The organism is Streptomyces megasporus, from assembly GCF_000718985.1.
In the GTDB taxonomy this organism is placed as follows: Bacteria; Actinomycetota; Actinomycetes; order Streptomycetales; family Streptomycetaceae; genus Streptomyces; species Streptomyces megasporus.
The window spans coordinates 111,665-168,389 of record NZ_JODL01000006.1 but is presented as its reverse complement, the minus strand read 5'-3'; the positions used below and the strand labels follow the sequence as shown (position 1 = coordinate 168,389).

Here is a 56,725-nt window from a genome sequence, read left to right as displayed (position 1 = left end):
CGCGGGCCGGGCGCATCCGCAGATCGTCGCGGTACATGGTGATGTCGAGCGAGCCGACCGGCAGGGGGCGCCCGGTGATCTCCTCCAGCTTGGCGCCCAGCCGCCGGGCCAGGTGCGTGCCGCGGGTGGGGATGCCGAGGAGGACCACGTCGTCGGCGCCCTTGGCGCGCTCGACGATCTCGTGGGCGATGCGGGTCAGGACCCGGGCGATGTCCGGCGCCTCCAGAACGGGGCGTGCCGGAGCGGTTTCGCCGGTGTTGTCGTCGTCGGTGCTGTTGTCGCCGTTCATGCGGAACGGACCTCCTTCCCCGCCTCACGGGACGGGCCTTAAAGGAGTCGGACTGGTGCGTCGCCAACGGTACCAGGCCCGTCCGGGTGCGCCCGCCGGGGCTCGGTGCGGAACGGGCGCGTCCGGTGCTCCCGCCCGGTGCCCCCGGTATGGCTCCGTTCGGCTTGACGCCCGACATTACGCTGCGTAACATCACAATGAGTTACGAAGACGTCCCCCGGGGAGCCATATGTCCAGCGAATACGCCAAACAGCTCGGAGCCAAGCTCCGGGCCATCCGCACCCAGCAGGGCCTCTCCCTCCACGGTGTCGAGGAGAAGTCCCAGGGCCGTTGGAAGGCGGTCGTGGTGGGCTCGTACGAGCGCGGTGACCGTGCCGTGACCGTGCAGCGCCTCGCCGAGTTGGCGGACTTCTACGGCGTCCCGGTGCAGGAGCTCCTGCCGGGCAGCACGCCCGGCGGGGCCGCCGAGCCGCCGCCGAAACTCGTCCTGGACCTGGAGCGTCTGGCCCACGTGCCCTCCGAGAAGGCGGGCCCGCTGCAGCGGTACGCCGCGACGATCCAGAGCCAGCGCGGCGACTACAACGGCAAGGTGCTGTCGATCCGCCAGGACGACCTGCGCACTCTCGCCGTCATCTACGACCAGTCGCCGTCGGTGCTGACCGAGCAGCTCATCAGTTGGGGCGTGCTCGGCGCCGACGCGCGACGCGCGGTCCAGCACGAGGAGGCCTGAGGGCTCTCGGCCGAGCGGCCGCGGAGTCCGTCACACACTTTCGAAGAACCGCAGAAACGTACCGCCACCGGCCGGGTCCCGAGAGAGGGCCCGGCCGGTGGCGGTTCGCCGTGGCCCACGGAGTTCCCCCACGGCCCTGGGGAAGTCCGGGGGCTCGAAGGACCCCCGACAGACGCGGTGGGGTCCGGGACACCTCGTGTCCCGGACCCCACCGTGTTTCGGTTTTCGCGCGTGTGCGTGCCGGACGCTCAGACGTGCCTCAGCGAGGGCTTGAGCTCCTTCAGGCGCCCCAACAGACCATTGACGAAGGACGGGGAGTCGTCCGTGGAGAACTCCTTGGCCAACTGCACCGCCTCGTCGATCACCACGGCGTCGGGAACCCCGTCCTCCCAGATCAACTCGTACGTGGCGAGGCGCAGCAGGTTGCGGTCCACGGCCGGCATCCGGTCCAGGGTCCAGCCGACGGAGTAGGTGGAGATCAGCTCGTCAATCCGGTCGGCGTGTTCCGCGTACCCCTCGACCAACTGCATCGTGTACTCGCCGACCGGCGGCTGCCGGCTGTCGGTTCGAGCGTGCCGGATCCAGTCCGCCAGCACGGCCGTCACGGCGCTGTCGCGCTGGTCGGCCTCGAACAGGATCTGGAAGGCCCGTTTACGGGCCTTGGTGCGAGCTGCCACGGTTAGCTGTTCACCCGGCCGAGGTACTCACCGGTGCGGGTGTCGACCTTGATCTTCTCACCGGTGGTGATGAAGAGCGGAACGCCGATCTCGTAACCCGTCTCCAGGCGGGCGGGCTTGGTGCCGCCGGTGGAGCGGTCGCCCTGGACACCCGGCTCGGTGTACTCGACGACCAGCTCGACGGCGGCCGGGAGCTCGATGTACAGCGGGTTGTCCTCGTGGATGGCGACCGTGCAGTCCTGGCCCTCCAGCAGGTAGTTGGCGGCGTCGCCGACCGTCTCCGGGGAGATGGTCAGTTGGTCGTACGTCTGGGTGTCCATGAAGACGAAGTCGGCACCGTCCTTGTACGAGAACTGCATGCCCCGCCGGTCGACCGTGGCCGTGTCCACCTTGGTGCCGGCGTTGAAGGTCTTGTCGACCACCTTGCCCGAGATCACGTTCTTGAGCTTGGTGCGGACGAAGGCGCCGCCCTTGCCGGGCTTGACGTGCTGGAACTCGACTACGGACCAGAGTTGGCCCCCGTCGAGCTTGAGCACCATGCCGTTCTTGAGGTCGTTCGTGGTGGCCACGGTCGCGGAATCTCCTGAGACTGCTGCTGCGGGAACCAGGAACCACGGCCTTCCGATCGGAGTTCGGTCAGAGGGCGAGCAGTTCCTTGGTCGTGATGGTGAGTAGCTCGGGTCCGCCATCCGCCTGCGGGCGGACGACGAGCGTGTCGTCGATCCGGACGCCGCCCCGCCCCGGGATGTGGACCCCCGGTTCGACGGTGACCGGCACGCAAGCGTCCAGTTTACCCATGGCCACGGGCGACAGCCGAGGGTCCTCGCCGATTTCCAGCCCCACTCCGTGCCCGGTGTGGGGTTCCAGCGCCTCCCCGTATCCGGCCGCCTCCAGCGGTTGACGGGCCGCTCGGTCGACTTCACGGTACTCCGTGCCGGGGGCCAGTGCCTCCCGTCCGGCGCGCTGCGCGGCGAAGACCAGCTCGTACAGCTCGATCTGCCATTCGGCCGGAGCGGGGCCGATCACGAACGTCCGACCGAGCTGGCAGCGGTAGCCGCGGTAGCGGGCGCCCAGCCGCACGGTGAGGAAGTCGCCCTCCTCCACCCTCCGGTCGGTGGGCCGGTGGCCCGGCAGGCCGGAGTTGCGGCCCGTGGCGACGGAGGTGGGGAAGGCGGGTCCGTCGGCCCCGTGGTCCATCAGGCGTCGTTCCAACTCCAGCGCCAGATGGCGTTCGGTGCGGCCGACCAGGATGGACTCCAGCAGCTCGCCGAGGGCGTGGTCGGCGATCTCGGCGGCGATCCGCAGGGCCGCCAGCTCCTCCTCGTCCTTGACCAGGCGCTGCTGCTCCACCGCGCAGCCCAGGTCGCTCAGGCCCAGTTTCGGCGCGGCCGCGGCCAGGGACCGGTGTCGGGCCACGGTGAGGTCGTGCTCCTCCACCGCCAGCGTCGTCGCCCCTTCCGAGGCCGCGAGTTCGGCGGCGGCGACGGCCGCGTCGGAAGCGGCGCCGGGAAGGGTGAGGCGGCGCAGGCCGTCGGTGTCCCCCGGTGGCCCCGCGCGTCCGTCGACGGCCGGTTCCCGGGGGCTGAGCAGGGTGTCCCGGTCGCCGGGCCCGAGCAGCAGGACGGCGCCGGGGACGGCACGGCCGGTCAGATAGCGGATGTTGGCGGGCCGTGAGACCAGGGCGGCCTCGTTGCCTGCCGCCACCCATCGGTCGCGCAGTCGTGAACGGCGGGCCACGTGCACCTCGGACATGCTTCCGAGCCTACGCAGAGCGGCGGGCGGAAGCCGTTCCGACACGTCCGGACGGGCGGTGCGGACCCGTCCCCGGGCACCGCCGCGCCGTTCGCGGGACCGCCGGGAGGGCTACCAGCTCGGCGGGCTGGCGAGGCTGCGGGCCACCGCCTCGTCCAGCAGCCGGGCGGTGGTCGCCACGTCCTGTCGGGAGTTGTCGATGATCGGCAGGCCGGAGCCGTACCAGCCCGCCATCCGCCCGTGGATGCGGGCGACCTCCTCGTCGGAGAGCCGACGGTTGCCGGTGCGCTCGGCGTTGCGCTCCAGGACGACCTCCAGGCCGGGCAGCAGCACGATGGGGATCAGCCCCGGCCCGACGTGGCGCTTCCAGCCACCGAGGCCGATGGCGGGCCGGTCGGGGAAGACGGCGTCGTCGAGGATGCAGGAGATGCCGTTGGCCAGGAAGTTCCGGGCGGCGAAGCCGCAGGTGCGGCGGGCCAGGCGGTACTGCGCCTCGGAGTGCTCGTTCCAGCCGGACTGGGGGTCGGCGAAGCCGGAGCGCACCCATTCGCGGACGTCGTCCAGGCTGATGTGCGCGGTGGGCACCCGGCGGTGGTCGGCCCAGTACCGGGCCACGGTGGTCTTGCCGGCGCCGGCCGGGCCGATGAGCAGGACGGCGACGGCGGCGGTGTGCGCGGCCTCGACCGTGACGGGGCCCACGGCCCGGTCGGTGCCGCCCGGTATCTGCACCGGAGCCCCGGACGGGAGCCGGATGTGCCCGGTGGCCTCGGGCGTCGGTCGGGGCGGCGCGGCCGTCGGCGCGGGCGGGTGGGGAGGCGGCGGGACGGGAGCCGGGGACGGTGCCCGGTGCGGGGTCTGCGGAGGAGGGGCCTGCGGAGGGGGCGCCTGGGGCGGCGTCCAACCGGGGTGGACGCCGGACTGCGGGTGCCGCGGGTGCGCCTGGGGATGAGGGTGCGGGGGGTGTCCCTGGGGGTGCCCCTGGGCGGAGCCCGAGGGCGGGACGGGCCGCTGCGTCCCGTACTGCTGCATCCGGTCCCAACTCCGTTTCCGTACGGGTGTCCCGCGCGGGCCCGGTCGGGCTCGGTCGGGGTCACCGTCTGTCCGGCACCGAACGGTACCTTCCCCGGCCGGCCCAGTGTGAACGGCCGGGGACGTGGCGGAGTGCCCGGGCGGGCGGGGACGGCGTCCGACCGGAAACCGGCCGGACCATCGGTCGGTTGTCGCGGTCGGCTACCGGTCGGCGGTCAGTCGGCGATCTCCGCGTGCGCGGCCAGCAGCATCGCCGGGTCCGGCCCCTCCAGAACGGTGGGCTTGGCCAGACCGTCCAGCACGATGAACCGCAGCCGGTCCCCGCGGGTCTTCTTGTCCACCTTCATCGTCTCCAGCAGCCTGGGCCACTGATCGCCGCGGTAGGTGACCGGCAGTCCGACGGAGGTGAGGATCGCGCGATGCCGGTCGGCGGTGGCATCGTCCAACCGGCCCGCGATCCGGCCGAGTTCGGCGGCGAAGACCATGCCGACGGAGACGGCCGCGCCGTGCCGCCAGTTGTACCGCTCGTTCTTCTCGATGGCGTGGGCCAGGGTGTGCCCGTAGTTGAGGATCTCCCGCAGGCCCGCCTCCCGCAGATCGGCGGAGACCACCTCGGCCTTGACCTTGACGGACCGCTCGATCAGCTCGGCGGTGTGCGGACCGGCCGGGGTACGGGCGGCCTCCGGGTCGGCCTCGATCAGCTCCAGGATCGCCGGGTCGGCGATGAAGCCCGCCTTGATCACCTCCGCCAGGCCGCTGACGTAGTCGTGGACCGACAGCGACTCCAGCGCGGCCAGGTCGCACAGCACGCCGGCCGGCGGGTGGAAGGCGCCCACCAGGTTCTTGCCCTCGGCGGTGTTGATGCCGGTCTTGCCGCCGACCGCCGCGTCCACCATGCCCAGCACGGTGGTGGGCACCGCGATCCAGCGCACCCCGCGCAGCCAGGTCGCGGCGACGAACCCCGCCAGGTCGGTGGTGGCTCCCCCGCCGACGCCGACGATGACGTCGGTGCGGGTGAAACCGGACTGGCCGAGCGCCTTCCAGCAGTACGCGGCGACCTCGGCGGTCTTGGCCTCCTCGGCGTTGGGCACCTGGATGGCGATGGCCTCGTAGCCCTGGTCGGCCAGGTCCGCTCGGAGCACCTCGCCGGTCTCGGTCAGCGCCTCGGGGTGGATCACGGCGACGCGGCGGACGTCGGCGCCGATCAGGCCGGGCAGCTCGCCCAGCAGTCGCCGGCCGACCAGGACGTCGTAGGGGGCGGTGCCGACGGTGCCGCCGACGGTGATGCGGGTGGGAGGTGTGGTGGTCATGCGTCCTTCAACTCGAGTGCGTCCAGGACCGCCTGGGCGACCTGTTCCGGGTCGCGGCCGGCTGTGTCGACGACCGCGCGGGCCACCTCGACATACAGCGGCCGGCGCTGCTCCATCAGGGTGCGCCACTGCTTGCGGGGGTTGACCGCCAGCAACGGGCGCGGGGCGTCCAAGCCGACGCGCCGGACCGCGTCGGCGAGCGCCACGTCCAGAAAGACCACCGGCAGCCCGGCCAGCCGGGCGCGGGTGCCGGCGTCCAGGATGGCGCCGCCGCCGAGCGAGACCACCCCGGCGTGCTCGGCCAGCGCCGCGCGCACCGCCTCCCGCTCCAGCTCACGGAAGTGCGGCTCGCCGTCCTCGATGAAGATCTCCGCAATCGGCCGGCCGGCGGCGGCCTCGACGTCCGCGTCGGTGTCGCGCAGGGTGACCCCGAGCCGCCGGGCGAGCACGGTGCCCACCGTGGTCTTGCCCGCGCCGGGCGGGCCCACCAGCACCACCGCCGGGCCCGGAGCGACACCCCGGGACGCGGTGCTCACCGGATCTCCAGGTGGTCCAGGTAGCCGGCGACGTTGCGGCGGGTCTCGGCCACGTGGTCGCCGCCGAACTTCTCCGCCACCGCGTCGGCCAGCACCAGCGCGACCATCGCCTCGGCCACGATCCCGGCCGCCGGCACCGCGCACACGTCCGAGCGCTGGTGGTGGGCGCGGGCCGGCTCGCCACTGGCCACGTCCACCGTGGCCAGCGCCCGCGGCACGGTGGCGATGGGCTTCATCGCCGCCCGCACCCGCAGCAGCTCACCGGTGGACAACCCGCCCTCGGTGCCGCCCGACCGGCCCGAGGACCGGCGGATCCCGTCCCCGGTCGGCACGATCTCGTCGTGCGCCCGGGAGCCCGGCACCCGCGCCAGCTCGAAGCCGTCGCCGACCTCCACCCCCTTGATGGCCTGGATGCCCATCAGCGCCGCGGCCAGCCGGGCGTCCAACCGGCGGTCCCAGTGCACATGGCTGCCCAGCCCGACCGGCACCCCGTGCACCACCACCTCGACGACGCCGCCCAGGGTGTCACCGTCCTTGTGTGCCTGGTCGATCTCGGCGACCATCGCCTCGCTCGCGTCCGGATCCAGGCAGCGGACCGGGTCGGCGTCCAGCCGCGTCACGTCCTCCGGGCTCGGCAGCAGGCCGGCCGGCGCCTTGGCTCCGCCCAGTTCGACGACATGGCTGACGATCTCGATGCCGGCCGTCTCCTTCAGGTAGGAGCGCGCCACCGTGCCCAGCGCCACCCGGGCCGCGGTCTCCCGGGCGGAGGCCCGCTCCAGGATCGGGCGGGCGTCCCCCACCCCGTACTTCTGCATCCCCGCCAGGTCCGCGTGGCCGGGCCGGGGCCGGGTCAGCGGCGCGTTGCGGGCCAGTCCGGCCAGCTCGGCCTCGTCCACCGGGTCGGCCGCCATCACCTTCTCCCACTTGGGCCACTCGGTGTTCCCGATCATGATCGCCACCGGGGAGCCCAGCGTCAGCCCGTGCCGGACGCCGCCGAGGAAGGTGACCTCGTCCCGCTCGAACTTCATCCGGGCACCGCGGCCATAGCCCAGTCGCCGCCGCGCCAGCGCGTCCGCCACCATGTCGGTGGTGATCGGCACGCCGTAGGGCAGTCCCTCCAGCGTCGCCACCAGTGCGGGACCGTGCGACTCCCCCGCGGTCAGCCAGCGCAACCTGCTCAACGGTGCTCCTCAGTCCAGGCCCGTACGTGCTCTTCTTCGAATCTTTTCACGACCGTGCCACGGGGCCGGTCGCCCGTCCAGCAGACGGAACGTCTCCGCCGGGGCGGGGCTCAGGCCGTGCGGGCGGCCAGCGCCGCCTCGCCCGCCGCGCGCATGGCAGCCAGCGGGGCCGGGGTTCGGCCGGTCATCGCCTCGACCTGGAGGACGGCTTGGTGCACCAGGAGGTCCAGTCCGCCGAGGACCCGCCCGCCACGGGCCGCCCAGGCCGCGGCCAGCGGGGTCGGCCAGGGCTCGTACAGGACGTCGAAGAGGGTGCCGGGCCGCTCGGGCACGGCCGCCGTCAGGTCGTCGGTGGCGCCCGCCGGAGTGGTGGCGATCACCAGGGGCGCGGTCAGCGCCCGCGGCGCGTCCGCCCAATCGGCGGTGGTCACCGCCACGCCCAGCCGCGCGCCCCAGCCGCGCATCTCCTCGGCCCTCGCCCGGCTGCGGACGTACGCGGTGACCTCGCCGGAGCAGATCCGGGCGAGCGCGGCCAGCGCCGAGGAGGCGGTGGCCCCGGCGCCCAGCACGGCGGCGCGCGGAACGCTCTCGACGCCGCGTTCGCGCAGGGCGGCGACCATGCCGGGGATGTCGGTGTTGTCGCCCAGGCGACGTCCGTCGTCGGTGAAGACCACCGTGTTGACGGCCTCGACCGACGCCGCGGTGTCGCCGATCTCGTCCAGCAGCGGGATGACGGCCCGCTTGAGGGGCATGGTCAGCGACAGCCCGGCCCAGTCCTCCCCGCGTCCCGCCAGTTCCTCCAGGAAGGGTCCGATGCCGTTCTCGTCGACCTCGAAACGGTCGTAGGACCAGCCGATCAGCCCCAGTTCCGCGTAGGCGGCCCGGTGGAGCACCGGGGAGAGCGAGTGGGCGATGGGCGATCCGAGGACCGCCGCCCGCCTCCCGGGCTCAGTGACGCCGTTACCCACCGTTGTGCTCCCTCTCCGGCTCCGGCCGCATCGTCCGGCACTTCTCCACGGAGACGGACAGTACCCGCCCCGCGCCCCGCGGTGGAGGCGTCCCCGGTGATCGGGTTTCCGGCCACACCGTCCGTGGGACGCCGCCACTCGCTCACTGCTGGGTCTTGTTGTACTCCTCCACGTACTTCTGGTGCTCCTCGTAGGTCTCGGTGAACACCGTGTTGTCCGCCGTGATCGACACGAAGTAGTACCAGCCGCCCTCGGCCGGTTCGACCGAGGCGTGCAGCGCCTCCGCGCCCGGGCTGTTGATCGGCCCCGGGGGCAGGCCCTTCTTGGCGTAGGTGTTGTACGGGTGGTCGAACTTGGCCATGGTGCTGGGAGAGGGCACGTCCAGCGTGTACTGGTTCTTCGCGTAGTTGTACGTGGAGTCGAACTGCAGGTACCCGTTGGTCTCGGTGTTGCCCGGCTTGAGCCGGTTGTAGACGACCCGGGCGACCTTCTCGAAGTCGTGCTTGTACTTGCCCTCCGCCTGCACCAGGCTGGCGACGGTGAGCACCTCCAGCGGCGATTCGAGTCCGAGTTGCTCCACCTGGGACTCCAGGTCGATCCTGGCGAACTCCTTCTCGGCCCGCTTCACCATCTCCTTGAGCAGACCCTCGGGCGTGGTCTTCTCCCCCACGGTGTACTTGGCGGGGAAGAGGAAGCCCTCGGGGTTGCCCTCGGCCCACTCGGGCAGACCGAGATCGGCCTCCTTCGCGGCCTCGGCGGTGGCGCCGTCCTCCAGGCCGAGCTTCTCGTCGATCAGCGCGTAGATCTCCGAGGCCCGCTTCCCCTCGGCGATGATCAGGGCGTTCTGGCTGGACGGGTCGAGCATCATCTCCAGGGCCGCCTCCGCGGACATCTCCTTGCGGAGCATGTAGACGCCGGCCTGGATGCCCTGTGCCTTGATGTTGGCGTTGGACGCCTCGATGAACGCGCCCTGGCTCTTGACCACTCCCGCCTTCTCCAGGATCGCCCCCATCTGCGCCAGGCTGCTGCCCTCGGGGATCTCGACCTGGACCTCGCCACTGCCCTCGCCGGAGAAATCGGGCGCGGCGGCGAAGTGACTCTGGTAGAAGTCGTAGGCGAAGTAGCCCGCGCCGCCGACGCCGCCCACGAGGACGACCGCGACGACGAGGCAGGCGACGCCGTTCCTGCCCTTCTTGTTGTCGCGGCGGCCTCGGCCGCGACCGCGGCCGGCGCGGCCGGACCGGCCGTCGTCACCGTCGTGGTCGTCACCGTCGTCGTGATCGTCGCCGTCGTCCGAGAAGAAGGCGTGCTCGCCCTGGTCGGGGCCAGGGTCCCAGCCCGTCTCCTCGTCGGGCCCGGGGTCCGGGGCCGGCTCGTCACGGCGCCGGCCCCGCGGCGGGTGCTGCTGTCCCTGCGGAGGCTGACCGTGCGGGGGCGGTGGGGGGCCGTGCTGCTGGTCCGGGTGGGCGTGGTGTCCGTACTGGTCGGAGTGCCCCTGGTGCTCCTGGTGTCCCTGGTAGGGATCCTGGTGCCGCGCGCCCCCGCCCTGGGTGTCCCAGCCCTGTCCGCCGTGGGGATCGTCGTGCTGTCCGTGGCCCTGTCCGCCGTACGGGTCCTGGTGCCGCTGTCCGGCGTAGGGGTCGCCGTACGGGTCCTGGTGCTGCCCGCTGTAGGGCCCACCGCCGCCCCGGGTGTCCCAGCCCTGCCCGCCGCCGTACGGGTCCTGGTGCCGCTGTCCGGCGTAGGGGTCGCCGTACGGGTCCTGGTGCTGCTGCCCGCCGTAGGGCCCACCGCCGCCCTGGGTGTCCCAGCCCTGCCCGTCATAGGGGGATGTCAGGGGGTCGTGGGACTGTTGCGCCTGCTGGGGCTGCTGCTGGTACTGCTGCTGCTGTCCGCTGTACGGGTCCCAGCCTCCGTGCTGGGACCCGTCCCATCCCCGGTCCCCGTAGAGAGGGTCATCGGGATGCCACGGTTCGGAGCCGGGGCCCCGGCCATACTCAGTCATCGATCCCCTAGAGCCGCGAGGCGGCAGCCGGTGGTGTCACACGCGGGCACTGGTGTCCGAACCACCGTCCGCCGTACCGGCTGGTATTCGAACAGCGCCGTCCGGGCGGAACGTTACCGTACCGCGATCAGGCCGCTGTCTCGACGCACTCGCCAGGGGGTTCACCCGACACCCGCTCGGTCTCCAGGGCGCTCTGGAGGATGACCACGGCCGCCGCCTGGTCGATGCGGCTCCGGCCCTTCTTCGACGACACGCCCGAGGCCCGCATGGACTGGGCGGCGGTGACGGTGCTCATCCGCTCGTCGACCAGGCGCACGGGCACGGGGGCGATCGTCCCGGCCAGCTTCCGCGCGAAGGCCCTCACCCGGGCCGCGGCCGGGCCCTCGCGTCCGCTGAGGGAGCGCGGGAGCCCGACCACGACCTCCAGGGGCTCGTACTCGGCCACGAGTTCGGCCAACCGCCGGTGGGCGGCCGGGACGTCGCGTCCCGGCACGGTCTCCACCGGGGTGGCCAGCAGCCCGTCGGGGTCGCAGGAGGCGACCCCGATCCGGGCGTCCCCGACGTCGACGGCGAGCCGCCTGCCGCGCCGCATCAGGAAGCCGCCACCAGGCGCTCGACGGCGGCGACGGCGTCCTCGATCGCGTCCGGGTTCTGGCCGCCGCCCTGGGCGACGTCCGGCTTGCCGCCGCCTCCGCCACCGAGGGTCTTGGCGGCGGTGCGGACCAGGTCGCCGGCCTTCAGACCGCGGTCGCGGGCGGCGTCGTCGGTGGCGATGACGGTCAGCGGACGGCCGTTCACCACCGTGAACAGGGCCACCACGGCCGGGCGTCCGCCCTGGACGCGGCCCCGGACGTCGAGGACCAGCTTGCGCAGGTCGTCGGCGCTCGTGCCGTCGGGGACCCGGCCCCCGACGAAGGCGATCCCGTTCACGTCCCGGGCGGAGGAGGCCAGTCCGGCGGCGGCGGCGAGGACCTTCTCGGCGCGGAAGCGCTCGATCTCCTTCTCGGCGTCCCTGAGCCTGGAGAGCATCCCGGAGATCTTCTCCGGCAGCTCCTCGGGACGGCCCTTGACCAGCTCGGTGAGCTGGGAGACCACCGTGTGCTCGCGGGCGAGGAACTGGTAGGCGTCCACCCCGACCAGGGCCTCCACACGGCGCACGCCGGAGCCGATGGAGGACTCGCCCAGCAGCTTCACCAGACCGAGCTGGGCGGTGTTGTGCACGTGGGTTCCACCGCACAGCTCCTTGGAGAAGTCGCCGATGGTCACCACACGCACCCGGTCGCCGTACTTCTCGCCGAACTCGGCGATGGCGCCCTGCTTCTTGGCTTCCTCCATGCTCATGACCTCGGCGGTGACGTCGAGTTCGCGAGCGAGAATCTCGTTGATCTTCTGCTCGACGTCGTTGAGGACCGTGCCAGGGACGGCGGTCGGCGAGCCGAAGTCGAAGCGGAAGCGTCCGGGGGCGTTCTCGGAACCGGCCTGGGCGGCCGTCGGGCCCAGCGCGTCGCGCAGCGCCTGGTGGGTGAGGTGGGTGGCGCTGTGGGCCCGGGCGATGGCCCGGCGGCGCTTGACGTCGATGACGGCGTACGCCGAGGCCCCGACGGTGACCTCGCCGACCTGGACGGTGCCCTTGTGCACGGTGACACCGGGCACCGGCTGCTGGACGTCGCGGACCTCGACGACGGCGCCGTTGTCCAGGCGGATGCGTCCGGTGTCGGGCTGCTGCCCGCCGCCCTCGGCGTAGAAGGGGGTGCGGTCGAGCACGACCTCGACGTCGTCGCCCTCGGTGGCGGCCGGCGAGGGCAGGCCGCCCACGAGCAGGCCGACGACGGTGGCCTCGCCCTCGGTGTCGGTGTAGCCGGTGAAGACGGTGGTCCCGGCGGTGTCGGCGACCTCCCGGTAGGAGCTCAGGTCGGCGTGGCCGGTCTTCTTGGCCCTGGCGTCGGCCTTGGCGCGCTCCCGCTGCTCCGTCATCAGGCGGCGGAAGCCCTCCTCGTCCACGGACAGGCCCTGCTCGGCGGCCATCTCCAGGGTGAGGTCGATGGGGAAGCCCCAGGTGTCGTGGAGCAGGAACGCCTTCTCCCCCGGCAGGACGTTGCCGCCGGCGGCCTTGGCCTCGGTGACGGCGGCGTCGAGGATGTTGGTGCCGGCCTTGAGGGTCTTGAGGAAGGCGGCCTCCTCGGCGAGCGCGACGGTCTCGATGCGCCGGCGGTCGGTGATCAGCTCGGGGTACTGCTGCCCCATCGTGCCGATCACGACGTCGACCAACTCGCCGACGACCGGCCCCTCGGCGCCCAGGATCCGCATGTTGCGGATGGCGCGGCGCATGATGCGGCGCAGCACGTAGCCGCGGCCCTCGTTGCCGGGGGTGACGCCGTCGCCGATGAGCATCACGGAGGTGCGCATGTGGTCGGCGACCACGCGCAGGGAGACGTCGGAGTCCTCGGCGTCGCCGTAGGCCACCCCGGTCAGCCCGCCGGCCTTGTCGATGACCGCGCGCAGGGTGTCGGTCTCGTACATGTTGTGCACGCCCTGGAGGATCATCGCCAGGCGTTCGAGACCGAGGCCGGTGTCGATGTTCTTGCTGGGCAGGTCGCCGACGATCGGGTAGTCCTTGCCCTCGCCCGGCCCGCGCTCGTACTGCATGAAGACCAGGTTCCAGATCTCCACGTAGCGCTCGTCGTTGACGGCGGGGCCGCCCTCGGGGCCGAACTCCGGACCGCGGTCGTAGTTGATCTCGGAGCAGGGACCGCAGGGACCGGGCACGCCCATGTCCCAGTAGTTCTCCTCCTTGCCCAGGCGCTGGATCCGCTCGGCGGGGACGCCGACGACGTCGCGCCAGACGCGCTCGGCCTCGTCGTCCTCCTCGTAGACGGTGATCCACAGTCGCTCCGGGTCCAGCCCGTAACCGCCCTTGTCCTGCGGCGTGGTGAGCAGCTCCCAGGCGAGCTCGGCGGCGCCCTCCTTGAAGTAGTCGCCGAACGAGAAGTTGCCGCACATCTGGAAGAAGGTGCCGTGCCGGGTGGTCTTGCCGACCTCCTCGATGTCCGGGGTGCGCACGCACTTCTGCACGCTGGTGGCGCGCTTGTACGGCGGGGTGGCCTCCCCCAGGAAGTACGGCTTGAAGGGCACCATGCCCGCGGGAACCAGCAGCAGCGTCGGGTCGTCCGCGATCAGCGACGCCGACGGCACGACGGTGTGCCCCCGCTCCTCGAAGAAGCGCAGCCAGCGGCGGCGGATTTCAGCCGACTCCATCAGTGGTCCTCATTCCGGTCGTACGGGTGGGTGGTGCCGAGTCCGCGACGGGGGCCGCCGGGCAGTGTCCGGGGCGTCGCCCGCGCGGGGAGCTCGGGGTGGTGGGGGGCGGGGTCGACGGGCGCCGTCAGCCCCAGTGCCTCGTTCAACTCGCTCTCCCGTTGCGCCATTCCGGCGCGGACGTCGAGCGCGAAGTCCCTCAGCCGGTATCCGGCCGCCACGGCCTGGTCGGCCGCCTTGGCGGCGAGGCTTTCGGGGGTGAGGCTGCGCAGCTTGCGGTTGACCTTGGTGGTGGCCCAGACGCCGGCGGCGGCGCCGGCCCCGAACCAGAAGGCGCGGCGGAACACGGGCTCAGTCCTCTCCCTCGCGTCCGTCGCGGCGCGCGCGTCCCGCTCGGCGCGCGGCCGGTACGGACCGGCCCACGACGACGGTGCTCCTCGGTCGTGGCGGTCCGTTCCTGCGGCCGAGGGCGCGGCGCACGCCGTAGCCGAACGCGGCGACCTTCACCAACGGGCCGCCGAGGGCGGTGGAGACGGTGGAGGAGAGCGCCGAGGCGTTGGCGGTGACCTCCTGGACGTCGGCGGCGATGGCGTCCACCCGGCTGAGCTGGCTCTGCGCCGAGCGGACGGTCTCGGAGGCCTCGGTGAGGAGGGGGACCGCCTGCTCCGTCACGCCCGTCACCAGCCTGGTCGCCGCCCTGAGCGTCTGCGCGAGCCTCACCAGCACCACGGCGAGGAACGACACCAGGATCGCCCAGAAGACGGCCACCAGGAGGCCGGCCACCTCTCCACCGGACACGCTGCACCGCTTCCCTCGGATGTATGGGGTCGGCCGCCGCGCCGTGGCTCGTGAAGGGACCTGCGCCCACCGATCCCACGGGTGCGACGGCGGTTACCGACCTTATCGCGCCGGCACCCCTCGTCCGTACCGCATTCCCCCCGGTCCACGTGCGGCACACGCGCGACGGCCCTCCCGCCGTCCTTCCCGCGGAAGGTCGGTGGGAGGGCCGGGAACCGGGAGGTCCGGGCGTGCTCGACGCGCCCGGCCGGCGCCTCGCGGGCGCTCAGCGTGCGTAGTACTCGACGACGAGCTGCTCGTCGCAGACGACCGGGATCTCCTTGCGGTTCGGGTCGCGGTCCAGGCGGAACGCCAGCGCCTTGAGGTTGACCTCCAGGTAGCGCGGGGTCTCGCCGTCGGGCGCGTAGCCGCCCTCGCGGGCCACCTGGAAGGGGTGCTTCTCGCGGCTGCGCTCGCGGACCATCACCACGTCGCCCGGGCGGACCCGGAAGGAGGGCTTGTCGACCTTGCGGCCGTTGACCTCGATGTGGCCGTGGACGACCATCTGGCGCGCCTGGTAGATGGTGCGGGCGAGTCCCGAGCGGAGCACGAGCGCGTCCAGCCTGCGCTCCAGCTCGACGATGAGCGCCTCGCCGGTCTTGCCCTCGACCTTGCGGGCGCGCTCGTAGGCGCGGGCCATCTGGCGCTCGCTGATGTCGTACTGGGCGCGCAGCCGCTGCTTCTCCAGCAGCCGGACCTTGTAGTCGCTGTTCTGCTTGCGGCCCCGGCCGTGCTCGCCCGGCGGGTAGGGACGCTGCTCGAAGTACTTGACGGCCTTCGGGGTCAGCGCGATGCCGAGGGCACGCGACTTCTTGACCTTGGGACGCGACTGGTTCACGTTGAACGGACCTCCGTGTAACTTAGGTGAGCCTTACCTTAGCGGAGGAGAACGCATGTTTCGACCTGGGAGTCCCCTGTCCGGCGCCGGTTCCGCGCACGGCGCCGACCGTGCGGACGGCACCAAAGGCACGGAGGACGTGGACAGGAGTCAGCCGCGTCCCGAGGAGGAATCGGACGTCCGACGGCCCGACGCCGCCGAACGGTTGCGCACTCTCGCCGAGGCGAACGCATCGGCCTCCCTGGTCATTCCCGGGGTCGAGCTCCACGGCTTGGGACACGACCCGGGACAGGGCGCCGCCGAGGCCCGCGCCGTCACCCCCCAAGGAGACGTGATCCTGCTGGTCCCGGCCGGTTCCCCGGCCGCCGGGGCCGCCGCGCACGCCCGGGGCGACGACCTCGCCGCTGTGGTGGAGATCACCGATGTGGCACCCGTCGCGGTCCCCCACCGCATCCGCGGCCGGGCCCGGCTGGCCGGCTGGCTCACCCCCGTGACCGGCGCCGAGCGCGCCGAGTGCGCCACGCTGCTCGCCGCGCGACACCCACACGGCCCGTTCCCGGGCGACGCGTGGACGCAGCTGCGGCTGGAGGTCGGCGAGGGCTGGATCGACGACCTGTGGGGCACCGAGTCCGTCGAACCCGAGGAGTTCGCCGCCGCCGAGCCCGATCCCCTGGCCCGCCACGAGACCGAACTCCTCCAACACCTCGCCGCGGCCCACGACGACCTGATGCGCGGGCTGTGCGGGCTGCTGGGAGAGCGCGAACGGACCTGCGACGCCGGTGCCTGGGAGCGGGTGGCGCCGCTGGCGCTGGACCGCTTCGGGCTGCGGGTGCGGTTCTGGGCGGACGGACACGGCTTCGACGCGCGCTTCGACTTCCCCCGCCCGGTGCGGACCGTCCGGGAACTGCGACAGGCCGTGCGCGCCCTGTTCGAAGCGGCGTCCGAAGCGACCTCGGAGTGATCCGGGAGCGACCCCTCACCCCTCGCCCCTCGGCTCCTCCCGCGGCCCGTCCCCGCCCCGCAGCCGGGCCCGCACCCGCTCCGCCACCTCGGCGTACCGGGCCTCGGCGCCGTACCGCGTGGGCTCGTAGTAGCGCTTGCCGTGGACGCCGTCCGGGGCGTACCGCTGCGCGGCGATGCCGCCCGGCACGTCGTGCGGGTACAGGTACCCCTCGCCGTGGCCCATCTTCCTCGCGCCCTTGTAGTGGCTGTCGCGCAGATGCGCCGGCACGGGGCCGGCCAGCCCGGCCCGCACGTCCGCCAGGGCCGCGTCGATCGCCAGGTAGGCGGCGTTGGACTTCGGCGCGAGGGCGAGGGCGATGGTCGCCTGGGCCAGGGTGATGCGTGCCTCGGGGAAGCCGATCATCGCCACCGCCTGCGCGGCGGCCACGGCCGTCTGCAGCGCGGTGGGGTCGGCCAGGCCGATGTCCTCGCTGGCGGAGATCATCAGTCGCCGGGCGATGAACCTCGGGTCCTCCCCCGCCTCGATCATCCGGGCCAGGTAGTGGAGCGCCGCGTCCACGTCCGAGCCGCGGATGGACTTGATGAGCGCGCTGGCCACGTCGTAGTGCTGGTCGCCGTCCCGGTCGTACTTCACCGCGGCCCGGTCGACGGCCTCCTCCAGCGTCGCCAGGGAGATCGTCTCCTCGCCCTTGGCCAGGGCCGCGCCCGCGCCCGCCTCCAGCGCGGTGAGCGCCCGGCGCGCGTCGCCGCCCGCGATGCGCAGCAGGTGCGCCTCGGAGTCCTCGGGCAGGCTCACCGCGCCGGCCAGCCCGCGCTCGTCGGCGACGGCGCGACGCAGCAGACCGCGCAGGTCGTCGTCGGTCAGCGGCTCCAGGGTGAGCAGCAGCGAGCGGGACAGCAGCGGGGAGATCACCGAGAAGTACGGGTTCTCCGTCGTCGCCGCGATGAGGGTGACCCAGCGGTTCTCCACGGCCGGCAGCAGGGAGTCCTGCTGCGCCTTGCTGAACCGGTGGATCTCGTCCAGGAACAGCACCGTCTCCTTGCCGTAGGCGCCCGCCGAGCGTCGGGCGCCGTCGATCACGGCCCGGACCTCCTTCACCCCGGCGGTGATCGCCGACAGTTCCGTGAAGCGCTTGTCGGTGGCCCGGCTGACGACGTACGCCAGGGTCGTCTTGCCGGTGCCGGGCGGTCCCCACAGGATCACCGACGAGGGCCCCACGGGCCCCTTCCCGCCCTCGCCGACCAGTCGGCGCAGCGGGGAACCGGGACGCAGCAGGTGCCGCTGGCCGACGACCTCGTCCAGAGTGCGCGGGCGCATCCGGACCGCCAGCGGACTGCCGGTGGGGTCCTTCTCCCGGCGTTCCTCTGCGGCGGCGGTGAACAGATCGTCTTCCACGGAACGAAACCCTAAGCCACCCCGCCGACAGCGCCCCCGGTGGCGCCGACGAACGGCGAGGGGCCGCCCCGCGGTACGGGACGGCCCCTCGCCGTTCGTCGTGCGGCCGGCCGGTCAGCCGATCCAGAAGTTCCACCAGCGGGTCAGGACCAGCATGCCGATGACGCCGATGTGGACCGCCGGGATCGCCCAGTGGAACTCCGCCACCCCCTCGCGGAGCCAGGTCGGGGCGGGCAGGAAGCCGTTGTGGATGTTGCGGAAGGTCGTGTACCAGAACATCAGCAGCGTGGCCACCCAGGCCAGGTTGCACCACAGGCACAGCGCGCCGATGTTGTACAGCGACTGGTACATCAGCCAGGTGCAGAACCCGACGCCGAAGAGCATCCCGGCGTTCATCGTCAGCCAGTACCAGCGGGGGAAGGCCGCCCCGGCCAGCAGGCTCATCCCGACGCAGACGATGATCCCGTAGGTGACCAGGCCGAGCACCGGGTTGGGGAAGCCGAACACCTCGGCCTGCGCGCTCTCCATCACGCTGCCGCAGGAGACGATCGGGTTCAGGTCGCACGCCATGTTGAGCGTGTCGCCGGAGATCTCGGCCTCCAGCAGCCGGTACTTGTCGACCGTGATCACCCACGACGCGAGCACCCCGGCCAGGCCGGTGATCACCAGCAGCAGGGCGTAGGCGCGTCCGGCGCCCACGGCACCACGTCGTACGGGCGTGCCCCCGTCGGCACGGGCCAGGTCTTCTCGTGGTGCCGTGGTCGTCGTCATGGCTGCCATCCTGTCGTCTCAGGCGGGATTCTCATTCTGCACAACGCTCAACGACTCAGGCGAGCTTCCGTCGCAACTCCTCCACCACACCGTCCAGCGGAACCGGGGTCTGCTCGCCGCTGTCGAGGTCCTTGACCTGGACGACGCCCTCGGCCAGGTCCCGCTCCCCCGCCACGACGGCGTAGGCCGCGCCGGAGCGGTTGGCCGACTTCATGGCGTTCTTCAGGCCCTTGCCGCCGTACGCGAAGTCCGTCGCGACCCCCTGCCGACGCAGCTCGGTGACGACGCCGAACAGCGTCCGCCGCGCCTGCTCGCCGAGCGGGACGGCGAACACCCGCGTGCGCGAGGGCTCGGGCAGCGCCACGCCCTCGGCCCGCAGGGCCAGCACCGTGCGGTCCACGCCCAGCGCCCAGCCCACCGAGGGCAGCGGGGGCCCGCCGAGCATCTCCGACAGGCCGTCGTAGCGACCGCCGCCGCCGACCGCGGACTGCGAGCCGAGCCCGTCGTGGACGAACTCGAAGGTGGTGCGGGTGTAGTAGTCCAGACCGCGCACCAGCTTCTCGTCGTCGACGAACGCGACCTCGGCCGCCGTCAGCAGTTCACGCACCTGCTCGTGGTACTCCTTGCACGCCTCGCACAGGTGGTCGCGCATCATCGGGGCGCCGGTGAGCTGCTTCTGGACGGACTCGCGCTTGTCGTCCAGCACCCGCAGCGGGTTGATCTCGATCCGGGCGCGGGTGGCCTCGTCCAGGTCGAGTCCGCGCAGGAAGTCCTGGAGGGTGGCGCGGTAGGCCGGGCGGCACTCGCGGTCGCCGAGGGAGTTCAGCAGCAGCCGGAAGTTCCTCAGCCCCAGCGAGCGGTACGCGTCCACGGCCAGGATGATCAGCTCGGCGTCCAGGGCCGGGTCCTCGGCGCCCAGCGCCTCCGCGCCCACCTGGGAGAAGTGCCGGTAGCGGCCGGCCTGGGGGCGCTCGTAGCGGTACTGCGAGCCGGAGTACCAGACCTTGATCGGCAGGGCGCCGCGGTGCAGGTTGTGCTCCAGGACCGCGCGGACGACCGGCGCGGTGCCCTCGGGCCGCAGCGCCAGGCGGCTGCCGCCCTTGGTGGTCAGGGTGTACATCTCCTTGGTGACGATGTCCGTGGACTCGCCCACGCCGCGGGCGAACAGTTCCACGTCCTCGAAACCGGGGGTCTCGATGTAGCCGTATCCGGCGCGCTTCAGCGGCGCGGCGATCGCCTCCCGGACCGCCAGGTAGTCCGCGGACTCCGGGGGAAGCAGGTCGTAGGTGCCCCTGGGGGCGGTGAAGGTGCTCACGTTCTGCGTCGTCACATTCCTCGTCGCGGGGCGGCGGTGCCGTCTCCCGTCAGGTGCCGGCCGGCGGCCACCTCCCGCAGGAACGGGTTGGTGGCGCGCTCGCGGCCGATGGTGGTCTGGGGGCCGTGGCCGGACAGCACCACGGTCGAGTCGTCCAGGGGCAGGCACACGCGTGCCAGCGACCTCAGGATCTCGTCGTGGTCGCCGCCGGGCAGGTCGGTGCGTCCGATGGAGCCGGCGAACAACAGGTCGCCCGAGAACAGCACCGGCGGGACGTCGGCCTGCTCGGGCATCCGGAAGGTCACCGACCCCCTGGTATGGCCCGGCGCGTGCGCGACGGTCAGCTCCAGACCCGCCAGGGAGAGCGAGGACCCGTCCGTCAGCTCCCGGACGTCGTCGGGCTCCCCGATCGTGAGCTCGCCCATCAGGGGTTGTCCGATGGAGCGCCCGAGCCACTTCTCGGGGTCGCTCATCATCTCCCGGTCCTCCGAGTGGATCCAGGCGGGCACGTCGTGCGCGCCGCACACCGGGACCACGGAGGCGACGTGGTCGATGTGGCCGTGGGTGAGGAGGACGGCGACGGGCTTGAGCCGGTGTCTGGCGATGGCCTCCTCGACGCCCTCGGCGGCCCGGTGGCCCGGGTCGATGATCACGCACTCCTCACCGGCGGCGGGGGCGACCAGATAACAATTGGTCCCCCAGGCCCCGGCGGGGAACCCGGCAATGAGCACGATCGTCCTTCAATCGTCCGTCAGGGATGTTGCGGCCGTCGCCGGTCGAAACCGGCGATCACAGAGCCTACCGGCGACGGGACGGAGGTCGCGAACCCGTATCCCGTATACGGTACGGCCCTGGCTGTGGCACACACGTGCGTACGCACGCCTCGAAGCACTCGAAGGAGACGACCCGTGGTCAGCAGTGAGCAGCGGCGCAAGCAGCTCGCCCGCGAGAAGTACCTGCGGCAGCAGCAGCGGCGGGCGGAGGCACGGCGCAAGGCTCGGATCCGCAACGCGTCCATAGCGGGTGGTCTGGCCCTGGCACTGGCGGCCGGCGGGGCCTACGCGGCTGCCGGCGGACTGGCCGCGGACGACGAGAAGAAGTCGGACAACGCGGCGGCGGAGCCCTCGGCCACGGCGACCAGCAAGGCCCCGGACCCCTGTGAGAAGCCGGCGAAGGGCGAGCCGGGCGACAAGCAGTGGAAGAAGGAACCGAAGATGTCGATCGACACCTCGGCCACCTACACGATGAAGCTGGACACCACCTGCGGCGACATCGAGATCGAGATGGACGCCGCCAAGGCGCCGCGCACCGTGAACTCCTTCGAGTTCCTGGTGGGCGAGGGCTACCTGGACCACACCAAGTGCCACCGTCTGGTCACCGAGGGCATCCACGTGCTGCAGTGCGGCGACCCCACGGGCACCGGCCAGGGCGGCCCCGGCTACACCATCCCGGACGAGAACCTCGACGACCCCAGGGTCGAGAAGGGCACCTACCCGGCGGGCACGGTCGCCATGGCCAACCGGTACAACGCCCAGACCAAGGAGAACCGGGACAGCGGCGGCAGCCAGTTCTTCCTCGTCTACGAGGACAGCCCGCTGCCCCCGGACTACACCCCCTTCGGCACCGTCACCAAGGGCATGGACGTGCTGAAGAAGATCGCCGACGCCGGCTCGACGATGGACCCGCAGACGGGCAACACCCCGCCGAACGCGACCGTCGTGATCGACAAGGCGACCGTGCGCAAGGAGTGACGGCCGGGACCGTCGGGTTCGAGGGCCGCGTCGCCCCGCGATTTCGGCCGCGCGGAATGCGGACAGCGCGGGCACCGGTCGCCTATGTTGGGCGTTGGTAGGGTGCCTGCGCCGACGGCCCGGCGAAACCCTGGTCCGACCAGCCCAAATCTGGTTCGACCGGTCAAATCCAACTGTCGGCCGGATGACAACTGTGGACGACGCCCGGGAGTGCACGCCTCCCGTCGGCGTCATGTGGAGGAGGCGCTGTGAGCAGCGACCCGTGGGGCCGCGTCGACGAGACGGGGACCGTGTACGTGCGTACCGCCGACGGCGAGAGGGTCGTCGGATCGTGGCAGGCGGGCTCCCCCGAGGAAGCCCTCGCCTACTTCGAGCGCAAGTACGACGGCCTGGTCGTGGAGATCGACCTCCTTGAACGCCGGGTGAAGACCACCGATCTGTCGGCCAAGGACGCGCTGACGGCCGTCGAGCACCTGCGCGGGCAGGTCGACGAGGCGCACGCGGTGGGCGATCTGGAGGCGCTGAGCAGGCGCCTCGACCAGCTCACCGAACTGATCGAGGCCCGCAAGGAGGAGCGCAAGGCCGCCAGGGCCCGGCAGGCCGAAGAGGCCCGCAGGGCCAAGGAGGAGTTGGTCGCCGAGGCCGAGGAACTGGCCCGCAGCGACCAGTGGCGGGCCGCCGGGGAGCGGCTGCGCGCCCTGGTGGACACCTGGAAGGGCCTGCCCCGGCTCGACCGCAAGTCCGACGACGAGCTGTGGCACCGCTTCTCACACGCCCGCTCGGCCTTCTCCAAGCGGCGCAAGGCGCACTTCGCGTCGCTGGACGCCCAGCGCGAGGAGGCGCGGCGCCGCAAGGAGAAGCTGGTCGCCGAGGCGGAGGCGCTGTCCGGCTCCACGGACTGGGGTCCGACGGCCGCGCGGTACCGCGAGCTGATGCAGGAGTGGAAGGCCGCGGGCCGGGCCCAGCGCGAGCACGAGGACGACCTGTGGCAGCGCTTCCGCGGCGCCCAGGACGTGTTCTTCGCCGCCCGCGGCGAGGCCTTCGCCGAGCGGGACGCCGAGCAGCGGGAGAACCTGGCCCGCAAGGAGGAGCTGGTCGCCGAGGCGGAGAAGCTGCTCCCGATCACCGATCTCAAGGCCGCCCGGGCCGCCTTCCGCTCCGTCAACGAGCGCTGGGACGCCATCGGTCACGTGCCGCGGGACGCCCGGGCGCGGATCGAGGGTCGGCTGCACGCGGTGGAGCGGGCCATCCAGGAGGCCGAGGAGGCCGAGTGGCGCCGCACCAACCCCGAGGTCCGGGCCCGGGCGGAGGGGCTGACCGGCCAGTTGCAGGACGCGGTGGACAAGCTCCGCGCGCAGATCGACAAGGCGCGCGAGGCGGGCAACACCGCCAAGGCGGAGAAGCTGGAGAAGGAGCTGGAGGGCCGCCAGGCCCTGCTGGAGCAGGCGCTCAAGGGCCTGCGCGAGTTCTCCGGCTGACCGGCCGAACCGCCCCGGGGAACCGGGAGGAAAACCGTGACGGGGAGGGCCCCGGCGCCGTACGGCGCCGGGGCCCTCCCTTTTCGTCTTCTCGTTTCGTCTTCCCGTTTCGTCCGTGGGGCCGGCCGACTACGGGCCGGCTACGACCGGCGGGCCGAGGTGACGCGGTAGACGTCGTAGACGCCCTCCACCCCGCGCACCGCCTTCAGCACGTGCCCCAGGTGCTTGGGGTCGCCCATCTCGAAGGTGAAGCGGGAGGTGGCCACCCGGTCCCGGGAGGTCTGGACGGCCGCCGAGAGGATGTTGACGTGCTGGTCGGAGAGCACGCGGGTGACGTCCGACAGCAGCCGGGAGCGGTCCAGCGCCTCGACCTGGATGGCGACCAGGAAGACGGAGGACTGGGTCGGGGCCCACTCGACGTCGAGGATGCGCTCCGGCTCCCGCGAGAGCGACTCGACGTTGACGCAGTCGGCGCGGTGGACGGACACCCCGTTGCCGCGGGTGACGAAGCCGATGATCGGGTCGCCGGGCACGGGCGTGCAGCAGCGGGCCAGTTTGACCCACACGTCGTCCACGCCCTTGACGACCACGCCCGGGTCGGCGCCGGCGCGCCGCTTGGAGCGCCGGCGCAGCGGCGGGGAGGTCTCCGCGATGTCCTCGTTGGCCGCCTCCTCGCCGCCGATGGCCTGGATGAGCTTCTGGACGACGTTCTGCGCTGAGACGTGCCCCTCGCCGATCGCGGCGTAGAGCGCCGAGATGTCGGGGTAGCGCATCTCGTGCGCGAGGGTGACCAGGGAGTCGCCGGTCAGGATGCGCTGGATCGGCAGATTCTGCTTGCGCATGGCCCGCACGATGGCGTCCTTGCCCTGCTCGATGGCCTCCTCGCGGCGTTCCTTGGAGAACCACGCGCGGATCTTGTTGCGGGCCCTGGGCGACTTGACGAAGCTCAGCCAGTCGCGGGACGGCCCGGCACCGGGCGACTTGGAGGTGAAGACCTCCACTAGGTCCCCGTTGTCGAGCGTGGACTCCAGCGGGACGAGCCGTCCGTTGACCCGCGCGCCGATGGTGCGGTGGCCGACCTCGGTGTGGACCGCGTAGGCGAAGTCCACGGGGGTGGCGCCCGCCGGAAGCGCTATGACGTCGCCCTTGGGCGTGAAGACGAAGACCTCGTTGCGGGAGAGGTCGAAGCGCAGCGACTCCAGGAACTCGCCCGGGTCCTCCGTCTCCTTCTGCCAGTCCAGCAACTGCCGCAGCCACGCCATGTCGTTGACGGCGTCGCCGCCTTTCCGCGCGGGCGCGTCGGTGCGGACCTTGGAGGCGCCGGCCACGGCGTCCTGCTTGTACTTCCAGTGGGCGGCGATGCCGTACTCGGCGCGGCGGTGCATGTCGTAGGTGCGGATCTGCAACTCGACCGGCTTGCCGTCGGGCCCGATGACCGTCGTGTGCAACGACTGGTACATGTTGAACTTGGGCATCGCGATGTAGTCCTTGAACCGCCCCGGCACCGGGTTCCACCGGGCGTGGACGGTCCCCAGCGCCGCGTAGCAGTCGCGGACGGTGTCGACCAGGACGCGGATGCCCACCAGGTCGTAGATCTCGGCGAAGTCGCGGCCCCGCACGATCATCTTCTGGTAGACGCTGTAGTAGTGCTTGGGGCGGCCGGTGACGGTCGCCTTGATGCGGGCCCCGCGCAGGTCGGCCTGCACCTCGTCGATGACCTTCGCCAGGTACTCGTCCCGCTTGGGCGCACGTTCGGCCACCAGCCGCACGATCTCGTCGTACATCTTGGGGTAGAGGATCGCGAAGGCGAGGTCCTCCAGCTCCCACTTGATGGTGTTCATGCCCAGGCGGTGGGCGAGCGGCGCGTAGATCTCCAGCGTCTCGCGCGCCTTCTGCTCCTGCTTCTCCCGCTTGAGGTAGCGCATGGTGCGCATGTTGTGCAGGCGGTCGGCCAGCTTGATGACCAGCACACGCGGGTCCTTGGCCATGGCGACGACCATCTTGCGGACCGTCTCCGCCTGCGCGGCCTCGCCGAACTTGACCTTGTCCAGCTTGGTGACGCCGTCGACGAGGAGGGCCACCTGGTCGCCGAAGTCGCGACGCAGGGTGTCCAGGCCGTACTCGGTGTCCTCGACCGTGTCGTGCAGCAGGCCCGCCATCAGCGTGGCCGGGTCCATGCCCAGCTCGGCGAGGATGGTGGTGACGGCCAGCGGATGGGTGATGTACGGGTCGCCGCTCTTGCGCTTCTGCCCGCGGTGCCAGCGCTCGGCGACCTGGTAGGCGCGCTCGATCTGGCGCAGCGCGGAGGTGTCGGCCTTGGGATCGTTGCCGCGCACGATCCGCAGCAGCGGCTCCAGGACGGGGTTGTACGGGTTGGAGCGCTGGACGCCCAGTCGGGCCAGCCGGGCGCGGACGCGGTTGGAGGAACCGGAACGGCCGGAGACGCCCGAGATGGCGCGCGTCGCCGGGCTCCGGTCGCGCGCGCCGGAGTCGTCGCGCCGCCCACTCGGCTGCGAGGACGCACCCGTGCGGCCCGGCGACGCGGCGGACGGCTGCGGCTTCGTCGGGGCGCCGCCGGGCCCGGCGGCCGTGCCGTTCGCCTTGGAGGGCTTCGCCGGCCTGGCGTCCTGGTGCTGCGCTGTGGTGAGCGGCTGGGCCTCGTCTGGCAAGGGCAACTCCTCGGTGGGCCCCTCCTCGCCGGTGGCGGGGGAAGAGGGAGGTTCCGGCCGGACCGGCCGGACTCTGCCATGGTATCCACCCGGACCCCGGAACGGTCCGGTCGTCCGCCGGGGACGCGACCGAGGGCGTCACGGCCGACGGGGCCCGCGCGACGGAAACGCGGCGGAAACGCGACGGAACCGCGATGGGGCCACGACGGGGAGGGGCCGCCCGGAGCGGTCCGGACGGCCCCGGCGGACCGGTCGCTCGTGTGAGCCCGCGGTCCGACCGCTCTCAGATGGTGATCAGGACGTCCAGCGGGGCGCCCTCCAGGGCGGGTTCCAGCCGGATCCGTCCCGGCAGGAAGCTCAGCTCCATCAGGACGGCCACCCCCGCGACCTGGGCCCCGGAGCGGCGGATGAGCCGCAGCGACGCCTCGGCGGTGCCGCCGGTGGCCAGCACGTCGTCGATCACCAGCACCCGGTCCTCGGGGGTGAGGTCCTCGGCGTGGATCTCGATCTCGGCGCTGCCGTACTCCAGCTCGTACGCCTGGGCCAGGGTGGCGCCGGGCAGCTTGCCCGCCTTGCGCACGGGGACGAAGCCGACCCCTGCCTCCACCGCCACCGGGGCGGCGAGGATGAAGCCGCGCGCCTCCAGGCCCACCACCTTGGTGGCCCCGCGTTCCCGGCACAGTCCGGCCAGCACGCCGGTGAGCGCGCCGAAGGCCTCGGGGTCCGCCAGCAGCGGGGTGATGTCCTTGAACAGCACACCCGGCTTGGGATAGTCGGGCACGTCACGGATCCGGCTGAGCAGCAGGCTGCGCAGCTCGTCGGAGTAGGGGGTCACGGATGTCACCGGATCACCCTACCGCCGACGCCCGGAGGGGCGACCCCGTCCCCCGGCCGCCCGGCGAGGAACGCCCCGACGGCGCCCCGGCGTTCCGACGGCGTTCGGGGCGGCGCGCGGCGCGGTCGCGGACAAGACGACGCCGCCGGGCCCTCGACAGGGACCCGGCGGCGGAGCGGCTGCCCGGTTACTCGGCGTCGTCGCCGTTCCGCTTGGCGTCCTTGGACTCCGCGTCGTCGGCGGAGGCGCCGTCCTTCTTGCCCTGGTCGGTCTTGCTCAGGTCGGTCTTGGCCACGGGACCGTCCTCACCGGAGATCAGGGAGGAGGCGTCGTCGGGGACCACGGGAGCGTCACCGTCGTACTCCGAGTCGCCGTGGACGATGCGCTCGTACTCCTCGTCCTCCAGGACGGCGCCCACGGCGTTCTTGGCGTAGACGGCATGCACACCCGGGGCGACCTCGAGGAGAACCGTGTCGGAGCGAACCTCCTTCACCTGCGCGTACATGCCGCCGATGGTCCGGACACCGGTGCCCGGCTGCATCTGGTCGCGCATCTGCATGGCCTGCTGCTGCTTCTTCTTGGCAGACCGCGTCATCAGGAACATGGCCCCGATGAGCACGATGAAGGGGAAGAGAGTGAGGATATCCACGGCGGAAGGTTTCCTTCGCACGACCGCCCACTGGGGCGGCCTGGTCTTCGGGGTGGTCATGCCGTCCGGGACGGAAGGCATCGGCGGAGTCTAAGCGAGTCCGCGCTTGGGGAACAACGTCAAGCATCGCACCGGGGTTCCGTTCCGGGCGACCTCACCCTCCGTCACGACCCCCCGTCACGTTCGAAGAGCCCCTGTTGCCCCGGTGTGCCCGGGGCGGGCTGCCGGGGCGGGGTGAGGCCCAGGTGCTCCCAGGCGGCGGGGGTGGCGATCCGGCCCCGGGGGGTGCGGGCGAGGAGCCCCTCGCGGACCAGGAACGGCTCGGCCACCTCTTCGACGGTCTCGCGTTCCTCGCCCACCGCGACGGCCAGGGTGGACAGCCCCACCGGCCCGCCGCCGAAGAGCTTGAGCAGCGCCGTCAGCACCGCCCGGTCCAGCCGGTCCAGGCCCCGCTCGTCCACCTCGTAGACCGCCAGGGCCCGTGCGGCGACCTCCCGGGTGATCACCCCGTCCGCCCGCACCTGGGCGTAGTCGCGCACCCGGCGCAGCAGCCGGTTGGCGATCCGGGGGGTGCCGCGGGAGCGGCCGGCGATCTCCGCGGCGCCGGCGGCGTCGATCTCCACCGCCAGCAGCCGGGCGGAGCGGTGCACCACCCGCTCCAGCTCGGTCGGCTCGTAGAACTCCATGTGGGCGGTGAAGCCGAAGCGGTCGCGCAGCGGCGGCGGCAGCAGTCCGGCCCGGGTGGTGGCGCCGACCAGGGTGAACGGCGGCAGCTCCAGGGGGATGGCGGTGGCTCCGGGGCCCTTGCCGACGATGACGTCGACCCGGAAGTCCTCCATCGCCATGTAGAGCATCTCCTCGGCGGGGCGGGACATCCGGTGGATCTCGTCGAGGAAGAGCACCTCCCCCTCGGTGAGGGAGGAGAGGATCGCGGCGAGGTCGCCGGCGTGCTGGATGGCCGGGCCGGAGGTGATCCGGATGGGGGCGCCCATCTCCGCGGCGATGATCATGGACAGGGTGGTCTTGCCTAGCCCGGGGGCGCCGGAGAGCAGCACGTGGTCGGCGGTGCCGCCGCGGGCTCGGGCGGCGCGGAGGACCAGGTCGAGCTGTTCGCGGACCTTGGGCTGGCCGATGAACTCCGCCAGGTCCTTGGGGCGCAGGGCCGCCTCGATGGCGGTGTCCTCGGAGTCGGCGGAGGCGCCGACGAGACGCTCCGCCCCGGCGGCCGTACCGGTCGGGCCGTACGCCTCCTCCACGGCGCCCTCCGCGTGGTGGTCGTCGTGGGCCATGTCGTGGGTCATACGGCCTCCCTCCCGATGCCGGCCGTCCAGGCGTGGGACGGTGCCCGGTCGGCGGGGAGGGCGGTGGGCGGGAGGTGCGGCGTCATGGTCGGTCTCTCGTCGGTCGTCTCGTCCACGGCGGCTGTCGGGAAGCGTCTCAGCGCGCGCGGTTCAGGGTCTGCAGGGCGGCACGCAGCAGTTGCGGCACCGGCGGCCGACCGCCCTCGGCGAGGGCGGCCTCGGCCTGCGGGGCGACGGCGTCGAGCGCCTCCTCGGCCTCGCGGGCGGCGTAGCCGAGTCCGACCAGGGCGGTGTGCACCTGCTCCCGCCAGTCGGGCGGTGCGGCGGCTCCGCCCCGCCCGGCCGGCGCGGCGCCGGTGCCGACCGGTTCGCCGAGTCGGCCCGCGAGCTCCAGCAGCAGTTTCTGCGCGCCCTTCTTCCCGATGCCGGGGACGGCGGTGAGCGCCTTCTCGTCCCCCTGGGCGACCGCGCGCCGCAGGGCGTCGGGACTGTGCACGGCGAGCATCGCCTGGGCCAGTCGCGGCCCGACACCACTGGCCGTCTGGAGCAGCTCGAAGACCTGCCGCTCGTCGTCGTCGGCGAAGCCGTACAGGGTGAGCGAGTCCTCCCGGACGACCAAGGAGGTGGCCAGCCGTGCGTGGTGGCCCACCCGCAGGTCGGCGAGGGTGCCGGGGGTGCAGTGGACCGCCACGCCGACGCCGCCGACCTCGATCACGGCGGTGTCCGGGGAGAGGGCGGCGACCGGTCCGGAGACGAAGGCGATCATCGGGTGCCCTTCGGGGTGGGTGCTGCGGGTGTGTGAGCGGCGCCGGCGCGGCGGGCGGCGAGGGCCTGGATGCGGGCCTGCTGGAGCCGGCTCTGGGCGGGCGCGCGCCAGATGTGGCAGATGGCCAGCGCCAGGGCGTCGGCGGCGTCGGCCGGCTTGGGCGGGGCGTCCAGCCGCAGGAGTCTGGTCACCATGGCGCCCACCTGGGCCTTGCCCGCGCGTCCGCTGCCGGTGATGGCGGCCTTGACCTCGCTGGGGGTGTGCAGCGCCACGGGCAGCCCGCGCCGGGCCGCGCAGAGCATGGCGACCGCGCTGGCCTGGGCGGTGCCCATCACCGTGCGGACGTTGTGCTGGCTGAACACCCGCTCCACGGCGACGACGTCGGGCCGGTGTTCCTCCAGCCACTCCTCGACGCCGCGCTCGACGAGCACCAGTCGCTCGGCCACCTCGCTGTCGGCGGGCGTGCGGACGACGCCGACCCCGATCATCCGCAGCGGACGCCCCGGAGTCCCCTCCACCACGCCGATGCCGCAGCGGGTCAGGCCCGGATCCACGCCGAGCACGCGCACGGCGGCCCCCTCTCGTCCACCTCATCGTTCGATCATGTGTTCCCGCAGGCTATCGGCTCCCACCGACAACGTCTTCGGGGACACGGGAAGGGGCGTGCCGGGCCGTTCGGAACCGGACGGATCAGGCGTCGACCTTCGCCATGACCTCGTCGGACACGTCGAAGTTGGCGAAGACGTTCTGCACGTCGTCGCTGTCCTCCAGGGCGTCGATCAGCTTGAAGACCTTGCGCGCGCCCTCCTCGTCCAGCTCCACCTGCATGGTGGGGACGAAGTTGGCGTCCGCCGAGTCGTAGTCGATGCCCGCGTCCTGCAGGGCGGTGCGCACCGCGACGAGGTCGCCGGGCTCGCTGACGACCTCGAAGTTCTCGCCGAGGTCGTTGACCTCCTCGGCGCCCGCGTCCAGGACGGCGGCCAGCACGTCGTCCTCGGTCAGGTCGTTCTTGGGCACGATGACGATGCCCTTGCGGTTGAACAGGTACGACACCGAGCCGGGGTCGGCCATGGAGCCGCCGTTGCGGGTCATGGCGACGCGCACGTCGGAGGCGGCGCGGTTCCGGTTGTCGGTGAGGCACTCGATCAGGAGTGCGACGCCGTTGGGGCCGTACCCCTCGTACATGATCGTCTGGTAGTCGGCGCCGCCCGCCTCCAGACCTGCGCCGCGCTTGACCGCGCGGTCGATGTTGTTATTGGGGACCGAGCTCTTCTTCGCCTTCTGGATGGCGTCGTACAGCGTGGGGTTCCCCTCGGGATCGGGACCCCCCATCCGGGCCGCGACCTCGATGTTCTTGATCAGCTTGGCGAAGAGCTTGCCGCGCTTGGCATCGATCACGGCCTTCTTGTGCTTGGTGGTTGCCCACTTGGAGTGGCCGGCCACGCCCTCGCTCCTTCGATGTCACCAACAGGAAATCAACGCGTCGATCCTACCGTCGATCTCACATCGCCCTCACATCACCGATGCGCGCACCATGTCGACGAAGAGCCGGTGCACCCGGTGGTCGCCGGTGAGTTCGGGGTGGAAGGCGGTGGCCAGCAGCCGCCCCTGGCGCACGGCGACGGCACGGCCGTCGACGACCGCCAACTCCTCCACCTCCGCGCCCGTGGACTCCACCCAGGGGGCGCGGATGAAGACGCCCTCGACCGGGCCGCCCTCGACGCCCGCCACCTCCACGGCCGCCTCGAAGGACTCGTTCTGCCGTCCGAAGGCGTTGCGGCGCACGATCATGTCGATGCCGCCGATGGTCTCCTGGCCGGCCCTGGGATCGAGGATCTTGTCGGCGAGCATGATCATGCCCGCGCAGGAGCCGTAGGCGGGCATGCCCGAGCGGACCCGCTCGCGCAGTGGCTCCAGCAGTCCGAAGGCCGTGGCCAGTTTGGAGATGGTGGTGGACTCCCCGCCGGGGATCACCAGGCCGTCGGCCTCGGCGAGTTCCTCGGGGCGGCGGACCGGACGGGCCTCGGCGCCGGCCGCGGTCAGCGCGGCGAGGTGCTCCCGCACGTCGCCCTGGAGGGCGAGGACTCCGACGGTGACGTCGGCTCCGCCTCCGGTGGCGCCTCCGATGTCGGGTGTGGTCACAGGGTCACCTCGTTCCTGGACGTTCCGGGCCCGGGCGTTCCGGGCTCTTCCCCGAACGGTGACGGGCGGCCCGCGGCGCGCGGGCCGCCCGTCACGGGGTTCGTGGTCACCAACCCCGGCCGGCGAACCGCTCCGAGTCCGTCAGGGTGTCGCAGTTGATGCCGACCATGGCCTCGCCCAGACCGCGGGAGACGTCCGCGATGACCTTGGGGTCGTCGTAGAAGGTGGTGGCCTTCACGATGGCGGCGGCGCGCTTGGCCGGGTCGCCGGACTTGAAGATGCCCGAGCCGACGAAGACGCCCTCGGCGCCGAGCTGACGCATCAGCGCGGCGTCGGCAGGGGTGGCCACGCCACCGGCGGAGAACAGCACGACCGGGAGCCTGCCCAGCTCGGCGACCTCCTTGACCAGCTCGTAGGGGGCGCGCAGCTCCTTGGCGGCGGCGTACAGCTCGTTGTTGTCCAGGCCCCTCAGCCGGGCGATGTCGCCCCGGATCTGGCGCAGGTGACGGACGGCCTCGACGACGTTGCCGGTGCCGGCCTCGCCCTTGGAGCGGATCATGGCCGCGCCCTCGGCGATCCGGCGCAGGGCCTCGCCCAGGTTGGTGGCGCCGCAGACGAAGGGCGTGGTGAAGGCCCACTTGTCGCTGTGGTTGACCTCGTCGGCCGGGGTGAGGACCTCGGACTCGTCGATGTAGTCCACACCGAGCGCCTGGAGCACCTGGGCCTCGACGAAGTGGCCGATGCGGGACTTGGCCATCACCGGGATGGAGACGGCGTTGATGATCCCCTCGATCATGTCGGGGTCGGACATGCGGGCGACGCCGCCGTCCTTGCGGATGTCGGCGGGCACCCGCTCCAGGGCCATGACCGCGACGGCGCCCGCGTCCTCGGCGATCTTCGCCTGCTCCGGGGTGACGACGTCCATGATCACGCCGCCCTTGAGCTGCTCGGCCATGCCGCGCTTGACGCGCGCGGTGCCGGTCTCGGGCGTCGGTGCGCCGGCGGTTTCGGACGTGCTGGGAGACGTGCTGGACAAGGTGTGACCTCACTCGACGACGGTATGAACGGTGGACGGCGACGGACATCGCGGACGGCACCGAACGGCGGCGAGCGCGGACACGGGCGGTGCCCGCGCGGAAGAACCGATGGGACCATCGTAGGCCCGTTCGATCCACTTCCGGATCTGCCGATCGGTCCACTTCACAGTGATCCGTGCTACAGGAGTGATGAAAAAGGGCGACTGGCCTTTGCGCAAGGGCCAATCAAAAGTCAGTGGCCTTCTCTGTCCGGTTCCGTGCGGTCCGCGAGGATGGCCGGTGGCTCGTCGTCCATCTCGAACGCCAAGGGGAAGGGCGCGTGTCCGGCCAGCCGGAACCAGCGCACCGTCCGGTGGCGGCGCAGGGCGCGGGCGGCCCGCACCGCGTCGTTGTGGAAGCGTCGCGCCATCGGCACCCGGCGCACCGCGGCGGCCAGTTCCCTCACGGACTCCTCGCCCCCCGGCGCCGACCGCACCGCCTCCAGTTGCGCGCTCTCGGCGAACACCGCCCGCAACGCCTGGCTGAGTTCGCTCTCGGCGACCTCCCGCTGGTCCTCCTCGGCCTGCCGGGCGTCGTGGGCCGCCTGGTAGAGGACGATCGACGCGGCCGGGTCGAGCACCCCCGCGGTGGCCACCTCCTGGGTGACGGAGGCGCGTCGCAGCAGTTGCGCGTCCAGGGCGGCGCGGGCCGCGTCGATCCGGGCGTGCAGCCGGTCCAGCCGCCCGGCGGTCCAGCTCAGGTAGACGGCGGCCAACAGCAGCGCCGCCGCGATCCAGACGATCGTGGTGATCACGGTTGGTTCCCCTCGGTCGCTCGGTCGCCCCGGCCGTCCCGGTCGTCCGGGTCGTCAGTCACGGGCCAGTCCGAGGCGGGCGCGCAGCCCGACGCGCTCGTCCGGCGCGACCGCGGCGGCGCCGTCGGTGACGGTCTCGTAGACGGCGAGGATGTCGGCCCCGACGGTGGACCAGTCGAAGCGGCGGACGTGACGGCCGCCGCGGTCGCGCAGTTCGGCGCGGCGCTCCGGGTCGCCCAGCAGGCGCACCGCGGCGGCGGCCAGCGCGTCCGCGTCCTCGTTGGCGTACAGCTCCCCGGCCTCTCCCCCGTCCAACACCTGGGCGAAGGCGTCCAGGTCGCTGGCGAGCACCGGCGCCCCGGCGGACATCGCCTCGACGAGGATGATGCCGAAGGACTCGCCGCCGGTGTTGGGAGCGATGTAGAGGTCCACGCTGCGCAGCAGCCGCGCCTTGTCCTCGTCGCTGACCATGCCGAGGAACTCCACCTGTCCGCGCAGTTCGCGCGGCAGGTCGGCGACGGCCTCCTCCTCGTCCCCGCGCCCGGCCACCAGCAGTCGGGTGCCGGGGCGTTCGGCAAGGATGCGGGGCAGCGCCCGGATCAGGACGGGCAGGCCCTTGCGGGGCTCGTCGATGCGGCCTATGAAGCCGATCGTGTTCTCCCCCTCGCGCCCCTGCCATTCGGCCTTGGGTTCGGCGTCGGCGAAGAAGGAGACGTCCACCCCGTTGGGGATGACGACCGCGTCCCCGCCCAGGTGCTCCACCAGGGTGCGGCGGGCGTACTCGCTGACGGCGATCCGCGCGCTGATCTTCTCCAGCGCGGGCTGGAGGATCGGGTACGCGGCGATCATCGCCCGCGAGCGCGGGTTGGAGGTGTGGAAGGTGGCCACGATCGGGCCCTGGGCCGACCAGCAGGCGAGCAGGGAGAGCGAGGGCGTGGCCGGCTCGTGGATGTGCAGGACGTCGAAGTTGCCCTCGTGCACCCAGCGGCGGACGCGCGCGGCGGAGAGGAAGCCGAAGTTCAGCCGGGCCACCGAGCCGTTGTAGGGGACGGGCACGGCCCGGCCGGCGGGAACGACGTACGGGGGGAGGGGGGTGGGGGCGCCACCCCGGCCGCCGGGCCGAGGGGTGGGGGCACCACCCCGGCCGCCGGGCCGAGGGGGATCGTCGGCCGGGGCGAGGACGGACACCTCGTGCCCGAGCCCGATGAGGTGCTGGGCCAGGTCGCGGATGTGGAACTGGACGCCGCCGGGGACGTCCCAGGAGTACGGGCAGACGATGCCGATCCTCAACGCTTCTCCGTTTCCGGACTCGCCTCGTGGCGCGTCCCGGCCCGCGGATCCAGGTCCGCCGACCACAGCCGTTGCAGCATGTGCCAGTCCTGCGGGTGTTCGGCGATGCCCGCGGCGAAGCCGTCGGCCACCGCCTGGGTCATGGCGGCGGCCTTCTGCCGCCGGTCGCCCTCGGCGGGCACCGCGACGGGCTCCAGGACGCGGCCCTTCATCACGGGCGTGGAGTCGAACCACAGGTGGGCCGGGAGCAGCGTGGCCCCGGTCTGGAGGGCCAGCATGGCGGGGCCGGCCGGCATCCGGGCCGGTTCGCCGAAGAACGTGACCTCCACGCCGGAGGCGGACAGGTCACGGTCGGCCACCAGGGCCACCAGGCCGCCGGCCCGCAGCCGCCGGGCCAGGGTGCCGAAGGCGGCGCCGCCGGTGTGCGGCAGGACCTCCATGCCCAGGCCCTCGCGGTAGGCGACGAAGCGGTCGTACAGGCTCTCGGGCTTCAGTCGTTCGGCGACGGTGGTGAACGGGATGCCCAGGCCGGCGGTGAGGTAGGCGCCGGCCAGGTCCCAGTTGGCCATGTGGGGCAGGGCCAGTATCACGCCGCGGCCGGTGTCGAGGGCGTCGGTGAGCCGGTGCAGGTTCTCGACCTCGACGCTGTCCCGGATGCGCTGCGGGCTCCACCTCGGCAGCCGGAAGGACTCCATCCAGTAGCGCAGGTAGGAGCGCATGCCCGCGCGGGACAGCTCCGCCAGGCGCTCGGGGCCGGCGTCGGGGACGACCCTGGCGTAGTTGGCCTCCAGGCGCCGCACCCCTTGACCGCGCCGCCGCCAGGCGGCGTCGGCGACGGTGCGGCCCAGGGCCTTGGCGGCGGGTTCGGGGAGGTACTTGACCACGCTCCAGCCGAGCCCGTACAGGCCGTCGGTCAACCGGTCCTTCACGACGAGGCCTCGCTTCCCCGTCCGGTCGTGCCGGCCCCGTTCCCCTCGGACGCCCCGCCCTCCGCCGCCGCGGCGTCCGCCTCGGCCGCCTCGCGGCGGACGGTCACCATCCGCTGGAGGATCGTCACCAGGCTGCCCACGGCCACCGCCCACAGGGCGACGGGCAGCAGGATCCCGATGTGGGGGACGCCGAAGGTCGTCTCGAACCCGGCGAGCCCGGCGCACACCAAGGTGATCACCAGCCGTTCGGCCCTCTCGACCAGGCCGTTGACGTTCACCGGCAGCCCGATGCTCTCGCCGCGGGCCTTGGTGTACGACACCACCTGCCCACTGGCCAGGCAGAAGATCGCCACCGCGCACAGCACGGGGTCCGCGCCTCCGCCCGCGTACCACAGCGCGATGCCGCCGAAGACCGCCGCGTCCGCGATGCGGTCGAGCGTGGAGTCGAGGAAGGCGCCCCAGCGGCTGGAGCGGCCCGACTGGCGGGCCATGGTGCCGTCGACCAGATCGGAGAAGACGAACAGGGTGATGACGACGGTGCCCCAGAAGAACTCGCCCCGGGGGAAGAAGACCAGCGCTCCCGCCATGACGCCGCCGGTGCCGATGAGCGTGACCGTGTCGGGGCTGACCCCCAGCCGGAGGAGCAGAGCGGCGAACGGCGTGAGGACACGCGTGAAGAACGCACGCGCGTACTTGTTCAGCATGGCCTTCCCGGAGGTCGAGGTGGGCCGGTGGTCAACGGGCCATCGGCGCGCCCATCGTAGCCGGCCCCCGCCCGCCGGCCGCCGAGACGTCGAACGACCACGGCCGTTCGCCTCCGGCACGGAAGCGGAGCGATGCCCGCTTGGTGCCCCTCATGCGACTACATCCTGAAATACGCCATATGTCATGAGTCACCCCCATCGCCCCGTATGGACGGACTCGGCTCCCGGTGGAAAGCTCGGAGACGGCGCACCGTGTGCGATCCACCATCCGACCCAGCGGCGATCGACCCGGGAGGCGGGAGACATGGGCGACAGGACGAGCACACAGACAGGGGCCGCGGGCAGGGCACCGGCGGCCGACCGTCCCGGTTCCATACGGAACGTGGTCCTGGTCGGCCACAGCGGCTCGGGGAAGACGACGCTGGTGGATGCCCTGGCCCTGGCGTCGGGCGCGGTCAACCGCGCGGGGCGGGTCGAGGACGGCGGCAGCCTCTCCGACTACGAGGAGGTGGAGCACCGGCAACAGCGTTCGGTGCAGTTGTCGCTGGTCCCCGTGGAGTGGGACGGCGTCAAGATCAACCTGTTGGACACACCGGGCTACGCCGACTTCGTCGGGGAGCTGAGGGCCGGTCTGCGGGCGGCGGACGCGGCCCTCTTCGTCGTCTCGGCCGCCGACGAACTGGACGGCTCGACCCGGCTGGTGTGGGAGGAGTGCGCGGCGGTCGGCATGCCGCGCGCCCTGGTCATCACCCATTTGGAGGCGTCCCGCGCGGACTTCGACGAGATGGCCGAGGTCTGCCGCCGGACCTTCGGCCGCGACGACCCCGACGCGGTGCTCCCCCTCTACCTCCCCCTGCGCGGAGGGACGGGCGGTGACGGGCACGCGCCGGTGGACGGGCTGATCGGGCTGTTGACCGAGCGCGTCCTCGACTACTCCTCCGGCGAGCGCGTGGAGCGTGCCCCGGACCCCGCGCACCGGCCGCTGATCGAGGAGGCCCGCAACCGGCTCATCGAGGGCGTCATCGCCGAGAGCGAGGACGAGACCCTCATGGACCGCTACCTCGGCGGTGAGCCCGTCGAGGTCGAGACCCTGGTCCGGGACTTGGAGAAGGCCATCGCCCGCGGCACCTTCCACCCCGTGCTGGCCGCCGCGCCCGCGCCGGAGGACGCCCGACAGGGCCTGGGCACCGTGGAGGTGCTGGACCTGATCGCCCGCGCCTTCCCCGACCCCACCGAACGGGAGATCCCCGCGGTCACCACCCCCGACGGCCGCCCCCACTCCCCGTTGACCTGCGACGTCGACGGCCCCTTGGCGGCCGAGGTCGTCAAGACCTTCTCCGATCCTTATGTCGGCCGGATGTCGCTGGTGCGGGTCTTCTCCGGCACCCTGCGTCCGGACGCGGGCGTGCACGTGTGCGGTCGCGGCGCGGCACGGCGCGGCAACGCCTCCGGCGACGGACAGGGCTCGTTGCCCGGTGGCTTCGTCGAGCGGCGGGAGACCCACGAGGAGGACGAGCGCGTCGGCGCCCTGTCGTCCCCCTTCGGCAGCCGGCAGCGGCACCTGTCCCGGGCCGTCGCGGGCGACATCGCCTGTGTCGCCAGGCTCTCCCGCGCCGAGACCGGCGACACCCTCTCCGACCCGGACGACCCGCTGCTGATGGAGCCCTGGGTGATGCCCGATCCCCTGCTGCCGGTCGCCGTCGAGGCCCACGGCAGGGCGGACGAGGACAGGCTCTCCCACGGGCTGGCCCGGCTGGTCGCCGAGGACCCCACCCTGCGCCTGGAGCAGAACACGGACACCCATCAGGTGGTGCTGTGGTGCATGGGGGAGGCGCACCGGGACGTGACGCTGGAGCGACTGCGCACCCGCGGCGGCGTCCGCGTCGACGCCGTGCCCCACAAGGTGGCCCTGCGCGAGACCTTCGCCGAACCGGCCGCCGGACGCGGCCGGCACGTCAAGCAGTCCGGCGGCCACGGCCAGTACGCCATCTGCGAGATCACCGTGGAGCCGCTGCCGGTCGGCTCCGGCATCGAGTTCGTCGACCGGGTGGTGGGCGGCGCCGTGCCGCGCCAGTTCGTCCCGTCGGTGGAGAAGGGCGTGCGGGCCCAGGCGGAGCGCGGCGTGGCCGGCGGGCATCCGCTGGTGGACGTCCGGGTCACCCTCGTCGACGGCAAGGCGCACTCGGTGGACTCCTCCGACGCGGCCTTCCAGACGGCGGGCGCGCTGGCCCTGCGCGAGGCGGCCTCCCAGGCGCGGATCCACCTGCTGGAGCCGGTCGCCGAGGTGCGGGTGCTGGTCGCCGACGAGTACGTGGGGGCGGTGCTCGGCGATCTGTCCGGGCGGCGCGGCCGGGTCGTGGGCACCGAGCAGGTCCCCGGCGGCGGAACCCTGATCCGCGCGGAGGTTCCGGAGGCGGAACTCGACCGCTACGCGGTGGACCTGCGCTCCCTGTCGCACGGCACGGGACGGTTCGCGCGCTCCTATCTCCGTCACGAGCCGGTGCCGCGACAGGTGGAGGGCAGGATACGCGAACAGGCCGAAACCGGCGTGGCGTGACCCCGGGATGAGGATACGCTGAACGTCACGGCGACGGGCTCCGCGGCGCCGCAACAGGTGTGCGGCGGGCCGCTGTTGGGAACGGGTGGGAACGAGTCCGTCGTCGGACGGCGCGAACGGAGTGGGGGCACCATTGGCGGGGTTCGATGACCTCGAAGGCGCGTACGACTTCAGTCCCGGCGCGCAGATCCCGTTGACCGGGGCGGGCAGCGGGCAGACCGCGGCCACCCATGCGCTCGCCTCGGCCGCCTACCGCGACGGTCCCGTGACGGACCTGATCGCGGCGAACGGCGACGTCAAGGTCTCGGCGCCCAGGTTCTCGCTCTTCGAACCGAACCTGGGCGAGGCGTTCGCCCGCGCGGTCCAGGTCCGGACGCTCGGCGGCGGGCGCAAGCCGCTGATCCAGTCCTTCGGCTGCGAGCCGCAGACCGTGGTCGAGCACTGCCTGGCGGCCGGCCGCATCCGCCGGCAGCGCGACGCCCGGCTCACCGTCGTGATGGTGCTCTTCGGGCTGCTCTTCCTGCCCGGGGTGCTGCTGTGGCTCGGCGGCTTCCAGTTGCGCCGGACCTTGGCGGGCGCGCAGGACAAGAGGACCGGGGCCCTGGGCACCGTCGCGCTCGCCGCGCTCGGCGTCCTCGCGGTGATCTTCGTGATCCAGTTGCCGTTCACCGGTTTCTGGGCGATCTACCTGCGCGTGATGCTGGTCGCCCCGGTCGTCGGCTGGCTGTGGGCGAAGCAGATCTGCGAGCGCTACGCCAAGGACCTGCGATCGCGCTGGGAGGGGCTGCTCACCGGCGGCGGGGTCGGCGCCAAGATCCCCGAGGCCGTGCCGCACGCCCCCGGCGACGCGGGCGCCGAGAACATCCGGCTGAACCTGGCCAAACTGACGGCCGAGCAGCGCAGCAACCTCGTCTTCTACGCCGGCTCCAAGGGCATACTCGGCATGGGCACCCGCTGGGGGAGCTGGCAGCTCGCCGAGGAGCTGACGCCCGCCACCCCGGGCACCGAGATCAACCCCTTCCGTAGCTGGGACGTCATCCGCGCCATCCACGACCGGCTGCGGATGCTGGAGCGCGGCCCGCTCCACACCGGCGGTTTCCCGACCCCCTCCGTCCGGCACTGGATCGTCGCCCCCGTCGGGGAGGGCGCCTCGGAGGTGGCCCGGCCCGAGGGGCAGGAGGTCGAGGCGTACCGGATCAAGGACTTCGAGGTCCAGCGGATCTGCAACGAGCAGCAGTTCGACAGTGGGAACCGGCACTACCTGGGCGTCCAGTTCGTGCTGTGGGACGGCCAGTTGGTGATCACCATGCTGGTCAACGTGACCGTGCTCCACCACACCCTGCGCATCGAGGTCACCGGCCACGCGCTGGGGCCGGTGCACTCGCTGTTCAGCACCAAGCCGTCCCCGAAGACCAAGACGGTCTCCAAGCCGGTCAGGTTCTGGGAGACCAAGGACATCACGCTGCCCCTGATCGACGCCCCCGAGGTGGTGCGACTGACGGCGCGCGCCCCGCTCACGTGGTTCCCGCCGGTGCTGGACCACCTGGGCGGCAAGCTGACCCTTCCCGAGCCCTTCGGCCTGCGGCACGTGTGGGCCGACAAGCCGTGGCGCCACCGCTTCATGGCCGACGACGTCCTGCGCACGGCCACGCCGGTGCTGCGGGCGGTGCACGCGGCGGCCCTGAAGGTGCTGGAGGAGAACGGCGTGGACACCGAGAAGTTCGGCGCCCGCTCGGGGGCGCTCAGCGGCTCGGTACAGGCTCCCGATCCGGGCCAGGCGGACGTGTACAACGCCTGAGGTCCCCGGCCGACGGCTTCGGCCCCTTCCGCCCGGGCGGAAGGGGCCGAAGCCGTCGGCCGGACACCACTCGGTGCCGGCGGACGTCTCAGGCGGCGGGCCAGACCTCGGCGAGCATCCGGCGGGTGTCGGCCAGCAACTGCGGCAGCACCTTGGTGTGTCCCACCACCGGCATGAAGTTGGTGTCCCCTCCCCAGCGGGGGACGATGTGCTGGTGGAGGTGGGCGGCGATGCCGGCGCCCGCGACGGCGCCCTGGTTCATGCCGATGTTGAACCCCTGCGCCCCGGAGGCGGCGCGCAGCGCCCCCATGGCCCGCTTGGTGTAGTCGGCCAGCTCCGCCGTCTCCTCGTCGGTGAGGTCGGTGTAGTCGGCGACGTGCCGGAAGGGCACGACCATCAGGTGGCCGCCGTTGTACGGGTAGAGGTTGAGCACCGCGTACACCTGCTCGCCGCGGGCGACCACCAGCCCGTCCTCGTCGGACTTGGCCGGGATGGCGCAGAACGGACAGTTGTCGCCGGCGCCCGGGCCGCTCGGCTTGTTCTCCCCCTGGATGTAGGCCATCCGGTGGGGCGTCCACAGGCGCTGGAAGGCGTCCGGCGACCCCACTCCGATCTGCTGTTCCGGCTCGCTGCTCATGCGGGCCAGCATAGGACTTCGCCGGTGCTCGGCGTGCCGCCGGGGCGGGAACGGGGCGGAGCGCACCGGGCCCCGGAGCGGTCTCGCTCCGGGGCCCGGTGACCGACCGCGGCGGGGCCGTCAGACCTGGATGCGGGACTCGACGGCCTTGGCCATCTCCGCGATGGCCTCCTCGCGCGGCACCCCGTTCTTCTGCGAGCCGTCGCGGTAGCGGAAGCTCACCGCCCCGTTCGCCATGTCGTCGTCACCGGCGATGATCATGAACGGCACCTTGCTCTTCTGCGCGTTCCTGATCTTCTTCTGCATCCGGTCCGAGGAGGAGTCCACCTCCATCCGCAGCCCGGCGGCCTTCGCCTGGGCGGCGAACTCCTCCAGGTACGGCACGTGGGTGTCGCCGATGGGGATGCCGACCGCCTGGACCGGGGCCAGCCAGGCCGGGAAGGCGCCCGCGTAGTGCTCCAGCAGGACGGCGAAGAACCGCTCGATGGAGCCGAACAGCGCGCGGTGGATCATCACCGGCCGCTGCCGGGAGCCGTCGGCGGCGGTGTACTCCAGCTCGAACCGCTTGGGCTGCTGGAAGTCCACCTGGATCGTGGACATCTGCCAGGTGCGGCCGATGGCGTCACGGGCCTGGACGGAGATCTTGGGACCGTAGTAGGCCGCGCCGCCCGGGTCCATCACCAGTTCCAGACCCTGCTTGCCGGCGGCCTGCCGCAGCGCCTCGGTGGCCTCCTCCCACTCCTGGGGCTCGCCGATGAACTTCTCGGAGTCGTCGCGGGTGGAGAGCTCCAGGTAGAAGTCGCTCAGGCCGTAGTCGCGGAGCAGGTCCAGCACGAAGGTGAGCAGGTTGTCCAGCTCGTCGGGCATCTGCTCCTTGGTGCAGTAGATGTGCGAGTCGTCCTGGGTGAAACCGCGGGCCCGGGTCAGGCCATGCACCACACCGGACTTCTCGTAGCGGTAGACCGTGCCGAACTCGAACAGCCGCAGCGGCAGCTCCCGGTAGGACCGCCCGCGCGCCTTGAAGATCAGGTTGTGCATCGGGCAGTTCATCGCCTTGAGGCGGTAGTTCTGCCCCTCGAACTCCAGCGGCGGGAACATCGACTCCGCGTAGTTCGGCAGGTGCCCGGAGGTCTCGAAGAGGCCCTCCTTGGTGATGTGCGGGGTGTTGACGAACTCGTACCCCGACTGCTCGTGCCGCCTGCGGGAGTACTCCTCCATCACCCGGCGGACGGTGCCGCCCTTGGGGTGGAAGACCGCCAGGCCCGACCCCAGCTCCTCGGGGATGGAGAACAGGTCCAGCTCGGCGCCGAGCCTGCGGTGGTCGCGCTTCTCGGCCTCCGCCAGGAACTCCAGGTGCGCCTTCAGCTCGTCCTTCGACGGCCAGGCGGTGCCGTAGATCCGCTGGAGCTGGGGGTTCTTCTCACTGCCGCGCCAGTACGCGGCGGCCGAGCGCATCAGCTTGAACGCCGGGATGGTGCGGGTGGTCGGCAGGTGCGGGCCGCGGCACAGGTCCTTCCAGCACAGCTCGCCCGTCTTGGCGTCGAGGTTGTCGTAGATGGTCAGCTCGCCCGCGCCGACCTCCGCGGAGGCGCCTTCGGCGGCCTCGGCGGCGTTCCCCTTGAGTCCGATCAGCTCCAGCTTGTAGGGCTCCGCGGCCAGCTCCTCGCGGGCCTCCTCGTCGCTGGTCACGCGGCGGGAGAAGCGCTGACCGCGCTTGACGATCTCCTGCATCCGCTTCTCGATGCGCTTGAGGTCGTCCGGGGTGAACGGCTCGGGGACGTCGAAGTCGTAGTAGAAGCCGTCCCGGATGGGCGGGCCGATGCCGAGCTTGGCCTCCGGGAAGAGGTCCTGCACGGCCTGGGCCATCACGTGGGCGGTGGAGTGCCGCAGGATGTCCAGGCCGTCGGGGCTGGAGATCTCCACCGGCTCGACCTCGTCGCCGTCGGCGAGTTCGTGGGCCAGGTCCCTGAGCTGCCCGCCGACGCGCGCGGCGATGACCGAGCGGTCGCCGTCGAAGAGGTCGGCGGCCGTGGTGCCCGTGGTCACCACGCGCTCTTCCCGCTCGGAATCGCGTTGGATGATCACACGGACGTCCGTCACCGGTCTCTCCTGACTGCTCATCTGTCTCGGTGCGCGCCGGCGATCGCGGCGCACCGTGAATCGTACCGATCCCGGCGCCCGGACCGCGAAACGGTCGCGGATCGGCACGGGCCGGCGCGGAGGGGGCGGGGTTGGCCGCGCGCCGGGTGCGGTATCAACCGGGGCGACGCCCCGCGGTCGGCGCGGCGCCGGGAAGGACACGGAGGGGATACGGGACATGACGGTGTGGTACGAGGGACCGCTCGCCGCCTTCGACACCGAGACCACGGGGGTGGACCCGGAGCGGGACCGGATCGTCTCGGCCGCACTGGTGCTCCAGGACGCCCCGGACGCGCCGGTACGGGCCACGCGCTGGTTGGTCGATCCGGGGGTGCCCGTGCCGGAGGCCGCGACGGCCGTGCACGGACTGACCGGGGAGCACCTGCGCGAGCACGGCCGCCGCCCGGCGGAGGTACTGGAGGAGATCGTCCGGGCCCTGGCCGCCCAGGGGTCCGCGGGGAGACCGCTGGTGGTGATGAACGCGCCGTTCGACCTGACGCTGCTGGACCGGGAGTTGCGGCGGCACCGCGACACCTCCCTGGAGCGTTCCGCGGGGTCCGCGCCGATGTGCGTGCTCGACCCCAAGGTCCTGGACAAGCACCTGGACCGCTACCGCAAGGGCCGTCGGACGCTGACCGACCTGTGCGGGCACTACGGGGTGGAGGCGGACGGGGCCCACGACGCCGCGGCCGACGCCACGGCGGCGCTGCGGGTCGTCCGGGAGGTGGGACGTCGTTTCGCGCGGCGGTTGTCGTCGCTGTCGCCGACCGAACTGCACACCCTGCAGGCGGTCTGGCACGCCGCGCAGGCGCGAGGGCTCCAGGCGTGGTTCACGCGCAACGGGTCGGACGAGGTCGTCGATCCCGCGTGGCCGCTGCGTCCGCGGGTCCCGGCCACGGCCTGAGAGGTGAGGCCGTGCACGGCCCCACGCGACGAGGCCGGTTCCGTCGTCGGACGGAACCGGCCTCGTCGGGCGGTGGGCGATACTGGGTTCGAACCAGTGACCTCTTCGGTGTGAACGAAGCGCTCTCCCACTGAGCTAATCGCCCGGGTGTCGTGCCCCTCGGCACGACGAGAACCATACAGGGCGGCCGGGGGATCATCCAAACCGTTCGCCCTCGGGCCCTCGTCCCGACCGGTCGGCGGGGCCGCCCGTCCTGCTCCGGCCCCGGTGCCGTCCTTCCAGCCGGCGCCGCAGTCCGCGGCGCCCGGCGCGCATCATCAGGGTGTGGTTGGCCTTGAACAGGGGGCGTCCGGGCAGCGCCAGCCGCCGCAGGAGGGGGCTGCGGACCTCCACCTCCTGCTCGAAGAGGACTCGGGTGCCGCCGGTCGTGCCGCCGTCGCGTGGCGCCGTCCGCCAGCGGGCCCAGCCGTCCAGGTCCCCGGACAGGGCGATCGCCAGGACGCGCGCGGCGGGGTCGCGGTGCGTGGCCCGGGCGGTGACCCGCAGGTCGTAGGGCAGGAGGGAGCGGAAGACGGCGGTCCCGGTGTGCCCGTCGTCCCACCGGTGGACCTCGCGCACCTGCGGCCACCAGAGGGGGTACTCCTCGACCCGTTCCAGCACGGCGTGGACGGTGTCCGCCGGCGCGTCCAGGGTCCACACGCTGCGGAAGCGGTAGTGGTTCAGTCCCACGGTGGCCGATCCCTCTCCCCGGGCGCCTCGCGCGCCGTGCGCGTCGAACGTTCTCCGTCCCACCGATGCCCCCCGGTCGCCGTCGCCATGCGCCGCCGGTTCCCCGGTGACGGTTCCGTCCCCGGCGCGTTCCTCCGCCCCGCCGGCGGGAGTTGACGACCGCTCGACGCACGACGGCGGGTGGAGGGGCGGCTCCCCGCGCTCCCTCCGCCCGCCGGTCGTCGGGTCACTCGGGGATGCGGTCCCCGATCAGGGCGAGGTTCTGGATGGCGGCCAGCCCGTACAGGGCGGTGGTGTTGGTGTCCACCCAGGGGGCTCCGCTGCCCTCGACCAGCGCCATGGGACCGGTGATCCTCTCCGTCTTCCACGGGGAGGACTCGGCGTAGCCCCACTGGTCCTTGGTGTGGAACTCCCGCCAGGCGCGGGTGGCGTACTTGTCCCGTTCGTCCTTCAGCCGGGAGGCCGCGTAGGCGGTGAGGCGGGAGTGTCCCTGTTGGAGGATGAGGTTGGTCGCGTACCCGCCCAGTTCGGCCCGCTGTTCCTCCCGGGTGGCGCCGTAGAGGCGGCAGTACTGGAGCCACGCCTCCTCGAAGCCCTCGACGTCGGTGATGTGGATCAGTTCGGCGCAGATCTCCACCTGACCGAACATCGCGCTCAGGTGACTCATCGAGACCTTCTTCTCCGCCTCGGCGAACTCCCCGGTCTCGATGTCGTAGAGGCCCTCGCCGGTGCAGAAGCCGTTGGGCATCCGCGCGATGGTGCGCATGGTGGCCTTGAGCTTCCTCTCGGCCTTCTCCGCCTTGGGGCCGCGGCGTTCCCACTCGGTGAGCCAGGCGGCGGCCAGTCCGCTCCAGTCGGTGCCCAGTCCGATGGCCAGCGCGCGCGGATCGGGCTCGTAGGGCTCGGTGCGGATCTTGCGCAGCGGGTCCAGGGCGAGGAAGGTCTCGTCGGAGTCGACGAGGGCGTGCATGAGGTCGCCGCAGCGCTCGTCGGCGGTGAGGAAGTAGTACGGGCGTCGGTAGACGGCGGTGGAGATGCGCTGCTGCTTGGCGCTGTCGGCGTAGTGCTGGACGCCGTGGCGGGTGCCGAGCCCGGCCCACTCGCCGATGTGGTAGACGTCGACCTCGCCGGTGTGGCGGGTCATGGCCTCGGCGAAGCGGAAGACGTCGGCGCGACCGGAGCGCAGGTAGGCGTACCACAGCCACAGGTCCGGGGAGAGCTCGGAGTTGTCCCAGGCGTAGCCGCCGACGTCGTACCGCCACTGGTGCCGGTCCGGGTCGTAGGTGTGCATGATGTCGCCGTAGTCCCAGAAGCCGTACCAACGGCGCTGCTCCACCTGGTCCTTGTAGTAGGCGAAGAGGAAGTCCAGGTGGTCCTCCAGCCTCGCCTTGGCGGGCGTGGAGCGGTCGACGGGGGCGAACAGCCCGCCGAAGACCCCTGTGGCGGCGAGGTGTTCGGGGGGCGCGACGAGCTGCGGCGGGGTCTGGACGGCCTTGGCCTGGCGGGCGAGGGTCTCGGCGTCGGGGGTGGCGGCGTTGGCCCAGAACATCAACTCGCTGGTGCGGGCGATGCCGTAGGGGGTGCCGAAGCCCGGCTCGTGGTCCTCGTAGGTGATGTTGAGGCCCTCCAACTGCTCGGCGTGGGTGTCCTGGCCGAGCCCGTCGTGGTAGAAGCGCAGGTCCATCGGCTGGGCCTCGGGTGACCAGAGCCACAGGGTGACCTCGGCCTCGTCGCCCGCGGCGTCCCGGACGTCGAGCTGGGTGGGGTGCTTGCGCCAGAAGTCGCGCAGCCCGAAGGAGAGTCCGCCGCTCGCCCCGCCGACGTAGCCGAAGCCCGAGGCCCGGCGTCCGCCGCCCGCGGGAATCCAGCCGTGGCCGGGCTTGGTGCGCTTGCGGACGGTGAAGCCGTCGGCGGACAGTTGGCCGAGGGTGTAGTCGCCCCAGGTGGGGATGAGGTGGAGTCGGCTGGTGACGCGCTGGTCCCAGGTGGCGGGGTCGGGCAGTCTCTCGCCCCTGACCTGTTTGGCGCGCACCTCGGCGCCGGGGTCGCGGCGCAGGCCGGTGATGCCCCTGACGGCCTCCGAGAGCATGCCCTCGCCCTCGCCGCCGAGGCGGATGTGCCGGTCGTGGAACTCGTCGCGCATCGGGACGGTGAAGCGCACGCCGAGACCGCGGATGAAGTCCTCGTGCTCGTCCCCGTCGTAGGTGATGGTGTGCACCATCCGGAAGGACTCGGCGCCCGCGTGGAAGTACAGGCGGATGCCGAACGGCAGCCAACCACGGCCGCCCTTGCGGTGTTTGCCGTCGACGCGGATCACCGCCCGCACGGGGCCGTCCTGTTCGACGGTGACCTTCTCGATGTCGCTGTCGAAGCGCTGCCACTTCTGTGATCCCTGGTCGCCGTCGTCGATCTCCTCTTGGCGGAGGAGGACGAGGCGGCCGTCCTTGGCGATCTCGGTGCCGCCCCTGCGGACGGACTTCACCAGGGCCTTGCCGGCCTTGCCGATGCGGGCGGTGATGACGCCGGTGTCCACCTCCACGGTGCCGCCCTTGCGTTCGACGGTGACGGTCTTGGCGGGCGCGGCCGGAGCGGCGCCCGGGGTGAGCCGGTAGGAGGAGGCGTTCCCGGCCTCGGGGCCGACGGCGTGCGCGGTCCATTTGACGGTGCCGTCGGGCCAGTAGGCGGTGGTCCAGGTCTGGACGGGGACCTTCTCGCCGTCGGCGGTGGCGAGCGAGAACTCGGTGCCGGCCTTGACCCCGCCCTTGGGCCAGGGCACTCCGAAGGTGTTGCCGGGCGCCTCGCCGAGGCCGCCGTCCTCCAACCAGGTGATCTTCACCGGGCCGTCCGCGTCCTTGGGGCCCGCGGTGGTTCCGGTGGTGTGGGCCGCGTGGGCGGGGGCGTTGCCGAGCAGCCAGGACGCCTGGGCGGCGGCACCGGCCACGGCTGCCGCCCGGAGCACGCCGCGTCGAGGGATCGGGGGCATGGACACTCCTGTTCCTATGTCAAGTGCATGACAGATAGAGGTGTCGCCCGTCCGTGTCGGGCCCGTTTCCGGCCCGGCACGGACGGTGTGAGGGGAGGTGGGGAAGGGGGAGTCAGCGGCGGACGGACCGCCGCTCGACGGCCACCGCGCAGGCGGCCAGGGCGCCGAGCGCCGGCGCGACCAGCGGCGCCAGCATCCAGGCGGCGACGGCGACCACGGCCAGTCCCCCGGCGAGCAGCAGCGAACCGCCCGGATCGGCGCGCCAGGCGTGGCGCGCGACACGGCGACCGGTGCGCAGCCAGTCCTCGCCGGGCCGCCATGCGGCGGCCGTGCGCAGGCCCGTGACCACCACGGCCACCGCGCAGGCGGCCGTGACGGCCCCGACGGCGGTCACCGCCGGGCCGCCGGGCAGGACCCCGGAGGAGACCACCCGCAGGTCGAAGGCGAGCAGCGCCAGGGCCGCCCACCACAGCAGCGAGAACCGCAGGCCCTCGCGGAGGGCCGTCCACAGGTCGGCGCCGAACTCCCGCCACCCGGCCCGCTCGGCGTCCAGGTACCTCCGCAGGTGCCCGCAGGCCGCGGCGAACGCGGGCAGCGCGGTGATCAGCAGGAGCCCGGCGAGCAGCAGCCAGACACCGGTGAGCAGGCACTCGGCGAAGAGGGCGAACCGGTTCGCCAGGGGCCCGCGCCCCGCGGGGTCCGCGGCCGGGCGCTCCCCGTCCGCGGTCTCCGCGTCCGGGGAGTGCCGGACGGTTCCGGCGGGTGCCTCGGTCCTCGTCGTCATCGTGCCCGCCTCACCCCTTGAGCCCGGAGGTGGCCGCGCCCTCGACGAGGTGGCGCTGGAAGGCGAGGAAGAACAGCAGCACCGGCAGCAGGGCCGCCATCGACATGGCGACCATGCCTCCGTAGTCGGCGAGGCTGTCCTGGTCCATGAACATCTTCAGACCGAGCGAGACGGTGTACTTCTCGGGCTCGTTGAGGTAGATCAGCGGTCCGAGGAAGTCGTTCCAGGCCCAGATGAAGCTGAAGATGGAGCTGGTGATCAGCGCGGGGCGGCACAGCGGCAGCACGATGGTCCAGTAGATGCGCCAGTGTCCGCAGCCGTCGATGCGGGCCGCCTCGTCCAACTCCTTGGGCAAGTTCCGCATGAACTGCACCATCAGGAAGACGAAGAAGGCGTCCACCGCGAGGAACTTGCCCAGCAGCAGCGGCACGTAGGTGTTGACCAGCTCCATCTTCTGGAACAGCACGTACTGCGGCACCAGCAGGACGTGGACGGGCAGCAGCAGGGTGCCGATCATCAGCGTGAACAGCAGGTTGCGGCCCGCGAAGCGGACACGGGCGAAGGCGTAGGCGGCCAGGGAGCAGGAGAACAGCACCCCGATCACCGACCCCAGCGCCACGATCAGGGAGTTGACGAAGAAGGTCTCGATGCCGATGCCCGCGATGCCGTCGGCGAGCCGCTCGTAGTTGTCGGTGATGGGGTCGGTGGGCAGCAGTTGGAGGCTGCCCACGATCTCGTCGCCCGGCTTGAGGGAGGCGCCGATCACCCAGATCACGGGGTAGAGCACGACGACCAGGACGGCCAGGGCACCGGCGTGCCACAGGACCGACCTCGGCCGGCGCCGCGGCGCGGCGGTGGCCTGGGCGGGACGGACGGTTCCGGCGGGGGCGCTCATCGGCCTCCCTCCTCGTAGTGCACCCAGCGGCGCTGGGACCAGAACAGCACGGCGGTCACCACGGCGATCCCGGCCAGCAGCATCCACGCCATCGCGGAGGCGTAGCCCATGCGGAGGTTGGAGAAGCCCTGCTCGTACAGGTACCAGGTGTAGACGAGCAGCGAGTCACCGGGGCCGCCCGCGCGTCCGCCGCCGGGGCCGGCGATCACGAGCGCGGAGGTGAAGATCTGGAAGGAGTGGATGATCTCCAGCAGGAGGTTGAAGAAGACCACCGGGGAGATCATGGGCAGGGTGATGGAGCGGAACCGCCGCCAGGCGCCGGCCCCGTCCACCTCGGCCGCCTCGTACAGCTCGCGCGGCACCTGTTTGAGTCCGGCCAGGAAGATGACCATCGGTGCGCCGAACTGCCAGGCGGAGAGGGCGATCAGCGTGGGCATCGACCAGTCGGGGTCGCCGATCCAGCCGCCGCCGGACCAGCCGAACAGGCTCAGGGACCGGTCCACCACCGCGTCGTCCTGGAACAGGGCCCGCCAGACGATGCCGATGCTCACGCTCGCCCCGATCAGCGAGGGGGCGTAGAAGGCCGAGCGGTAGAAGCCCTGTCCCTTGCGGGGCTTGACCAGCAGCATCGCCACGCCGAGCGCGATGGCGAGCTTGAGCGGGGTGGCGATCAGCACGAACAGCCCGGTGACCTTCACCGACTGCCACCAGCGGTCGTCGGAGAACATCTCGGAGAAGTTCCGCAGACCGACCCAGCGGGGCGAGTCGAAGAGGTTGTAGTCGGTGAACGCCAGGTAGAGCGAGACGAGCATGGGCCCGAGGGTGAGCAGCAGGATGCCGACGCACCACGGGGAGAGGAACAGATAGCCGGCCAGGGTCTCCCGCCGGGCCCGCCGCCGGGCGGAGGCGGCGGGCCCGGGGGACGGCGCGGGACGCCGGGTCTTCCGGTCGTCCCGCTCCTCGCCGTCCACGGACGGGGCGGAGATGTCGGTGCTTGTCACGGAGCTTTCCTCTGAAGTCAGGAGCCGAGCGCGGTCTTCGCCTCGCCGAAGAACTGGGCGACTCCGTCGTCGACCGAGGTGGTGCCCTGGGCGACCGAGCCGTAGATGCTCAGGAAAGCCGCCTCCACGGTGTCGGTGCCCGCCGGGTGCGGCGTGATGGGCTCCAGGTACTCGGTGACGCTGTTCTCGTACTCGGCGATCATGGCGTCGGGGCCCTCGGGCTTGTACGCCTCGAACTGGGCGTTGGTGGGCAGGACGCCGCGGTTGTAGCCCATGATCTTCCCGACCTCGGGGTCGTTGACCATGAAGTCGATGAACGTGGCGACCTCCTCCGGGTGCTTGGTGCGGGCGGAGGCGCTGAGCATCAGCGAGGAGAGGTACTGCCCGGTCTTCTTCCCGTCCATGGTCGGGATCGGCGCCAGGGCGAGTTCCTTGTCCGTCTCGGAGGTGTAGCGGACCAGGAAGTTGTCCCAGGTGAACTCGGCGGCCGACAGTTCCGCGCTGACCGAGGACTTGGGCTTGACCTGCTCGGACTGCTTGGCCGGGACGAGCAGGCCCTCCTTGCTCTTCTCGCGGTGGTCGCCCCACCACTTCCTCAGGTCGGCCTCGGTGAAGCCGAGCCCCTTCTCGGTGAAGAACGCCTTGCCCTGCTGGCGCAGGTACAGGTCGTACAGGTACATCACGCCACCGTTGTCGCTGGCGCCCCAGAAGTCCTTCTTCGAACCGCTGATCTTCTCGACGGCCTTGTCGAAGTCCTCCCAGGTCCAGCCGGGCTCGGGGGTGACGCCGACCTTCTTGAACGCCTCCACGTCGTAGACGACCGTGAAGGTGTTGGCGCCCACCGGCACGCCCAGGAGCTTCCCGTCGACCTCACCGGCCTTCTCCAGACCCTGCCGGAAGTCGCTCAGGTCCAGGTTGCCGGCCTTCACCTGGGCGTTGAGGTCCAGCAGCAGGTTCTTCTGCCCGTACTTGCGCAGGAAGGCGTGGGAGTTCTGGAAGACGTCCGGGGGGTTGCCGCCCGCGGCCTGGGTGTTGAACTTCGTCCAGAAGTCCCCGTACTCCTGGAAGTCGGTCTTGACCTCGATGTTCGGGTGTTCCTTCTCGAACAGCTCGATGGTCTTGTTGATCAGGTCGGCCCGGTCCTGCGCGCCCCACCAGGAGTAGCGGATCGTCACCTTGCCGTCTCCGCTGTCACCGCCGCCACCGCATCCGGAGGCGAGCAGCCCCAGCGCGACAAGACCGGCGCCCAGCGCCCGCAGGCCTGTGGTCCTGCTCAGTCGAGAACTCATGACACGCCCCTCCCGGGCGGGTTCGTCCCGCCGTACCGAGTGCTTGAAACGTTTTAGGCAAGCGCTTGCCGGGCTAACCTAAGGACGTGCGACAGGGGCGTCAACGGTTCGGACGGAATTCACCGACCGCCGTGCGCGATTCACCGTCGGTGACCCGCGCACCACACGGGCCGACTGACGAAAGGGCCGGGGTCCCGGAAGGCTGTTCCGCCTTCCGGGACCCCGGCCCGTCGGTGGGCGATACTGGGTTCGAACCAGTGACCTCTTCGGTGTGAACGAAGCGCTCTCCCACTGAGCTAATCGCCCGGGTGCGACGCCAACATTACCGCATGTCAGCGACTGCTCGTGACCCCGCGCGCCCCCGGAGGCCGGCGGCTCTCAGCCCTTGAGCTCCCACGGCATGACGACCCCGTACAGCGCCAGGTAGACGCCCAGCAGACTCGCGGCGATGACCATGCCCAGCGCCGTGATGAGCATGTTGCGCCGCCGCACCTTGGGGTCGAGCGCGCGCTTGGCCGCCTCGGAGACCTTGCGCCGCGTCCAGCGCAGGACGATCTGCGCCCAGACGAACTCCGTCGCCCAGATCGCCAGCCCCGCGAAGATCACCAGCCAGCCCGGCCCGGGGAACACGAGCATCAGCACCCCGGCGATCACGACGGCGAGCCCGACGAAGAAGACGCCCACCTGCCAACTCAGGTGGAGCGCGCGGGAGGACCTGATGAAGCGCGGTGCCCGCGAACCGAGGGCCCGTTCCTTACTCTCGGTTTCCACCCGCCCCACACTACCCGAGCCCCTTGACCGCTCACCCGAACAGTGGGCTCCATAAATCACCATTCCTCCATCTGAATGATATGAAGCCCAGCAAAAAGGGCAGAGGTGTTTACAACCCTCTCGTAGGTGGCATGTCGACCTCGCCGACGTGCGAATCCCCGAGCGCACACTGAGCGAAAGGCCCTGGCGCTTATGAACACCACGGTCAGCTGCGAGCTGCACCTGCGCCTCGTTGTATCGAGCGAGTCCTCCCTGCCCGTCCCCGCGGGCCTGCGGTATGACACGGCCGACCCGTACGCCGTCCACGCCACCTTCCACACCGGCGCCGAAGAGACCGTCGAATGGGTGTTCGCCCGCGATCTCCTCGCCGAGGGTCTGCACCGCCCCACCGGAACGGGCGACGTCCGCGTCTGGCCGTCCCGCAGCCACGGTCAAGGCGTCGTCTGCATCGCTCTCAGCTCCCCGGAGGGCGAGGCGCTGCTGGAGGCCCCGGCGCGGGCCCTGGAGTCCTTCCTCAAGCGGACCGACGCCGCGGTTCCGCCCGGCACCGAACACCGGCACTTCGACCTCGACACGGAGCTCTCCCACATCCTCGCGGAGAGCTGACGACCCCCGGCTGCCCCGCTGCCGTCCGACTCGGGGCGACGGCTCGGGGTCCGGCTCCCGGCCGCCGGCGACGGCCGTGCCGCCACCACGGTGATGCGTGGTGGCGGCCTCGTCGTGTCCGGCGAGCGGCTAGAGTCTCACCGCAGCAGGGCCTGCGGGGCCGCCGCCGAGAGACCGGCCAGGGAGCGACGACCGTGCTGATCAACCACGACACCCGGTGCGCGCTCGACTGCGTCGTCGATCTGTTGAACACCGCCCCCGACGAGCACACGCCCGACACCCTCACGGACGTCGACGCACTGCGCGCCTTCATCGTCCGCAACACCATCAGCGGTGTGGACGCCCTGGACGAGACGGACCTGGCCGCCGTACGGAACGTGCGCGAGCGGTTCGGGGAGGTGTTCGCCGCCCCCGACGAGCGCGGCGCCGCCGAGCTGGTGAACACGCTGGTCGCCTCGGCCGGGACGACGCCGCAACTCACCGACCACGACGGCTACGACTGGCACATCCACTACTTCGCGCCGGGCGCCTCCGTCGCCGACCACCTCGCCGCGGACGGCGGGATGGCCCTGGCCTTCCTCCTCGTGGCCGGGGAGCTCGAGCGACTGCGCCGCTGCGCGGCCCCCGACTGCCACCGCGCCTTCATCGACCTGTCCCGGAACCGCTCGCGCCGCTACTGCGACAGCCGCACCTGCGGCAACCGCCTGCACGTGGCCGCCTACCGGGCGCGGCAGCGCGAGTCCGCCGAGAACCGGCCCTGACATCCGACGACATCCGACGCGCCGGAGAGCGGCCGGCCACGGCCCGCGCCGGGCCCACGTCCGCGGGGACTCACGACAGGCGGGGACTCACAACAGGAACAGGTCGTGCACCGCGGCCAGGAGGATCAGCGTGCCGACGACGGTCAGGAAGACCATCAGCGGAGGCTGGGAGAGAGCGAACAGGCAGCCGTGGACCTCCACCGGGCCGTCGGGCGGGCGGTCGTGCCGGGAGTCGGGCCGTGTGCCCGTGTCGGCGCCCGTGTCGCTGCCGGGGCCGCTGTGGGGGGCGCTGTCGAGGGCGCTGTCGGTGTCACTGTCGGTGCTGGGGAAGCGATCCCCGGTGATGTGCTGCATCGTGCCGCGATCATGACGCAGAACTCCCCGCCGAACGGCGCAACACACCCGTCCGGCAACGGGGTTCACCGATATCAGATGCCGTGCTTCTTCAGAATCGCCTCGATCTCCGAGAAGTCGTCCGCGTCGCCGCCGCCCGCCGTGGGACGCCCGCGGCCGTCCCCGTCCAGGGCGGTCCGCGACGCACCGGGCTCCGCCGCGCGCCGCTCCCCCCGCTCGGGTCGGGCGCCCGCGCGTCCGCGGGACCGCTTCCCGGCCACACGACCCACCACGTAGAGCACCACGGCCAGGGCGAGCACCCCGAAGCCCGCCCAGACCATGGGTTCGAGCACCAGGTCGGAGGCCCAGGTCGCCACCGCACCGCCCACCTCGCCGAACAGCCCCACCAGGCCGGACATCGCCAGCCCGACGGGTACCAGGGAGACGGCGGCGATACGTGTGGCGGCGGCGAAACGGCGGCGGAAGGCCGTCAGGAAGGCGACGGCCAGACCCGCCGCGGAGAGCGCGGCACAGATGGTCGTGGTCAGCATCTCTCCATCCTGCCGCGCTTCGCCCCGTATGTGCCATGCCTCACGGAACGGTTCGGGGGGATCTCCGGGGTCCTCTCCTCCCCCGGACCGAGGCGGCGGGCCCCGACGGCCCTCCCGGCGGCGGGGGCGCCGATGCTGGGAGACTGACCCCATGAACGACACCCTCTCCGCCCGCACCGCCCGTCCCGTCCTGGACGTCTGGTGCGAGTTGCAGTGCCCCGACTGCCACCGGGCCCTGGCCGACCTGCGCGCGCTGCGCGAGCGCTACGGGTACGCCCTGGAGATCCGGCTGCGCCACTTCCCCCTCGAGAAGCACCGGCACGCCTACGCCGCCGCGCAGGCCGCCGAGGAGGCGTACGCGCAGGGGCACGGCGACCGGTACGTCGCGGCGGTCCTGGCCCGCGCCGAGGAGCTGGGCAGGCGCGGTGAGGCGCTGCTGCTGGAGGTGGCCCGCGAGTTGGGGCTGGACGTCGAGGAGATGGAGCTCGCGCTGATCGACGGACGGCACATGCTGCTCGTCGACGCCGACCAGGCCGAGGGCAAGGCGATCGGGGTCACCGGCACCCCGACCTATGTGATCGGCGGCGAGCGGCTGGACGGCGGGAAGAGCCAGGAGGGCCTGCTGGAGCGGATCGCGGAGATCGCCGACCGTCTGCTGGCCGAGGGGGGCGACCGCGGCTAGAGCAGCCGTTTGCGGACGTGGTGGACGGTCGTGCGGTAGCCGAGCGACTCGTACAGCCGGAGGGCCACGGCGTTGTCGGTGAAGACGTTCAGGCCCAGCGCGCGGGCCCCCGCCGCCAGGCACTCGCGTTCGGCGGCGAGCATCAGGGCCCGGCCGTGGCCCCGACCTCGGTGAGCCGGGTCGACCTCGACGTCGAAGACGTGGGCGGACGACGTCGGCGAACCGTTCAGCACGAGCCAGAGAGTGCCGACGTCCGTGCCCCGGTGGACCAGGACGCGCAGGACGGCGCCGGCCGTGTCGGGCCCCTGGGGCAGCAGCGTGGCCTGGGCCTCCCCGGCGCGGCGCGCGGCCTCCTCGGGCGACAGTCCGTACTCGGTCCAGATGCGGGCGGCCCCGGCCCGGCGGGCCGCCAGCCACGCCGGGTACTCCGCCGCCGCCACCGGGCGCACCACGCTGTCGGCGGGGAGCGCCGGGAGGTCGGACGGCTCCTTGCCCATCGTCCGGTTGTACTCGGTGTAGCCCAGGGCGGCGGCGAGTCGCAGGGCGGGGCCCGCGTCCGCCGGGACGCTCGCCTCGATCCGCCGGCAGCCCCAGCCGCGCAGCACCTCCTCCGCGGCGAGCGCGGCGACGGTGGCCCGTCCCCGGCGGCGGTCGGGTCCGTCGACGGCGAGTTCCTCGATCCGGCCGACGGACGGGCCGAAGCGCTCGTCCGCGGCCAGCCGCACGCTGCCGACGGGCCGGCCGTTGACGCAGATGTCGTACGAGCGGGAGCGGGCGCCGTCCTCGGCGTGCCGCTCCGGTCCGGTGGGGCGCAGGGTGGTGGTCATCGCCCGGTTCCTACCCGCTCGGCGCGTCCCTGTCACCGGGGCGTCACCGGTGCTGTCACCGGGCCGTCGGGCGCGCGCCCCCTCACGGATCGACGTCGGCCGCGGAACGCTCGGCGAAGACCCGCATCGCCTCGGTGGTGACCGGTCCCGGAGCGGGCAGCTCGCGGTCGTCGATCCGGTGGACGGCCTGGACGTCGCGCGTGCTGGAGGTGAGGAAGACCTCCTCGGCCCGCGTCAGCGCGTCCAGCGGCAGGTCGGTCTCCTTCGCCCCCAGCCACTCCA

General features: G+C 72.1%; 55 protein-coding genes and 2 tRNA genes (2 of these 57 cut by a window edge). 10 read left to right on the top strand and 47 right to left on the bottom strand.

Translation table 11 applies throughout. The annotated features are described in order from the left end of the window. Positions 1 to 289 carry the start of a bifunctional pyr operon transcriptional regulator/uracil phosphoribosyltransferase PyrR gene (gene pyrR / locus IF47_RS0108505; RefSeq protein ID WP_031507749.1) on the bottom strand. Its footprint begins 314 nt before the window's first position, so only the first 289 of its 603 coding nucleotides appear in the window; its start codon is at positions 287 to 289; its stop codon lies off the left edge, out of view. Between the two features lie 229 nt (positions 290 to 518). Between pyrR and bldD the strand changes: the two genes are divergently transcribed. Beyond that, positions 519 to 1,019: a transcriptional regulator BldD gene (bldD, locus tag IF47_RS0108500; RefSeq protein ID WP_031507748.1), complete on the top strand. Its 501-nt coding sequence runs from the start codon at positions 519 to 521 to the stop codon at positions 1,017 to 1,019. Positions 1,020 to 1,267: 248 nt separating this feature from the next. Here bldD and nusB read toward each other — a convergent pair whose 3' ends face one another. The 14 genes from nusB to rpsD all read right to left on the bottom strand — a co-directional run bounded on the left by nusB (position 1,268) and on the right by rpsD (position 15,407). After that, positions 1,268 to 1,696 (bottom strand): transcription antitermination factor NusB, encoded by a 429-nt coding sequence (gene nusB, locus IF47_RS0108495; RefSeq protein WP_031507747.1) that lies wholly within the window; start codon positions 1,694 to 1,696, stop codon positions 1,268 to 1,270. Positions 1,697 to 1,698: 2 nt separating this feature from the next. Further along, a complete protein-coding gene (gene efp / locus IF47_RS0108490; RefSeq protein WP_031507746.1) occupies positions 1,699 to 2,265 on the bottom strand; it encodes an elongation factor P in 567 nt (188 codons plus the stop codon). Between the two features lie 67 nt (positions 2,266 to 2,332). Continuing rightward, positions 2,333 to 3,448 (bottom strand): aminopeptidase P family protein, encoded by a 1,116-nt coding sequence (locus tag IF47_RS0108485; protein ID WP_031507744.1) that lies wholly within the window; start codon positions 3,446 to 3,448, stop codon positions 2,333 to 2,335. A gap of 111 nt (positions 3,449 to 3,559) precedes the next feature. Then, positions 3,560 to 4,477: an AAA family ATPase gene (locus IF47_RS0108480; protein WP_078591654.1), complete on the bottom strand. Its 918-nt coding sequence runs from the start codon at positions 4,475 to 4,477 to the stop codon at positions 3,560 to 3,562. 215 nt (positions 4,478 to 4,692) lie between these two features. Beyond that, positions 4,693 to 5,787, bottom strand: a complete 1,095-nt coding sequence (aroB, locus tag IF47_RS0108475) for a 3-dehydroquinate synthase (RefSeq protein ID WP_031507740.1) — start codon at positions 5,785 to 5,787, stop codon at positions 4,693 to 4,695. Continuing rightward, positions 5,784 to 6,323 carry a shikimate kinase gene (locus IF47_RS0108470; RefSeq protein ID WP_031507738.1) on the bottom strand — a complete coding sequence of 180 codons (540 nt, stop codon included), beginning with the start codon at positions 6,321 to 6,323 and terminating at the stop codon, positions 5,784 to 5,786. Before IF47_RS0108470 ends, aroB begins: the two co-directional genes overlap by 4 nt. Further along, on the bottom strand, positions 6,320 to 7,504 hold the full coding sequence (gene aroC / locus IF47_RS0108465) for a chorismate synthase (protein WP_031507737.1): 1,185 nt from the start codon (positions 7,502 to 7,504) through the stop codon (positions 6,320 to 6,322). Before aroC ends, IF47_RS0108470 begins: the two co-directional genes overlap by 4 nt. Positions 7,505 to 7,614: 110 nt before the next feature. Then, positions 7,615 to 8,472 carry a shikimate dehydrogenase gene (locus tag IF47_RS0108460; protein ID WP_031507736.1) on the bottom strand — a complete coding sequence of 286 codons (858 nt, stop codon included), beginning with the start codon at positions 8,470 to 8,472 and terminating at the stop codon, positions 7,615 to 7,617. 142 nt (positions 8,473 to 8,614) lie between these two features. Further along, positions 8,615 to 10,477, bottom strand: coding sequence for an endolytic transglycosylase MltG (gene mltG / locus IF47_RS0108455; protein ID WP_031507734.1), 1,863 nt, complete (start codon positions 10,475 to 10,477; stop codon positions 8,615 to 8,617). A 127-nt stretch (positions 10,478 to 10,604) separates the two neighbouring features. Next, positions 10,605 to 11,069 carry a Holliday junction resolvase RuvX gene (ruvX, locus tag IF47_RS0108450; RefSeq protein ID WP_031507732.1) on the bottom strand — a complete coding sequence of 155 codons (465 nt, stop codon included), beginning with the start codon at positions 11,067 to 11,069 and terminating at the stop codon, positions 10,605 to 10,607. Next, positions 11,069 to 13,732, bottom strand: coding sequence for an alanine--tRNA ligase (alaS, locus tag IF47_RS0108445; protein WP_031507730.1), 2,664 nt, complete (start codon positions 13,730 to 13,732; stop codon positions 11,069 to 11,071). Before alaS ends, ruvX begins: the two co-directional genes overlap by 1 nt. Beyond that, positions 13,732 to 14,079, bottom strand: coding sequence for a DUF6167 family protein (locus IF47_RS0108440; protein WP_031507728.1), 348 nt, complete (start codon positions 14,077 to 14,079; stop codon positions 13,732 to 13,734). The genes alaS and IF47_RS0108440 overlap by 1 nt, the downstream gene beginning before the upstream one ends. 4 nt (positions 14,080 to 14,083) lie before the next feature. Then, positions 14,084 to 14,530, bottom strand: a complete 447-nt coding sequence (locus tag IF47_RS0108435; RefSeq protein WP_245641044.1) for a DUF948 domain-containing protein — start codon at positions 14,528 to 14,530, stop codon at positions 14,084 to 14,086. A gap of 265 nt (positions 14,531 to 14,795) precedes the next feature. Beyond that, positions 14,796 to 15,407 carry a 30S ribosomal protein S4 gene (rpsD, locus tag IF47_RS0108430; RefSeq protein WP_031507726.1) on the bottom strand — a complete coding sequence of 204 codons (612 nt, stop codon included), beginning with the start codon at positions 15,405 to 15,407 and terminating at the stop codon, positions 14,796 to 14,798. A 55-nt stretch (positions 15,408 to 15,462) separates the two neighbouring features. Between rpsD and IF47_RS0108425 the strand changes: the two genes are divergently transcribed. Further along, positions 15,463 to 16,368 (top strand): DUF2470 domain-containing protein, encoded by a 906-nt coding sequence (locus IF47_RS0108425; RefSeq protein ID WP_106982521.1) that lies wholly within the window; start codon positions 15,463 to 15,465, stop codon positions 16,366 to 16,368. 15 nt (positions 16,369 to 16,383) lie between these two features. Here the strand turns inward: IF47_RS0108425 and IF47_RS0108420 are convergent, their stop codons facing one another. The 4 genes from IF47_RS0108420 to IF47_RS0108405 all read right to left on the bottom strand — a co-directional run bounded on the left by IF47_RS0108420 (position 16,384) and on the right by IF47_RS0108405 (position 20,583). Next, positions 16,384 to 17,766, bottom strand: coding sequence for a replication-associated recombination protein A (locus IF47_RS0108420; RefSeq protein WP_031507723.1), 1,383 nt, complete (start codon positions 17,764 to 17,766; stop codon positions 16,384 to 16,386). Positions 17,767 to 17,880: 114 nt separating this feature from the next. Beyond that, positions 17,881 to 18,537 carry a vitamin K epoxide reductase family protein gene (locus tag IF47_RS0108415; RefSeq protein ID WP_031507722.1) on the bottom strand — a complete coding sequence of 219 codons (657 nt, stop codon included), beginning with the start codon at positions 18,535 to 18,537 and terminating at the stop codon, positions 17,881 to 17,883. Between the two features lie 55 nt (positions 18,538 to 18,592). Further along, positions 18,593 to 19,852 (bottom strand): histidine--tRNA ligase, encoded by a 1,260-nt coding sequence (gene hisS, locus IF47_RS0108410; RefSeq protein ID WP_031507721.1) that lies wholly within the window; start codon positions 19,850 to 19,852, stop codon positions 18,593 to 18,595. Between the two features lie 11 nt (positions 19,853 to 19,863). After that, a complete protein-coding gene (locus tag IF47_RS0108405) occupies positions 19,864 to 20,583 on the bottom strand; it encodes an MBL fold metallo-hydrolase (protein WP_031507719.1) in 720 nt (239 codons plus the stop codon). Between the two features lie 177 nt (positions 20,584 to 20,760). On the opposite strand from IF47_RS0108405, the gene IF47_RS0108400 reads away from it, so the two are divergent. Together IF47_RS0108400 and IF47_RS0108395 are read left to right on the top strand one after the other, a co-directional pair. Continuing rightward, positions 20,761 to 21,603, top strand: a complete 843-nt coding sequence (locus IF47_RS0108400) for a peptidylprolyl isomerase (protein WP_031507718.1) — start codon at positions 20,761 to 20,763, stop codon at positions 21,601 to 21,603. 248 nt (positions 21,604 to 21,851) lie between these two features. Continuing rightward, a complete protein-coding gene (locus IF47_RS0108395) occupies positions 21,852 to 23,081 on the top strand; it encodes a DUF349 domain-containing protein (protein ID WP_031507717.1) in 1,230 nt (409 codons plus the stop codon). A gap of 140 nt (positions 23,082 to 23,221) precedes the next feature. Here IF47_RS0108395 and IF47_RS0108390 read toward each other — a convergent pair whose 3' ends face one another. The 13 genes from IF47_RS0108390 to pgsA form a co-directional block, all read right to left on the bottom strand. Next, a complete protein-coding gene (locus IF47_RS0108390) occupies positions 23,222 to 25,750 on the bottom strand; it encodes a RelA/SpoT family protein (RefSeq protein WP_031507716.1) in 2,529 nt (842 codons plus the stop codon). A 283-nt stretch (positions 25,751 to 26,033) separates the two neighbouring features. Further along, on the bottom strand, positions 26,034 to 26,585 hold the full coding sequence (locus tag IF47_RS0108385; protein WP_031507714.1) for an adenine phosphoribosyltransferase: 552 nt from the start codon (positions 26,583 to 26,585) through the stop codon (positions 26,034 to 26,036). Positions 26,586 to 26,772: 187 nt separating this feature from the next. Beyond that, on the bottom strand, positions 26,773 to 27,234 hold the full coding sequence (gene yajC, locus IF47_RS0108380) for a preprotein translocase subunit YajC (protein WP_031507712.1): 462 nt from the start codon (positions 27,232 to 27,234) through the stop codon (positions 26,773 to 26,775). Between the two features lie 164 nt (positions 27,235 to 27,398). Then, a complete protein-coding gene (gene ruvB / locus IF47_RS0108375) occupies positions 27,399 to 28,523 on the bottom strand; it encodes a Holliday junction branch migration DNA helicase RuvB (RefSeq protein WP_031507711.1) in 1,125 nt (374 codons plus the stop codon). A gap of 148 nt (positions 28,524 to 28,671) precedes the next feature. After that, positions 28,672 to 29,301, bottom strand: coding sequence for a Holliday junction branch migration protein RuvA (ruvA, locus tag IF47_RS0108370; protein ID WP_031507710.1), 630 nt, complete (start codon positions 29,299 to 29,301; stop codon positions 28,672 to 28,674). Beyond that, entirely contained in the window at positions 29,298 to 29,870 is a 573-nt protein-coding gene (ruvC, locus tag IF47_RS0108365) for a crossover junction endodeoxyribonuclease RuvC (protein ID WP_031507708.1), read from the bottom strand. Before ruvC ends, ruvA begins: the two co-directional genes overlap by 4 nt. Positions 29,871 to 29,991: 121 nt before the next feature. Continuing rightward, entirely contained in the window at positions 29,992 to 30,744 is a 753-nt protein-coding gene (locus IF47_RS0108360) for a YebC/PmpR family DNA-binding transcriptional regulator (protein ID WP_031507706.1), read from the bottom strand. A 69-nt stretch (positions 30,745 to 30,813) separates the two neighbouring features. Continuing rightward, on the bottom strand, positions 30,814 to 31,443 hold the full coding sequence (gene pdxT, locus IF47_RS0108355; protein WP_245641043.1) for a pyridoxal 5'-phosphate synthase glutaminase subunit PdxT: 630 nt from the start codon (positions 31,441 to 31,443) through the stop codon (positions 30,814 to 30,816). A gap of 106 nt (positions 31,444 to 31,549) precedes the next feature. Then, positions 31,550 to 32,479, bottom strand: coding sequence for a pyridoxal 5'-phosphate synthase lyase subunit PdxS (pdxS, locus tag IF47_RS0108350; protein ID WP_031507702.1), 930 nt, complete (start codon positions 32,477 to 32,479; stop codon positions 31,550 to 31,552). Positions 32,480 to 32,712: 233 nt separating this feature from the next. Continuing rightward, a complete protein-coding gene (locus IF47_RS0108345; protein ID WP_037732246.1) occupies positions 32,713 to 33,270 on the bottom strand; it encodes a hypothetical protein in 558 nt (185 codons plus the stop codon). Positions 33,271 to 33,327: 57 nt separating this feature from the next. After that, entirely contained in the window at positions 33,328 to 34,563 is a 1,236-nt protein-coding gene (locus IF47_RS0108340; protein ID WP_031507700.1) for a glycosyltransferase family 4 protein, read from the bottom strand. After that, positions 34,560 to 35,492, bottom strand: a complete 933-nt coding sequence (locus IF47_RS0108335) for a phosphatidylinositol mannoside acyltransferase (protein ID WP_037732227.1) — start codon at positions 35,490 to 35,492, stop codon at positions 34,560 to 34,562. Before IF47_RS0108335 ends, IF47_RS0108340 begins: the two co-directional genes overlap by 4 nt. Then, a complete protein-coding gene (gene pgsA / locus IF47_RS0108330; protein WP_031507696.1) occupies positions 35,489 to 36,196 on the bottom strand; it encodes a phosphatidylinositol phosphate synthase in 708 nt (235 codons plus the stop codon). Before pgsA ends, IF47_RS0108335 begins: the two co-directional genes overlap by 4 nt. Positions 36,197 to 36,500: 304 nt before the next feature. On the opposite strand from pgsA, the gene IF47_RS0108325 reads away from it, so the two are divergent. Both IF47_RS0108325 and IF47_RS0108320 read left to right on the top strand, forming a co-directional pair. Further along, positions 36,501 to 38,753 (top strand): elongation factor G-like protein EF-G2, encoded by a 2,253-nt coding sequence (locus tag IF47_RS0108325; protein ID WP_031507695.1) that lies wholly within the window; start codon positions 36,501 to 36,503, stop codon positions 38,751 to 38,753. 133 nt (positions 38,754 to 38,886) lie between these two features. Continuing rightward, complete coding sequence (locus IF47_RS0108320) at positions 38,887 to 40,551, top strand: hypothetical protein (protein WP_031507694.1); 1,665 nt, start codon at positions 38,887 to 38,889, stop codon at positions 40,549 to 40,551. 88 nt (positions 40,552 to 40,639) lie between these two features. Here IF47_RS0108320 and IF47_RS0108315 read toward each other — a convergent pair whose 3' ends face one another. Both IF47_RS0108315 and thrS read right to left on the bottom strand, forming a co-directional pair. Beyond that, a complete protein-coding gene (locus tag IF47_RS0108315; protein WP_031507692.1) occupies positions 40,640 to 41,200 on the bottom strand; it encodes an HIT family protein in 561 nt (186 codons plus the stop codon). A gap of 108 nt (positions 41,201 to 41,308) precedes the next feature. After that, complete coding sequence (thrS, locus tag IF47_RS0108310) at positions 41,309 to 43,288, bottom strand: threonine--tRNA ligase (RefSeq protein WP_031507690.1); 1,980 nt, start codon at positions 43,286 to 43,288, stop codon at positions 41,309 to 41,311. 217 nt (positions 43,289 to 43,505) lie between these two features. Between thrS and IF47_RS0108305 the strand changes: the two genes are divergently transcribed. Further along, on the top strand, positions 43,506 to 44,231 hold the full coding sequence (locus IF47_RS0108305) for a 3'-5' exonuclease (RefSeq protein WP_031507688.1): 726 nt from the start codon (positions 43,506 to 43,508) through the stop codon (positions 44,229 to 44,231). 73 nt (positions 44,232 to 44,304) lie between these two features. Here IF47_RS0108305 and IF47_RS0108300 read toward each other — a convergent pair. The 9 genes from IF47_RS0108300 to IF47_RS0108260 form a co-directional block, all read right to left on the bottom strand. Next, positions 44,305 to 44,376 (bottom strand) — tRNA-Val (locus IF47_RS0108300). A gap of 50 nt (positions 44,377 to 44,426) precedes the next feature. Further along, on the bottom strand, positions 44,427 to 44,960 hold the full coding sequence (locus IF47_RS0108295) for an SRPBCC family protein (protein ID WP_037732224.1): 534 nt from the start codon (positions 44,958 to 44,960) through the stop codon (positions 44,427 to 44,429). 226 nt (positions 44,961 to 45,186) lie between these two features. Beyond that, the gene (locus IF47_RS0108290; RefSeq protein WP_031507684.1) at positions 45,187 to 47,943 is read right to left on the bottom strand and encodes an exo-rhamnogalacturonan lyase family protein; all 2,757 of its coding nucleotides are present in this window, start codon (positions 47,941 to 47,943) and stop codon (positions 45,187 to 45,189) included. Positions 47,944 to 48,055: 112 nt separating this feature from the next. Beyond that, positions 48,056 to 48,727, bottom strand: coding sequence for a hypothetical protein (locus tag IF47_RS0108285; RefSeq protein WP_245641042.1), 672 nt, complete (start codon positions 48,725 to 48,727; stop codon positions 48,056 to 48,058). A gap of 10 nt (positions 48,728 to 48,737) precedes the next feature. Further along, entirely contained in the window at positions 48,738 to 49,622 is an 885-nt protein-coding gene (locus IF47_RS0108280; RefSeq protein WP_031507681.1) for a carbohydrate ABC transporter permease, read from the bottom strand. Continuing rightward, entirely contained in the window at positions 49,619 to 50,593 is a 975-nt protein-coding gene (locus IF47_RS0108275; protein ID WP_245641049.1) for a carbohydrate ABC transporter permease, read from the bottom strand. The genes IF47_RS0108280 and IF47_RS0108275 overlap by 4 nt, the downstream gene beginning before the upstream one ends. 47 nt (positions 50,594 to 50,640) lie before the next feature. Further along, entirely contained in the window at positions 50,641 to 51,912 is a 1,272-nt protein-coding gene (locus IF47_RS0108270; RefSeq protein ID WP_031507678.1) for an ABC transporter substrate-binding protein, read from the bottom strand. Between the two features lie 234 nt (positions 51,913 to 52,146). Then, a tRNA-Val gene (locus IF47_RS0108265) sits at positions 52,147 to 52,218 on the bottom strand. Between the two features lie 72 nt (positions 52,219 to 52,290). Next, positions 52,291 to 52,746 carry a TIGR02611 family protein gene (locus IF47_RS0108260; protein WP_078591653.1) on the bottom strand — a complete coding sequence of 152 codons (456 nt, stop codon included), beginning with the start codon at positions 52,744 to 52,746 and terminating at the stop codon, positions 52,291 to 52,293. Positions 52,747 to 52,875: 129 nt separating this feature from the next. On the opposite strand from IF47_RS0108260, the gene IF47_RS0108255 reads away from it, so the two are divergent. Both IF47_RS0108255 and IF47_RS0108250 read left to right on the top strand, forming a co-directional pair. Beyond that, positions 52,876 to 53,289, top strand: coding sequence for an SsgA family sporulation/cell division regulator (locus IF47_RS0108255; protein WP_003959770.1), 414 nt, complete (start codon positions 52,876 to 52,878; stop codon positions 53,287 to 53,289). 194 nt (positions 53,290 to 53,483) lie between these two features. After that, positions 53,484 to 54,050, top strand: coding sequence for a CGNR zinc finger domain-containing protein (locus tag IF47_RS0108250; RefSeq protein WP_031507671.1), 567 nt, complete (start codon positions 53,484 to 53,486; stop codon positions 54,048 to 54,050). An 87-nt stretch (positions 54,051 to 54,137) separates the two neighbouring features. On the opposite strand, the gene IF47_RS27585 is transcribed toward IF47_RS0108250, so the two are convergent. Together IF47_RS27585 and IF47_RS0108240 are read right to left on the bottom strand one after the other, a co-directional pair. Beyond that, the gene (locus tag IF47_RS27585) at positions 54,138 to 54,404 is read right to left on the bottom strand and encodes a hypothetical protein (protein ID WP_037732220.1); all 267 of its coding nucleotides are present in this window, start codon (positions 54,402 to 54,404) and stop codon (positions 54,138 to 54,140) included. A 74-nt stretch (positions 54,405 to 54,478) separates the two neighbouring features. Next, complete coding sequence (locus IF47_RS0108240) at positions 54,479 to 54,934, bottom strand: hypothetical protein (RefSeq protein ID WP_031507669.1); 456 nt, start codon at positions 54,932 to 54,934, stop codon at positions 54,479 to 54,481. A gap of 151 nt (positions 54,935 to 55,085) precedes the next feature. On the opposite strand from IF47_RS0108240, the gene IF47_RS0108235 reads away from it, so the two are divergent. Beyond that, positions 55,086 to 55,616: a DsbA family protein gene (locus tag IF47_RS0108235; protein ID WP_031507667.1), complete on the top strand. Its 531-nt coding sequence runs from the start codon at positions 55,086 to 55,088 to the stop codon at positions 55,614 to 55,616. Here the strand turns inward: IF47_RS0108235 and IF47_RS0108230 are convergent. Both IF47_RS0108230 and IF47_RS0108225 read right to left on the bottom strand, forming a co-directional pair. Further along, a complete protein-coding gene (locus IF47_RS0108230) occupies positions 55,613 to 56,443 on the bottom strand; it encodes a GNAT family N-acetyltransferase (protein WP_031507665.1) in 831 nt (276 codons plus the stop codon). The genes IF47_RS0108235 and IF47_RS0108230 overlap by 4 nt on opposite strands. An 82-nt stretch (positions 56,444 to 56,525) precedes the next feature. Then, on the bottom strand, positions 56,526 to 56,725 hold the 3' end of the coding sequence (locus tag IF47_RS0108225) for an aminotransferase class IV (RefSeq protein WP_031507663.1). It continues 622 nt past the right edge of the window; only the last 200 of its 822 coding nucleotides appear in the window; its start codon lies beyond the right edge, outside the window; its stop codon occupies positions 56,526 to 56,528.

Excerpts from the sequence above, each read along its gene's own strand:
- bldD (WP_031507748.1), top strand. The coding sequence starts at position 519 with ATGTCCAGCGAATACGCCAAACAGCTCGGAGCCAAGCTCCGGGCCATC.
- IF47_RS0108485 (WP_031507744.1), bottom strand. The coding sequence starts at position 3,448 with ATGTCCGAGGTGCACGTGGCCCGCCGTTCACGACTGCGCGACCGATGG.
- IF47_RS0108480 (WP_078591654.1), bottom strand. The coding sequence starts at position 4,477 with ATGCAGCAGTACGGGACGCAGCGGCCCGTCCCGCCCTCGGGCTCCGCC.
- aroB (WP_031507740.1), bottom strand. The coding sequence starts at position 5,787 with ATGACCACCACACCTCCCACCCGCATCACCGTCGGCGGCACCGTCGGC.
- mltG (WP_031507734.1), bottom strand. The coding sequence starts at position 10,477 with ATGACTGAGTATGGCCGGGGCCCCGGCTCCGAACCGTGGCATCCCGAT.
- ruvX (WP_031507732.1), bottom strand. The coding sequence starts at position 11,069 with ATGCGGCGCGGCAGGCGGCTCGCCGTCGACGTCGGGGACGCCCGGATC.
- alaS (WP_031507730.1), bottom strand. The coding sequence starts at position 13,732 with ATGGAGTCGGCTGAAATCCGCCGCCGCTGGCTGCGCTTCTTCGAGGAG.
- IF47_RS0108425 (WP_106982521.1), top strand. The coding sequence starts at position 15,463 with ATGTTTCGACCTGGGAGTCCCCTGTCCGGCGCCGGTTCCGCGCACGGC.
- IF47_RS0108415 (WP_031507722.1), bottom strand. The coding sequence starts at position 18,537 with ATGACGACGACCACGGCACCACGAGAAGACCTGGCCCGTGCCGACGGG.
- ruvB (WP_031507711.1), bottom strand. The coding sequence starts at position 28,523 with ATGGCCCACGACGACCACCACGCGGAGGGCGCCGTGGAGGAGGCGTAC.
- ruvA (WP_031507710.1), bottom strand. The coding sequence starts at position 29,301 with ATGATCGCCTTCGTCTCCGGACCGGTCGCCGCCCTCTCCCCGGACACC.
- pgsA (WP_031507696.1), bottom strand. The coding sequence starts at position 36,196 with ATGCTGAACAAGTACGCGCGTGCGTTCTTCACGCGTGTCCTCACGCCG.
- IF47_RS0108325 (WP_031507695.1), top strand. The coding sequence starts at position 36,501 with ATGGGCGACAGGACGAGCACACAGACAGGGGCCGCGGGCAGGGCACCG.
- IF47_RS0108315 (WP_031507692.1), bottom strand. The coding sequence starts at position 41,200 with ATGCTGGCCCGCATGAGCAGCGAGCCGGAACAGCAGATCGGAGTGGGG.
- IF47_RS0108305 (WP_031507688.1), top strand. The coding sequence starts at position 43,506 with ATGACGGTGTGGTACGAGGGACCGCTCGCCGCCTTCGACACCGAGACC.
- IF47_RS0108290 (WP_031507684.1), bottom strand. The coding sequence starts at position 47,943 with ATGCCCCCGATCCCTCGACGCGGCGTGCTCCGGGCGGCAGCCGTGGCC.
- IF47_RS0108285 (WP_245641042.1), bottom strand. The coding sequence starts at position 48,727 with ATGACGACGAGGACCGAGGCACCCGCCGGAACCGTCCGGCACTCCCCG.
- IF47_RS0108280 (WP_031507681.1), bottom strand. The coding sequence starts at position 49,622 with ATGAGCGCCCCCGCCGGAACCGTCCGTCCCGCCCAGGCCACCGCCGCG.
- IF47_RS0108270 (WP_031507678.1), bottom strand. The coding sequence starts at position 51,912 with ATGAGTTCTCGACTGAGCAGGACCACAGGCCTGCGGGCGCTGGGCGCC.
- IF47_RS0108260 (WP_078591653.1), bottom strand. The coding sequence starts at position 52,746 with ATGGTGATTTATGGAGCCCACTGTTCGGGTGAGCGGTCAAGGGGCTCG.
- IF47_RS0108255 (WP_003959770.1), top strand. The coding sequence starts at position 52,876 with ATGAACACCACGGTCAGCTGCGAGCTGCACCTGCGCCTCGTTGTATCG.
- IF47_RS27585 (WP_037732220.1), bottom strand. The coding sequence starts at position 54,404 with ATGCAGCACATCACCGGGGATCGCTTCCCCAGCACCGACAGTGACACC.
- IF47_RS0108240 (WP_031507669.1), bottom strand. The coding sequence starts at position 54,934 with ATGCTGACCACGACCATCTGTGCCGCGCTCTCCGCGGCGGGTCTGGCC.
- IF47_RS0108235 (WP_031507667.1), top strand. The coding sequence starts at position 55,086 with ATGAACGACACCCTCTCCGCCCGCACCGCCCGTCCCGTCCTGGACGTC.
- IF47_RS0108230 (WP_031507665.1), bottom strand. The coding sequence starts at position 56,443 with ATGACCACCACCCTGCGCCCCACCGGACCGGAGCGGCACGCCGAGGAC.